At 70.8% G+C, this 56,376-nt stretch carries 50 protein-coding genes and 3 pseudogenes (2 of these 53 running past the window's edge); 27 read left to right on the forward strand and 26 right to left on the reverse strand.

The genetic code is table 11. From position 1 onward, the window contains the following. The 3 genes from AB0B45_RS22590 to AB0B45_RS22600 form a co-directional block, all read right to left on the reverse strand. Positions 1–170, reverse strand: the beginning of a protein-coding gene (locus AB0B45_RS22590) for an anti-sigma factor (protein ID WP_358133502.1). 580 nt of this gene lie to the left of the window's left edge; the window shows 170 of its 750 coding nt (coding positions 1–170); its start codon is at positions 168–170; its stop codon lies off the left edge, out of view. Next, positions 167–760, reverse strand: coding sequence for an ECF RNA polymerase sigma factor SigK (gene sigK, locus AB0B45_RS22595; RefSeq protein WP_358133504.1), 594 nt, complete (start codon positions 758–760; stop codon positions 167–169). The genes AB0B45_RS22590 and sigK overlap by 4 nt, the downstream gene beginning before the upstream one ends. A gap of 146 nt (positions 761–906) precedes the next feature. Further along, entirely contained in the window at positions 907–2,526 is a 1,620-nt protein-coding gene (locus tag AB0B45_RS22600; RefSeq protein ID WP_358133507.1) for a High-affinity nickel-transporter, read from the reverse strand. Between the two features lie 129 nt (positions 2,527–2,655). On the opposite strand from AB0B45_RS22600, the pseudogene AB0B45_RS22605 reads away from it, so the two are divergent. Continuing rightward, positions 2,656–3,116: pseudogene (locus tag AB0B45_RS22605) on the forward strand (RNA-guided endonuclease TnpB family protein); the annotation flags it as partial. Positions 3,117–3,166: 50 nt separating this feature from the next. On the opposite strand, the gene AB0B45_RS22610 reads toward AB0B45_RS22605, so the two are convergent. Beyond that, positions 3,167–4,459, reverse strand: coding sequence for a tetratricopeptide repeat protein (locus AB0B45_RS22610; RefSeq protein ID WP_358133510.1), 1,293 nt, complete (start codon positions 4,457–4,459; stop codon positions 3,167–3,169). A 62-nt stretch (positions 4,460–4,521) separates the two neighbouring features. Beyond that, positions 4,522–5,913, reverse strand: a complete 1,392-nt coding sequence (locus tag AB0B45_RS22615; protein ID WP_358133513.1) for a DUF4331 domain-containing protein — start codon at positions 5,911–5,913, stop codon at positions 4,522–4,524. 198 nt (positions 5,914–6,111) lie between these two features. Between AB0B45_RS22615 and AB0B45_RS22620 the strand changes: the two genes are divergently transcribed. The 5 genes and pseudogenes from AB0B45_RS22620 (at position 6,112) to AB0B45_RS22640 (ending at position 9,795) form a co-directional block, all read left to right on the forward strand. After that, positions 6,112–6,870: a glucose 1-dehydrogenase gene (locus AB0B45_RS22620; protein ID WP_358133515.1), complete on the forward strand. Its 759-nt coding sequence runs from the start codon at positions 6,112–6,114 to the stop codon at positions 6,868–6,870. Between the two features lie 237 nt (positions 6,871–7,107). Then, positions 7,108–8,907, forward strand: a complete 1,800-nt coding sequence (locus AB0B45_RS22625) for a phosphatidylglycerol lysyltransferase domain-containing protein (protein WP_358133518.1) — start codon at positions 7,108–7,110, stop codon at positions 8,905–8,907. After that, positions 8,883–8,978, forward strand: a pseudogene (locus tag AB0B45_RS22630) (helix-turn-helix domain-containing protein); the annotation flags it as partial. The gene AB0B45_RS22625 and the pseudogene AB0B45_RS22630, both read left to right, overlap by 25 nt. 93 nt (positions 8,979–9,071) lie before the next feature. Beyond that, positions 9,072–9,230, forward strand: a pseudogene (locus tag AB0B45_RS22635) (transposase); the annotation flags it as partial. Between the two features lie 373 nt (positions 9,231–9,603). Further along, positions 9,604–9,795 (forward strand): hypothetical protein, encoded by a 192-nt coding sequence (locus AB0B45_RS22640; RefSeq protein ID WP_358133521.1) that lies wholly within the window; start codon positions 9,604–9,606, stop codon positions 9,793–9,795. Positions 9,796–10,056: 261 nt separating this feature from the next. Here AB0B45_RS22640 and AB0B45_RS22645 read toward each other — a convergent pair whose 3' ends face one another. Together AB0B45_RS22645 and AB0B45_RS22650 are read right to left on the reverse strand one after the other, a co-directional pair. Continuing rightward, positions 10,057–10,920, reverse strand: a complete 864-nt coding sequence (locus AB0B45_RS22645) for a hypothetical protein (RefSeq protein ID WP_358133523.1) — start codon at positions 10,918–10,920, stop codon at positions 10,057–10,059. Between the two features lie 526 nt (positions 10,921–11,446). Next, complete coding sequence (locus AB0B45_RS22650; RefSeq protein ID WP_358133525.1) at positions 11,447–12,625, reverse strand: esterase-like activity of phytase family protein; 1,179 nt, start codon at positions 12,623–12,625, stop codon at positions 11,447–11,449. A gap of 190 nt (positions 12,626–12,815) precedes the next feature. Between AB0B45_RS22650 and AB0B45_RS22655 the strand changes: the two genes are divergently transcribed. Next, complete coding sequence (locus AB0B45_RS22655) at positions 12,816–13,169, forward strand: winged helix-turn-helix domain-containing protein (RefSeq protein WP_358133526.1); 354 nt, start codon at positions 12,816–12,818, stop codon at positions 13,167–13,169. Here AB0B45_RS22655 and AB0B45_RS22660 read toward each other — a convergent pair. Next, a complete protein-coding gene (locus tag AB0B45_RS22660) occupies positions 13,158–14,555 on the reverse strand; it encodes a GAF domain-containing protein (protein ID WP_358133529.1) in 1,398 nt (465 codons plus the stop codon). The two genes, AB0B45_RS22655 and AB0B45_RS22660, sit on opposite strands and share 12 nt — an antisense overlap. Positions 14,556–14,682: 127 nt before the next feature. On the opposite strand from AB0B45_RS22660, the gene AB0B45_RS22665 reads away from it, so the two are divergent. The 5 genes from AB0B45_RS22665 (at position 14,683) to AB0B45_RS22685 (ending at position 21,345) form a co-directional block, all read left to right on the forward strand. Then, entirely contained in the window at positions 14,683–15,492 is an 810-nt protein-coding gene (locus AB0B45_RS22665; protein ID WP_358133531.1) for an alpha/beta hydrolase, read from the forward strand. Between the two features lie 82 nt (positions 15,493–15,574). Further along, positions 15,575–15,856 (forward strand): hypothetical protein, encoded by a 282-nt coding sequence (locus AB0B45_RS22670; RefSeq protein ID WP_358133534.1) that lies wholly within the window; start codon positions 15,575–15,577, stop codon positions 15,854–15,856. Positions 15,857–16,132: 276 nt separating this feature from the next. Then, positions 16,133–16,744, forward strand: a complete 612-nt coding sequence (locus tag AB0B45_RS22675) for a hypothetical protein (protein WP_358133536.1) — start codon at positions 16,133–16,135, stop codon at positions 16,742–16,744. A gap of 174 nt (positions 16,745–16,918) precedes the next feature. Next, positions 16,919–21,118, forward strand: a complete 4,200-nt coding sequence (locus AB0B45_RS22680; protein WP_358133538.1) for a cation-translocating P-type ATPase — start codon at positions 16,919–16,921, stop codon at positions 21,116–21,118. A 101-nt stretch (positions 21,119–21,219) separates the two neighbouring features. After that, a complete protein-coding gene (locus AB0B45_RS22685) occupies positions 21,220–21,345 on the forward strand; it encodes a hypothetical protein (protein WP_358133541.1) in 126 nt (41 codons plus the stop codon). Between the two features lie 12 nt (positions 21,346–21,357). Here AB0B45_RS22685 and AB0B45_RS22690 read toward each other — a convergent pair whose 3' ends face one another. Together AB0B45_RS22690 and AB0B45_RS22695 are read right to left on the reverse strand one after the other, a co-directional pair. Continuing rightward, on the reverse strand, positions 21,358–22,683 hold the full coding sequence (locus AB0B45_RS22690; protein ID WP_358133543.1) for a M28 family peptidase: 1,326 nt from the start codon (positions 22,681–22,683) through the stop codon (positions 21,358–21,360). Further along, positions 22,680–24,026: a glycoside-pentoside-hexuronide (GPH):cation symporter gene (locus AB0B45_RS22695; RefSeq protein WP_358133546.1), complete on the reverse strand. Its 1,347-nt coding sequence runs from the start codon at positions 24,024–24,026 to the stop codon at positions 22,680–22,682. The genes AB0B45_RS22690 and AB0B45_RS22695 overlap by 4 nt, the downstream gene beginning before the upstream one ends. 76 nt (positions 24,027–24,102) lie before the next feature. Between AB0B45_RS22695 and AB0B45_RS22700 the strand changes: the two genes are divergently transcribed. Both AB0B45_RS22700 and AB0B45_RS22705 read left to right on the forward strand, forming a co-directional pair. After that, positions 24,103–24,885, forward strand: a complete 783-nt coding sequence (locus AB0B45_RS22700; RefSeq protein ID WP_358133547.1) for a GntR family transcriptional regulator — start codon at positions 24,103–24,105, stop codon at positions 24,883–24,885. Continuing rightward, positions 24,882–26,927 (forward strand): hypothetical protein, encoded by a 2,046-nt coding sequence (locus AB0B45_RS22705; protein ID WP_358133549.1) that lies wholly within the window; start codon positions 24,882–24,884, stop codon positions 26,925–26,927. Before AB0B45_RS22700 ends, AB0B45_RS22705 begins: the two co-directional genes overlap by 4 nt. A 14-nt stretch (positions 26,928–26,941) precedes the next feature. Here AB0B45_RS22705 and AB0B45_RS22710 read toward each other — a convergent pair whose 3' ends face one another. The 3 genes from AB0B45_RS22710 to AB0B45_RS22720 all read right to left on the reverse strand — a co-directional run bounded on the left by AB0B45_RS22710 (position 26,942) and on the right by AB0B45_RS22720 (position 29,044). Next, positions 26,942–27,769, reverse strand: coding sequence for an alpha/beta hydrolase (locus AB0B45_RS22710; protein WP_358133552.1), 828 nt, complete (start codon positions 27,767–27,769; stop codon positions 26,942–26,944). 66 nt (positions 27,770–27,835) lie between these two features. Then, positions 27,836–28,069, reverse strand: coding sequence for a hypothetical protein (locus AB0B45_RS22715; RefSeq protein ID WP_358133554.1), 234 nt, complete (start codon positions 28,067–28,069; stop codon positions 27,836–27,838). Between the two features lie 117 nt (positions 28,070–28,186). Then, positions 28,187–29,044, reverse strand: a complete 858-nt coding sequence (locus tag AB0B45_RS22720) for a serine protease (protein ID WP_358133557.1) — start codon at positions 29,042–29,044, stop codon at positions 28,187–28,189. Positions 29,045–29,346: 302 nt separating this feature from the next. On the opposite strand from AB0B45_RS22720, the gene pstS reads away from it, so the two are divergent. After that, a complete protein-coding gene (gene pstS / locus AB0B45_RS22725) occupies positions 29,347–30,387 on the forward strand; it encodes a phosphate ABC transporter substrate-binding protein PstS (RefSeq protein WP_358133560.1) in 1,041 nt (346 codons plus the stop codon). A 143-nt stretch (positions 30,388–30,530) separates the two neighbouring features. Next, positions 30,531–31,697: an FAD-dependent monooxygenase gene (locus AB0B45_RS22730; protein ID WP_358133563.1), complete on the forward strand. Its 1,167-nt coding sequence runs from the start codon at positions 30,531–30,533 to the stop codon at positions 31,695–31,697. A 57-nt stretch (positions 31,698–31,754) separates the two neighbouring features. Here AB0B45_RS22730 and AB0B45_RS22735 read toward each other — a convergent pair whose 3' ends face one another. Continuing rightward, a complete protein-coding gene (locus AB0B45_RS22735; protein ID WP_358133566.1) occupies positions 31,755–32,357 on the reverse strand; it encodes a hypothetical protein in 603 nt (200 codons plus the stop codon). Beyond that, positions 32,354–32,521, reverse strand: a complete 168-nt coding sequence (locus tag AB0B45_RS22740; protein WP_358133568.1) for a hypothetical protein — start codon at positions 32,519–32,521, stop codon at positions 32,354–32,356. Before AB0B45_RS22740 ends, AB0B45_RS22735 begins: the two co-directional genes overlap by 4 nt. A 189-nt stretch (positions 32,522–32,710) precedes the next feature. Here AB0B45_RS22740 and AB0B45_RS22745 point away from each other — a divergent pair, with 189 nt between their 5' ends. After that, positions 32,711–34,270, forward strand: coding sequence for an FAD/NAD(P)-binding protein (locus tag AB0B45_RS22745; RefSeq protein WP_358133571.1), 1,560 nt, complete (start codon positions 32,711–32,713; stop codon positions 34,268–34,270). Between the two features lie 8 nt (positions 34,271–34,278). Here AB0B45_RS22745 and trxA read toward each other — a convergent pair whose 3' ends face one another. Genes trxA through AB0B45_RS22780 form a run of 7 tightly spaced genes read right to left on the reverse strand, consistent with a single transcriptional unit; the run spans position 34,279 to position 41,467 of the window. Next, positions 34,279–34,728: a thioredoxin gene (trxA, locus tag AB0B45_RS22750; protein ID WP_358133573.1), complete on the reverse strand. Its 450-nt coding sequence runs from the start codon at positions 34,726–34,728 to the stop codon at positions 34,279–34,281. A gap of 11 nt (positions 34,729–34,739) precedes the next feature. Next, entirely contained in the window at positions 34,740–37,343 is a 2,604-nt protein-coding gene (clpB, locus tag AB0B45_RS22755) for an ATP-dependent chaperone ClpB (protein ID WP_358133575.1), read from the reverse strand. A gap of 1 nt (position 37,344) precedes the next feature. Then, positions 37,345–37,650 carry a chaperone modulator CbpM gene (locus AB0B45_RS22760; RefSeq protein ID WP_358133577.1) on the reverse strand — a complete coding sequence of 102 codons (306 nt, stop codon included), beginning with the start codon at positions 37,648–37,650 and terminating at the stop codon, positions 37,345–37,347. Beyond that, on the reverse strand, positions 37,647–38,579 hold the full coding sequence (locus tag AB0B45_RS22765) for a DnaJ C-terminal domain-containing protein (RefSeq protein ID WP_358133579.1): 933 nt from the start codon (positions 38,577–38,579) through the stop codon (positions 37,647–37,649). The genes AB0B45_RS22760 and AB0B45_RS22765 overlap by 4 nt, the downstream gene beginning before the upstream one ends. Next, positions 38,579–39,070 (reverse strand): nucleotide exchange factor GrpE, encoded by a 492-nt coding sequence (locus AB0B45_RS22770; protein WP_358133581.1) that lies wholly within the window; start codon positions 39,068–39,070, stop codon positions 38,579–38,581. Before AB0B45_RS22770 ends, AB0B45_RS22765 begins: the two co-directional genes overlap by 1 nt. A gap of 1 nt (position 39,071) precedes the next feature. Continuing rightward, positions 39,072–40,973 (reverse strand): molecular chaperone DnaK, encoded by a 1,902-nt coding sequence (gene dnaK, locus AB0B45_RS22775; RefSeq protein WP_358133583.1) that lies wholly within the window; start codon positions 40,971–40,973, stop codon positions 39,072–39,074. Between the two features lie 23 nt (positions 40,974–40,996). After that, on the reverse strand, positions 40,997–41,467 hold the full coding sequence (locus tag AB0B45_RS22780) for a general stress protein (RefSeq protein WP_358133585.1): 471 nt from the start codon (positions 41,465–41,467) through the stop codon (positions 40,997–40,999). 354 nt (positions 41,468–41,821) lie between these two features. On the opposite strand from AB0B45_RS22780, the gene AB0B45_RS22785 reads away from it, so the two are divergent. Further along, positions 41,822–44,572, forward strand: a complete 2,751-nt coding sequence (locus tag AB0B45_RS22785; protein ID WP_358133587.1) for a LuxR C-terminal-related transcriptional regulator — start codon at positions 41,822–41,824, stop codon at positions 44,570–44,572. A gap of 206 nt (positions 44,573–44,778) precedes the next feature. Here the strand turns inward: AB0B45_RS22785 and AB0B45_RS22790 are convergent, their stop codons facing one another. Then, positions 44,779–45,357, reverse strand: coding sequence for a TetR/AcrR family transcriptional regulator (locus tag AB0B45_RS22790; RefSeq protein ID WP_358133588.1), 579 nt, complete (start codon positions 45,355–45,357; stop codon positions 44,779–44,781). Then, positions 45,354–46,145 carry an SDR family NAD(P)-dependent oxidoreductase gene (locus AB0B45_RS22795; RefSeq protein ID WP_358133590.1) on the reverse strand — a complete coding sequence of 264 codons (792 nt, stop codon included), beginning with the start codon at positions 46,143–46,145 and terminating at the stop codon, positions 45,354–45,356. The genes AB0B45_RS22790 and AB0B45_RS22795 overlap by 4 nt, the downstream gene beginning before the upstream one ends. Before the next feature lie 104 nt (positions 46,146–46,249). Between AB0B45_RS22795 and AB0B45_RS22800 the strand changes: the two genes are divergently transcribed. Genes AB0B45_RS22800 through AB0B45_RS22815 form a run of 4 tightly spaced genes read left to right on the forward strand, consistent with a single transcriptional unit; the run spans position 46,250 to position 50,242 of the window. Further along, a complete protein-coding gene (locus AB0B45_RS22800; RefSeq protein ID WP_358133592.1) occupies positions 46,250–47,800 on the forward strand; it encodes a phenylacetate--CoA ligase family protein in 1,551 nt (516 codons plus the stop codon). Further along, positions 47,797–48,243 (forward strand): DUF4188 domain-containing protein, encoded by a 447-nt coding sequence (locus AB0B45_RS22805; protein WP_358133593.1) that lies wholly within the window; start codon positions 47,797–47,799, stop codon positions 48,241–48,243. Before AB0B45_RS22800 ends, AB0B45_RS22805 begins: the two co-directional genes overlap by 4 nt. After that, a complete protein-coding gene (locus AB0B45_RS22810) occupies positions 48,240–49,313 on the forward strand; it encodes a hypothetical protein (protein ID WP_358133595.1) in 1,074 nt (357 codons plus the stop codon). Before AB0B45_RS22805 ends, AB0B45_RS22810 begins: the two co-directional genes overlap by 4 nt. Continuing rightward, positions 49,310–50,242: a hypothetical protein gene (locus AB0B45_RS22815; RefSeq protein WP_358133598.1), complete on the forward strand. Its 933-nt coding sequence runs from the start codon at positions 49,310–49,312 to the stop codon at positions 50,240–50,242. The genes AB0B45_RS22810 and AB0B45_RS22815 overlap by 4 nt, the downstream gene beginning before the upstream one ends. A gap of 118 nt (positions 50,243–50,360) precedes the next feature. Here the strand turns inward: AB0B45_RS22815 and AB0B45_RS22820 are convergent, their stop codons facing one another. Further along, entirely contained in the window at positions 50,361–50,567 is a 207-nt protein-coding gene (locus AB0B45_RS22820) for a cold-shock protein (protein ID WP_358133601.1), read from the reverse strand. Between the two features lie 204 nt (positions 50,568–50,771). After that, entirely contained in the window at positions 50,772–51,803 is a 1,032-nt protein-coding gene (locus AB0B45_RS22825) for a lytic transglycosylase domain-containing protein (RefSeq protein WP_358133604.1), read from the reverse strand. A 171-nt stretch (positions 51,804–51,974) separates the two neighbouring features. On the opposite strand from AB0B45_RS22825, the gene AB0B45_RS22830 reads away from it, so the two are divergent. The 5 genes in view from AB0B45_RS22830 to AB0B45_RS22850 are tightly spaced (each overlapping or abutting the next) and all read left to right on the forward strand, a layout consistent with a single transcriptional unit that may run on beyond the window. After that, positions 51,975–52,916, forward strand: coding sequence for a GNAT family N-acetyltransferase (locus AB0B45_RS22830; RefSeq protein ID WP_358133606.1), 942 nt, complete (start codon positions 51,975–51,977; stop codon positions 52,914–52,916). Then, positions 52,913–53,608, forward strand: coding sequence for a PIG-L family deacetylase (locus AB0B45_RS22835; protein ID WP_358133609.1), 696 nt, complete (start codon positions 52,913–52,915; stop codon positions 53,606–53,608). Before AB0B45_RS22830 ends, AB0B45_RS22835 begins: the two co-directional genes overlap by 4 nt. After that, on the forward strand, positions 53,609–55,213 hold the full coding sequence (locus AB0B45_RS22840) for an ABC transporter substrate-binding protein (RefSeq protein WP_358133612.1): 1,605 nt from the start codon (positions 53,609–53,611) through the stop codon (positions 55,211–55,213). Then, positions 55,210–56,181 carry an ABC transporter permease gene (locus AB0B45_RS22845; protein WP_358133614.1) on the forward strand — a complete coding sequence of 324 codons (972 nt, stop codon included), beginning with the start codon at positions 55,210–55,212 and terminating at the stop codon, positions 56,179–56,181. Before AB0B45_RS22840 ends, AB0B45_RS22845 begins: the two co-directional genes overlap by 4 nt. Then, a protein-coding gene (locus AB0B45_RS22850; RefSeq protein ID WP_358133616.1) for an ABC transporter permease crosses the window boundary here: on the forward strand, positions 56,178–56,376 show its 5' end (the start). Its footprint extends 629 nt past the window's final position; only the first 199 of its 828 coding nucleotides appear in the window; its start codon is at positions 56,178–56,180; the stop codon falls past the right edge of the window. The genes AB0B45_RS22845 and AB0B45_RS22850 overlap by 4 nt, the downstream gene beginning before the upstream one ends.

A 56,376-nucleotide genomic window follows, 5' to 3' on the forward strand; every position in this document is an offset into this window, starting at 1 on the left:
GCCATCGCCTGGCCGAGGAGGGCGGCGGTCTCGGCCAGCCCCCCGACCTCCTGCGCGCAGTCGCCGCACCCGTCCAGGTGCGCCTCGAAGCGCCTGCGCTCCAGCTCGTCGTCGATGGCGTCCAGCGCGTATGCGCCCGCCAGCATGTGCACGTCCTGCCCGCCGTTCATCGCTCCACTCCCAGGCAATCGCGCAGCCGGATGAGGCCATCGCGCATGCGGGCCTTGACGGTCCCGAGGGGAACCTTGAGCAGCTCGGCGACCTCACGGTAGGAGTACCCGCCGAAGTAGGCGAAGGTCACCGACTCCCGTTGCAGCTCGGTCAGTCCCGTCAGGCACCTGCGCAGCCGCTCCCGCTCCAGGCTGTTCTCCACGGACTCGGCCACCTCGTCGAAGGGCCTGCGCACGTCCATGCGCGCGACCCTGTCCTCTCGCTCGGTGACCGCGCTGGCCGAGCGCACCCTGTCGATGGCGCGGCGATGGGCGATCGTCATGATCCAGGCCATCGCCGAACCCCGTCCCGGCTCGTAGCGGGCGGCGTTGCGCCACACCTCCACCAGCACCTCCTGGGCGACCTCCTCGCTCTGCGCGCGATCACGCAGGACGCGCACCACCATGCCGAAGACCCGTGCCGCCACCTGCTCGTACACCTGCTCGAACGAGGCGCGGTCGCCGCGGGCCACCCGGCCCAGCAGCTCCTCCAGCCCGGGACTTCGGCCGTCGCCCGACCGGTCCCGCGTCGACCCCGGCTCCGCTCGCATGTGCCCTCCCGTCACCATCCGCATACTGGTCATTCGCGGCCACTCGGCTTCCGGACGGGTGCGACGCGTGATTCGTGGCCCGCGTGCATCACGCTCCAGCGCGCGCTGCCGGCTGTCAACGTCCGGCTCACGGCCGCGCGCGATCGTCACGACAGGAACAGGTCGCCGAGGCTTCTCAGGGTGAGGCCGAGACCGAGCAGGACCACCAGGAGCGCGGTCGCCCCTGGGGCGAGGGCCGACAGCCGGGCGGGCAGGGCCCGGCCCGCGTGCGCGAGACGGTCGAGGCGGGCGGCCAGCGTGACCAGCAGGAGGCCGGTGGCGGTGAGCGTGGCCGCCATGCCGAGGCCGTAGGCGAGGACGAGGGCGACGCCGAACCACGTGCGGCCCAGCGCGATCGCGCCCAGCAGCACGACCAGCGCGGACGGGCTGGGGATCAGGCCTCCCGCGACGCCGAGACCGATCAGGCCGCGACGGCCGGGGGCCGACGGTACGGGGACGGGGGCCTGTTCCCGCCGCTCCTCCAGGAGAGTCGCCGTCGCGGACACCTCGCCGTGTCCATGCCCGTGCCCGTGTCCATGCCCGTGTCCATGCCCGTGCCCGTGCCCGTGCCCGTGCCCATGCCCGTGCCCATGCCCGTGCCCATGCCCGTGGCCATGCCCGTGGCCGTGGAAGGCAGTGGCGGCGGTGCCCGTGCCGATCGACTTCCAGGCGGAGCGGGCCAGCCCCGCCCCGATGGCGGTGATCAGCAGGCCGCCCGCCGTACCCAGCCAGGCCAGCACCGCCTCCCCCGCGAGGCTGGAGAAGAGGGTCAGCAGCAACCCCACCGCCAGCACCCCGGCCGTGTGGGTCACGGTCACCGTCGCGCCGACGAGCAGCGCATCCCTCGGACGGCCCCTCCGCCCCGCCAGGTAGGCGGCCATGATGGTCTTGCCGTGCCCGGGGATCAGCGCGTGCCCAGCCCCGAGGACGGCGGCCAGCAGCACCGCGAGGACGCCCAGCGGAAGCGTGAGCGACTCGGCGCCGACCAGCTCGGTGAAGGTGCGGTCGAGCGTCGCGAGCGCGTCGCCGATCAGGCCTCCGGCGGGAACGACGCCTGGCAGGACGGGCGCGGAGGGACCCGAGCCCGCTCCCGCGCCCCGGACGACGGACAGCTCGGCCGCGCGCTGGTCGAGCGGGCTGGACAACAGGTCGTCGGGATAGCGGCGAAGCTCCTGGCTGACACTGGTGGCGGGCACCGTCGAGCCGGCCAGCCGGACGCCCTCGGCCACGGCGGTGATCTCCCGCCAGCCGATGCGGTCGGCAAGGAAGCCGTCGCTGAACCCGACGGTCCCCGGCCCGCCGTCCGCTCTCAGCCGGCAGGTGAGGCGGCTGGTCCACAGCCCTCCCTGGCCGGGAGCGTAACCGTGGCCCGCCTCGGTGACCTGCCACGGCCTGGCCGCGCCGTTCACGGTGAGCCGCTGGGCCGAGGCCAGCGCGGCGCACTCCGCCGTGGCGTGCGCCGCGTGCTCGGCGTCCGAGACGGTGCCGTCCCCGTCGGCGTCGACCGACGGCTTGGCCTGCAGCGTCGGCAGCTCGGCGCTGTCCACGATCGCGAGGTTCTCGATCCTGTCGGGCAGGACCTTCAATCCGTCGTAGTGGTTGACGGTGAAGTTGCCCAGCGGGTGGGCGAGCGTGGCGGCGGCGGCCGGCGGCGCGACCGTCGCGGTCAGCGCGGCCGCCGTCGCCAGTGCGGCGCACAGGCCGGCCGCGCGGCCGTACCGCTTCATCGGAACTCCTGAAGCGTGGAGACCCCGGGCTTCCGCCCTGGGGAGGAAACGCGGCACGGTGCTACACCTTCCTTTCGAACAAACATGCGATACCTAGCTGATCGTTCGGTAGAATGCGAGACGTGGCGCGCGCGGATCGCCGATCGGCGCCGTGATTTCCTGCACAAAGTGACTACTCGACTCGTCCGTGACTTGACGAACATAGGGGCATCCAAACGGTCGTGATCGAGGACCTCGCCGTGCGCAACATGGTCAAGAACCATCGCCTGGCGCGCGCCATCTCGGATGCGAGCTGGCGCGAGCTGCGCGGCATGCTGGAGTACAAAGCAGCGTGGTACGGGCGGGAACTCGTGGTCGTGGACCGGTGGTTTCCCTCCTCCAAGCTGTGCTCGGCGTGCGGAGCCCTGCAAGAGACGATGCCGCTGAACGTCCGGAGCTGGGAATGCGTGTGCGGCGCGTCCCCTGACCGGGATGTGAACGCGGCCAAGAACATCCTCGCGGCCGGGCTGGCCGAGAGGTGAAACGCCTGTGGAGCCGGCGTGAGACCCAAGCGGCGCAAGCTGGGCGGGCGGCCGGCGGTGAAGCAGGAAACCCGACCCGCGAGGGTTGGAGTCCCCCGGCTTCAGCCGTGGGAAGGAGGTCAAGAGAACCTCGCAAGGGCGGGAAGGGCGGGCACGAACGTGGGGTTGGCCGCCTCGGCGCGGGCGGTGGTGCGGGCGGCCGCGGCCGTGTCGCCGAGCGCGTGCTCGATGGCGGCGCGGTGCCGGAGCACGAGCGCGTTGCGCCAGCCGGTCGAGGTGGCCTTGACGGCGTACGGCAGGGCCTCGCGGTCGCGTCCGGCGCGGTGGAGCGCCCAGGCCAGGGCGTCGGCGGCCGACAGGTTGGGGTGGCGGGCGTACTCGGCGCGGGCGTGGCCCACGGCCTTGGCGGGGGAGCCGTGGTCGGCCTCGAACTCGGCCCAGGTCAGGTCGTCCTTCACGGCCGCGGCGTCCATGAGCTCGCGCTGGGCCCGCAGCAGCTTCCACTGCGGTGCGGGGTCGCGGCCCGCCGCGGCGAGGGCCTCGCCGTACTCGATGATGTACTGCGGCAGCGGCAGGCGGGCGACCAGCGTGGCGTAGTCGTCCAGCGCCTGCGGGAGCCGTCCCGACAGCGCGGCCGCCCTGGCCCCTCCCGCGAGGGCGGGGGTGAAGCCGGGCGCGCTGTCCAGGGCCAGCCGGTACTGCTCGGCGGCGGCGGGCAGATCACCCGCGTGCAGCGACAGCTCGCCGAGCGAGAAGCGGGCGTAGGCGACGTCCTCGGGGGCGTAGGCGTCGCGGAGCGCGTAGCCGAGGAGCTTGCGGGCCTGGGCGAGGTCGCCGCGCAGTTCGGCGGCGTAGGAGGCGCGCGTGTAGGAGGAGATGCCCGGACGCAGGGCCATCATTCGGTCGGCGGCCTTCGCGGCGTCGCCGTAGCGGCCGAGCTGGGTGTAGGCGTCGGAGAGCACCCCGTAGGCGGTCGAGCCGTACGGGTTGGCGGCGATCGCCTGGTCGGCCACCCGTACGGCCCGCGCGAAGTCGTGCCGTCCCGCGGCCAGCGCCGCGCTTCCCGTCAGGGTGGCGGCGTCGCCGGGGGCCAGCGCGGAGGCGCGGTCCAGGGCCTGCTGGGCCCGCGCGTAGAGGGACGGGTCGGAGGTGATCCTGGCCTCCTGGACGTAGGCGGCGCCGAGCTGGGCCCACGCGTGGTGGTCGAGCGGCAGCCGTCGCAGCCTGGCGTTCAGCGCGTCGACGACCGCGCGCACGGACGTGGTGGACACGGCCGTCTCGACCCGCGCGGCAGGGGCGGGCGCCGACGCGGCGGGCGGAGCGGACGAGGGGAGCAGGGCCGCGGCGGCGGTCAGGGCGACGGCCAGAACCAGGCCGCCCGCGGCGAGCGCCACCCCGCGTCGTGATGGCATCACGATGACCTCCAGTGAAAGGTGAGGGGAGCGGGGCCGGGGTGCCCGGCCCCGCGTGGGGCTCAGCGCGCCGCGCCGGCGTTGACCGAGGTGTTCCCCGGGAGCGCGACATAGGGGAAGGACCCGCCGAACGCCTTGTCGTTGGCGTCCACCTTGTCGCCGGCGGCCAGGGCGTCGACGAGCTTGCCGGTCTGGGCGGCGCCGGCCATCGCCTGGAGCGCGATGTCCACGACGTCGTCGGAGAGACGGCGGCCGTTCGGGAAGCCCTGCAGGTCACCGGCGAGCACGCCCAGCCTGTTGGGGGAGGCGGTCGGCGGGATGGACATGTTCAGCCGCAGCATCTCGGAGGGACGCAGCTTGCCTGCGTCCTTGTTGAGGATCTGCGAGTTGAGATCGGCCTTGATCGGACCGTTGTCCTTGGCGACGCCGGTCAGGAAGATCTCGACCAGGTCGTTGCGCGGGGTCTTGGGAGCCTTCAGGCCGTAGATCTTCTCCAGCAGCCGCGGGACCTCGGGACTGGTGACCCGCTTGACGACGGCGGGCAGGCCCGCGTCCTTGTCCGGGCTCACCGAGTTGAAGGCGTCCTTGAGCCCGGCGGGCAGGACGACCTCGTTGACCAGCGGCTGTCCCAGGCGGGAGACCTGCTTGAAGCCCTGCGGGCTCCACTTGTCCACGCTCGACCACACGCCGATGACGGGGTTGCGCCTGGCGTCTCCCTTGAGAGCCACGGCGTCCTTGGGCACCTGCAGGGCCAGCGTCTGCACGCCGTACCCCTTGAGAGTGTCCTGGCCGACCTCGGACAGGTTCCCGCCATAGAGCAGGTCGAAGACACGCAGGTCGAGGAAGAAGGGGTCCTCGGACTGGCCCGCGAACGACCTGCCGCCTCCTCGCACGGAGGCGATCGACTGGGCGCGCAGCGTGGCGTAGGACGGCATGGAGGCGGCCCCGGTGTTGCTGGGCGCGACGACGCCGTTCCTGACCAGCGTGGTGACCCCGTGCGGGGTGATGCGCTGGAGGGTGTAGCGCTGCCTGAACAGCAGGTTCGGGTCGTCGATGGAGGTGACGGGGCCGTTGTTGTAGAGGAACGTCGAGTTGCCGCGCCGGTCCTCGTCGCGGAACGTCCACTGGTAGGTGACGTCGGGCAGGGCGTCGCCGTTGCTGTCGATCTTGATGTTGTAGCGGGACTGCGTGTCGAAGGTGAAGAAGTTGGGCCCGCCGCCCGGTTCCTCGAACGGGAGGAAGTTCGCGAGCAGGGTGACCGTGTCGGTCTTGTCGGGGCTGACGAACGCGTAGACGTCGGTGTTGTCGTTGCGCGGGTCGCCGGCGATCAGCGGCGCCTCGCGATGCGAGGACGCGGTGCCGGTCGTGGGGTGCAGCAGGGCCAGGGACGAGGCCGTCAGTGCCGCCGCGGCGGCCAGCCCGATCAGGGCACGCCGGTTGGTCCGGAGCTTCATGTCAGTGTGATCCTTTGGATGCTGGTGCCTACTGGTCGAGAGGCCCGGCCGGAGTCCTCGACGCTTGATTCGGCGCCGGCGGGTCCGCGGATGGCTGGGATCCGGAGAAGTTTTCGCGCGCGGCTCGTCCGGACCGCGTGCCGTTAGGATTCGGCAGGCGCGACGCTGTGAAGGAGGCAACATGAGCGAGGCTGTGACGTGGGCGCGGAGCTGACCGGGCAGGTCGCGATCGTCACCGGCGGCACCTCAGGACTGGGTCACGCCATCGCGCTGGCCCTCGCCGAAGCAGGCTCGGCCGTCGCGGTCGTCGGCCGCTCACAGGACACCAGCGAGCGGGCCGCCGCCCTGATCGCGGCCGCCACCGGCCGGCAGGCACTCGGGCTGGCCTGCGACGTCAGCGACGAGCACGCCGTACACCGGGTCGTCGACGAGGTCGCCGACCGGTTCGGACGCCTGGACATCCTGGTGACCAGCGCGGGCGTCCAGGCCAGGGGAGAGCTCGGCGACCTGGACGCGGCCACCCTGCGCCGCTGCCTGGAGGTCAACGTCGTCGGGACCTTCGTGGCCTGCCAGGCGGCCGTCCCGCACATGCGCGCCGCGGGATACGGCCGCATCGTCACCCTGGCCAGCGCCCTCGGCCTCGTCGGCGCCGCGGGCAGGGCCGGCTACGCCGCCAGCAAGGGCGCGGTGGTCCAGCTCACCCGGAGCCTGGCGGTCGAGCTGGCCGGCACCGGCATCTGCGTCAACGCCCTGGCCCCCGGGCCGTTCCGCACCCCGCTCAACGAGAACGTCGACGACGACCCGCGGGTACGCGACTTCCTCGACCACCAGGTCCCCGCCGGCCGCTGGGCGGAGACCGGCGAACTGACAGCCGCCGCCCTCCTGCTGGCCGGCCCCGCCGCCTCCTATATCACCGGCGCGATCCTTCCCGTCGACGGCGGCTGGACCGCCCACTGACGACACACGCCGGTCGGGAGAGCTCCTGGTCGCCCAGCAGCGCTCCCACCCGGCCCAGTAGCGCGGGTCCAGTGCCGCCCGGCCAGACGCGGCCACACCCATACGGTGGCGACCAGCGCGCGCCGAGCGCCAGCACGGCCACGAGGAGCTGGAGCGGAACCGACGTGATTCCCATACCTCAAGGGTTACTCGCCATAGGTAAGGGGGGAGTTAACGCGCGGATTACCGTTCGCGGCGTTGAACTTCTCTGTGAGGCAGATCTCGCGCCCCTGGGTGCCGGCCGTCGCGGGCTACGCGTCGCTGACGATCGGGCTCCTCGACATCTTCAGGGCGGTGGCCCCCGGTTTCGGCCGCAGCAAAGTGGTGGCGTGGTCCGACGTGCTGCCCGGGATCGTGACCACGGTCGCACGCGCGTCCTCGCTGGTGGTGGGCATCCTGCTGGTGATGATCGCGCACGGCCTGCGCCGCAGGAAGGCGCGGGCCTGGCGGGCGGTCGTGATCCTGCTGCCGGTGAGCGCGACCGTGGCGTTCATCCACCTGCGCCATCCCGCCACCGCGGTCATCAGCCTGGTCATCCTGGCCGCTCTCCTGGTGAACCGGCGGGAGTTCTACGCGCTGTCCGATCCGCGCAGCCGGTGGCGGGCGCTGTGGAACCTGCTCGCGCTCGGCACGTTCTCCCTCGGCCTCGGATACCTGATCGTGAGCCTGCGCCCGCGGGTCATCGTGGGCGACCCGGGCGTGCTCGATCGGCTCGAGGAGGTGGCTCTCGGCCTGGTCGGCATCGAGGGCCCGGTGACGTTCACCATGGAGAGGGTGGGCGACCTGGTCTACTTCTCGCTGCTCGCGCTCGGCACCGTGACCGCTGTCACCACGGTCTATCTGTTGCTGCGCCCCGAGCGGCCGGCCGCCCGGCTGACGGACGAGGACGAGAGACGCCTGCGCCTGCTGCTCGACAGGCACGGTGAGCGCGACTCGCTCGGCTACTTCGCGCTGCGGCGGGACAAGAGCGTGCTCTTCTCGCCGTCCGGCAAGGCCGCGATCGCCTACCGGGTGGTCTCCGGCGTCATGCTGGCCAGCGGCGACCCGATCGGCGACATCGAGGCGTGGCCCGCGGCGATCAAGGTGTTCATGGCGGAGGCCAGGCGGCACGCCTGGGTGCCCGCCGTGATCGGCTGCGGCGAGACGGGCGGCGAGGTGTGGACCCGCGAGGCCGGGCTGTCCGCGTTGGAGATAGGCGACGAGGCGGTGGTCGAGGTCGCCGACTTCACGTTGGAGGGGCGGGCGATGCGCAACGTCCGCCAGATGGCCAACAGGACCGAGCGGGCCGGCTACACCTGCCTGGTACGCCGGGTGGCCGACCTGCCGGAGGAGGAGAAGGAGCGGATCAGGTCGGCGTCGGCCACCTGGCGGGGCGCCGAGACGGAACGCGGCTTCTCCATGGCCCTGGGCCGCTTCGGCGATCCGGCCGACCCCGACTGCGTGGTGGTCACCGCGCACCGGCAGGGCCAGATCAGGGCCGTGCTGCACTACGTGCCGTGGGGCCCGCACGGCATCTCCCTCGACCTCATGCGCCGCGACCGCGACGCCGACCCCGGGCTGAACGAGCTGCTGATCGTCAAGACGCTGCAGGCCGCCCCCGGCATGGGCATCACCCAGGTGTCGCTGAACTTCGCGATGTTCCGCGCGGCGCTGGCCCGCGGCGAGCGGCTGGGCGCGGGCCCGGTGCTGCGGGCGTGGCGGGGGCTGCTGGTGTTCCTGTCGCACTGGTTCCAGATCGAGTCGCTGTACCGGTTCAACGCCAAGTTCCGGCCGATCTGGGAGCCGCGGTTCGTCGTCTACCCGACGGCCCGCGACCTGCCCAGGATCGGCGTGTCGGCGCTGCAGGCCGAGGCGTTCATCAAAACCCCTGAAGCGTGGAGACCCCAGGATTCATCCGTGGGGAGGAAACGCGGCACGCGTGTCACAGGACTTTTATCGAACACACACCCGAAATCTGTCGAACTATCGCTAGAATGTGCGATGTGGCGCAGGCTGTGAAGCGGGCGTTCAAGTACCGCTTCCACCCGACCCCCGAGCAAGCCGAAGAGCTTGCCCGGACGTTCGGTTGCGTTCGCCTCGTCTACAACAAGGCGTTGGAGGAGCGCACCCGCGCTTACAGGCTGGAGGGCCGCCGGGTCTCCTACGTGCAGTCGTCGGCGGCGCTGAACCGGTGGTTTCCCTCCTCCAAGCTGTGTTCCGCCTGCGGGACCCTGCAAGACACGATGCCGTTGAACGTCCGGGAGTGGGTGTGCGCCTGCGGCGCATCCCATGATCGGGACGTGAACGCGGCCAGGAACATCCTCGCGGCCGGGCCGGCCGAGAGGTGAAACGCCTGTGGAGCTGATGTAAGACCTCAAGGGGAGACCTCCTCGGCGGGCGATCGGCGGTGAAGCAGGAAGCCCGACCCGCGAGGGTTGGAATCCCCGGTCTTCAGCCGTGGGGAGGAAGTCAACACGTTCGGCCTTCCGCTGCGCGGGCGCCTCGGCCGCGACGGCCGCCTGTCGTGGCTGTCTCGCCGGTGGCGCCGCAAGCCCGCCGAGCTGCCGCACTGAGGGACCGGCGACGGGTTCCTGCGCGGCTGGGTCAGGCCGACTGGGCAGCATGTCCGGCAATGAGGGTTTTTAACCTCGAACGCGCGGAACACGCGGCCCGCCTCGTCCGCGTCACCTACGAGGAGACGCCCGCGATCACCCGGTGAACGCCGACGCGCCTGACGTGCGGATCGAGACCATCGAGGTGCAGGACACGGTGGTCAACCCGATGGGCGTCAAGGGAGTGGGGGAGATCGGCATGGTCGGCTCGGGCGCCGCCGTCGCCAACGCGATCTTCCACGCCACCGGCCGCCGCCTGCACAAGATCCCGATCACGATCGAGGACCTGCTCTGACCCAAGGGTCGGGTGGACGGCCCTGACACGCCCGAAAGGGGCCGGGCGGACACGCGTGCCCGCTCGGCCCCCCGGGGTTCATCGCGACGGGTTCCCACTCGGCGGCGGCCGGTCCTGGATTCCTCCGGCGACGGCCGCCGCCCTGCCGGTGCTCTTGCGGCCTCGGCAGCGGGACTGATCATCAAGGGCAAGGCGGGGGCTGCTCGGAGGATCAGCCCCCGCCGCCGCACAGCAGGCGGCTACCTTGTCCTCGGTCTCGGATCAGGCCCTGGCCGCGTCCTGGGCGAGCGCGGCGTCGAGCCTCCGCTTGAGCTCGATCTCGAACTGGTTGCGCAGCTCGGCCTCGAGCCGGTTGCGGAGGTCCTGCTCAACCTTGTTCTTGACCTCGGCCTCGTTCTGGTTCCTGCTCTCGGCGTCCGCCCGGTTGCGGGCGTCGGCCTCCGCGCGCTGCCTGGCGTCCGCCTCCGCCTGTGCACGGTTGCGCGCCTCGGCGTCCGCCTCCGCCTGCGCGCGGTTGCGGGCGTCGGCGTCCGCGTCGGCGTCCGCGCGGTTGCGGGCGTCGGCGTCGGCACGCTGCCTCGCGTCGGCGTCCGACTCCGCGCGGTTGCGGGCGTCGGCGTCGGCACGCTGCCTCGCGTCGGCGTCCGACTCCGCGCGGTTGCGGGCGTCGGCGTCAGCGCGCTGCCTCGCGTCCGCGTCCGCCTCGGCCCGCTGCCTGGCCTCTGCCTCGGCCCGCTGCCTGGCCTCTGCCTCGGCCCGCTGCCTGGCCTCGGCCTCGGCCCGCTGCCTGGCGGTGGCGTCGGCGATGGCGTCCGCGTCGGACGAGGTGTTCAGGTGGAAGTTGACGTTCTGGTGCAGGTTCTGCGACTGGGTCTGCATCTGCTTCTGCAGCTGCCTCTGGAACTGACGCTGCCTCTGGAACTGCTTGTGGAACTGGGCGAGCAGGGTCCGGCCCCAGCGCCCGCCCCCGCAGCCGCCGCCCCCGCAGCCGCCGTGCCAGCCGGCGCTGGAGGCGGTGCTGGCGCTGGCCGCGGTGGCGGCGGTCGCGGCGCCGAGGCCCACAGTGCCGGCGCTCAGAACGCAGCAGACGGCGGCCGCTGTGACGACACCCTTGAGCTTATACATTGCGTGATTCCCCCTGAAAAGACTTGTTTTGCCCCAGCATGGCTATTCGCCAAATCGCTGGAAAACGCCCCATGTAACCCTGAAGGATTATCTTGCGCGCAACGTAGATATCCCGTCGATCGGCGGATAAACGGACATTACCCGCTTCTTTGTGCAACCAGCTTCCTGCTTGACTAAGCCGGATTTTCCGGCGCGTTCCCCGGGGCGGGGTGCTGCGGCGCTCTCCGCTGCCCGCGCGGGGGTGCCGCCACTTCAAGCACCCACTCTCGGCTGCGAGCCATCCGTGAGAAGCGCTTAGCCATCTCTTTTCCCGTTCCTCCTCGCGGACTTGAAGCAAGGGGCTGCGTGAGAGAGTGTGCACGCATCACGCAAAAGGGACAATTGCCCATTTAGCAATATCCGTCGGTGCGGTTATTCTGAATGGGGCGAAGAGGTCTTTTATCACACTCTTTGGGGCGGAAACGGGAATGTCGACGCGCAGGCGTGCGCGTCGACATCCGGATCACGTGGCAGGTGCGCGGCTCGTCTAGCGGTAGACCCTCGGGTCGGCGTGGAGGGCGCGTGCCAGGCGGATGGTGATGAACTCGTTGTTGTCCGGGCTGCCCGCCGTACGGCCCGAGGAGAAGGGGAAGTTGTTGTCGTTGAGGACGCCAAGCGTACGGTCGTCCAGGATGATCACGTCCTCGATCGTCTGGAACGGGAACCTGAACGTCCCCTCGGGCGAGACGAGATCGAGCAGGTCGGCGACCAGCGTCTTGTCGAGCGCGCCGTCGCCGTCCCTGTCCCGCGTGTCGGCCAGGTAGATGCGCTTGACCTTGGCCGCGTCGCCCTGCAGGTTGTCCCGCTCGATGATCAGGAACCGGTGGTCGTCGACCGCGATCGCGTCGCCGATGGCGTGGGAAGGGTCGTCGAGGCGGTAGGTCCACCGGCGGTCGGTGTAGGCGCGCTTGCGCAGGTCGAATTCGTGCATCCGCAACGTGCCGTCCGGGTCGCCGGTGACGGTGCCCTCCAGGAGGGGATAGACGCGGCGGCCGTCCACAGACCTGGCCATCCCCTCGAAGCCCTTGCTGCTGCGCAGGTTCGGCTGGGCGCCGTTCAGGTTCGGGTTCTCGGGCGCCCTGACGCCCGGCAGCTCGATCGGAGCGTCGATGAGCTCGCCCCGCCTGTTGACGTGCAGCAGGAACGGGCCGAACTCGTCGCCGATCCAGTACGTGCCGTCCAGGGAGCGCACGATCGACTCGACGTCGAAGTCGGCGCCGGTGAGCATGCGGTCCGCCCTGGTGAGCGGGAACGGCACGAGGCCGCGCGGGTCGGACAGGTTGAAGCCGCCGAGCACGTGCACGCTCTTCGCCCGGAAGTCCGGCCTGATCCGGTGCACGCGCAGCAGGAAGTCGGCACTGTTGGCCTTGGCGCCGAAGCCGTTGTCCGACAGCACGTCGTAGCTGCCGTCGCCGTGGCGGGCGATGCCGCTGAACCCCTGCACAGGCTGCCCGGAGAAGGGCGGGGTCAGGCCGTTGATCGGGGCCGTGCCCAGCTGTGCGCCGGACGCCTCGCTGCCGGGGACGAAGGTCTGGGCGGCCAGCGACGCGAAACCGGTCAGCGTCGCCCGGCCGTACTCCGGGCGACCGGGCTCGGCATTGGCGGCGGGAGCGGCGGCCCCGAGGGCCAGCGCGCCCGCGCACATCATCATCGCGATACGTCTCATGGCGGGCACCTTAGGGATGTCACATGACCGGATGCCGAACGGCGGGCGACGTCCGGACACCAACGGCGGCTTCGCCAAAGCCTGTCGCGTAACGGCGGCCGGTGGACCGGCACCCCGATGAAATCGACTTGCCGGGCTGTGTACGCTCCGGGAAAGCGATCTTCCCAATCTCCCCACGGGGGAACCCGCGGTGGAATTCGCGATCCTCGGAACAGTCCGCATCACCAGCCCGGAGGGACGCGTTCAACTCAGCGGGAAACAGCGCGCCGTACTCAGCGCCTTCCTGCTCCATCCGAACACGACGATCTCCAGGGAACGGCTGATCGTGGCACTGTGGGACAGCCCGCCGCGCTCGGCTTCCGCCAACATCGTCACCTACGTCCACCAGCTGCGCCGTGCCCTGATCGGCACGGCGCTGCGGGTGCGCACGGAGGGTTCGGGCTACAGCTGCGACCTGCCGCCCGACCGTCGCGGGGCACGCGGAGTCGGTGCCCAACCGGGATCAACGATGGGAGTCGCTCATACAAGGTCACTACAAGGGTGATACATCCACTCGTTCCAGCGCCTGCCGTACCACGAGGTCGTCACGCCCGTGCGGGGCGGTGACCCAGCGCGTCATGGCGTCGGCGTCGCCGGAGGACAGCACCTTCCCGCGCAGCCGTTGGTGCAGCCGGTCACGCAGCGCCTCGACGCCTTCCGCGCGCGAGGACGGCAATAGCGGGCCCCGGTAGCGGTCGAGCAGGTCGCCGACGCCGGCGGTGGCCAGCTCGACGTCCAGGGAGAGGAAGTCCGCCACCGTCTGCCCGAGCAGCCGGTACGGATCGGAGCCCAGGCGGTAGCCGAGGACGCGGCGCAGCCGGGTCATCTCCGCGCGAACGGTGACCGTCTTGCCGCCCTGCCCATACGTCAGGCGGGCGAGCGCGTCGGCGGTCAACCCGGCCGGATGGGCCGCCAGCAGCACGACGAGCTCGCTGTGCCGGGCGCTGAGCTCGTGGGCCGCGCCGTCCAGGCGGATCCACGCGCGGTCACGGCCGAGGGCGTGCAGCAGCAGGGCCTCGCTCGTGCTGTCGACGCCGTCGGTGCAGTGCACGGCGAAGGGCCCGGACGGCGACAGCCGTTCGAACACCACCCGCCGGCCGTCGGGGAGCGTAGCGGGACCCTCGTGGGGAGGCCGCGGCCAGCGCCGCGGAAGCCAGCCGCCCGGCGACGCGTGCAGCACGCGGCCGTCGGCGCCCACCAGCGCGCTGTGAATCCCCTTGTGGCGCATGACATGTTCCAGGTAGCGCATGCGCAACCGCTCGTCCTGCTGCCTGGTCTGCTCGCCCAGCTGCGCCTCGGCCAGCCGCGCGGCCGCGGCGACCAAGGGCAGCGACAGGGAGTTCGCGGCACGCGTGGGACAGGTCACGTCGATCGCGCCGAGCAGTTCGCCGGTGACCGGGTTCCTGATGGGTGCGGCCGAACAGGTGAAGTCCACGGCGACCGACAGGAAGTGCTCGGGGCCGCGCACGCGGAACGGCTGGCCCAGCGCGAGCGCCGTCCCCACCCCGCTGGTTCCCGCCTTGCCCTCGCTCCACAGCGCGCCCGGCACCAGGTGCACGCTCTCGGCCAGCCTGCGCGCCGACCTGTCGCCCATGACCCAGAGGAGGTGCCCCGCCGAGTCGCTGGCGAAGATCAGATGGCCGGGCTGCGTCGCCGCGTCGCGCAGCGTGCCGAGCAGCGTGGGCCAGACCGAGGCCATCGGATGATCGCGTTGCAACCCGCGCACGCGGTCCTCGGGCAGCTCGATGGGCGGAAGCGACCGGTCGGGATGGACTCCCTGGAGGCGGGCACGGTCCCAGGACGCACGTACCTCAGGGCGTACCTGCGCAGGTCGTTGGCCGCTCAGCGCGCTCTCGCGAGCACGGGCCAGCCGTCGCGTCGAGTCGTCCATGATCTCCTGCCGAAAAAGCTAGTACCGAATGCAACCCCTATGCAACGCGGCCGCAGCCCTTGGACGGCCAAGGCGCATAGCGGATAGTCGTTACGGTCCGGACATTTCCACCTGTGGGAGAGACAAGATGTCATACCTGGAGTTGCCAGACGGTGTGCCGCTTTACTACGAAGACCACGGGTCTGGGCCTGCGGTGCTGCTCATCCACGGGTGGACGATGAACAGCACGTTCTGGGGACAGAACGTGGGCGCGCTCAGCGGGTCCAATCGGGTCATCACTGTAGACCTGCGCGGGCATGGTTTGTCTGGGAAAACAGATGATGGCCACACTTTGTCGCAATACGCCCGCGACGTTCGCGGCCTGCTGCAGCACCTGCAGGTACGCGACGTGTCCATGGTGGGCTGGTCGATGGGCGCCGCGGTCATCCTGTCCTACGTCCAGCAGTTCGGCTGCGACCTGCTGCGCTCGGCGGCCTTCGTCGACCAGTCGCCGCGCTTCCTCGACGGAGAGGGCTGGGACTTCCCGCTGCTCGGCGGCTACTCCACGACCGACCTCGCCGTCTTCGCGCAGGGCGTCCGCTATGCCAGGCCGAGCGTGATCAAGCCGTTCATCGCCGCGTGCTTCGCGGAGACGCCGCCGGCCGAGGTGATCGACGCGATCTACGCCGAGACCACCAAGATGGCCACGTCGGCGGCCCTGTCGATCTGGTACGACATGGCCTACGCCGATCTGCGTCCCGTTCTGCCGGAGCTCTCCGTGCCGACCCTCCTGATGTACGGCGCCCGCAGCAAGATCTTCCCTGGCGACCTCGACGAGTGGCTGGCAGGCCGGCTGCCGAAGGCGCAGGTGGCCAGGTTCGACAACAGCGGCCACGCCCCGTTCAGCGAGGAGCCCGACAAGTTCAACGACACACTGGGCGCATTCCTGCGTTCCTGACGCATAGCCGTGGATCGGACTCACAAGGGTGAGAGGACGTGTCTCGACTGACCCGCAGGTGGCAGCGGCGAGGGAGTGGCAGGTGACCCGGATAGCGCCCGCCGGCGCCGCCGACCTGGCGCAGCTCGACCAGGAGCACCGGCTCGTCCGGCTGCGCGACCAGCTCGTCCTGCTCGGCGTCAACGCCGAGCTCCGGGACGACAACACCGCCCTCATGGTGCACCGGCCCGCTCCCGGCCTGCCGGTGTGGGTCTTCGTCGGCTACGGCGGAGTCAGCTACTCCTGGCAGAACGCCAACAAGCGGCACCCGGTCGACGATCCGCGGGGAGCGGCCGCTGTCCTGGCGGAGTACGTCGCCCGCTAGGCACGGCGTCGGGACGTGACGGCCATCCCGTGCTCCTACGAGCGCGGCGGTGGCCGTCGGCGAGCGGGGGCGCTCCGGATCATGGACCCATGCCGCCGGATGCGGAAGGAGTGCCACAAACCGGATATCTGACCATAAAACTGGGCACGGAACCCTTATTCGTATTACGCGGCCTCGCGAAGGATCGATAGACGAGGGTCGCCTCGGTGCTCGCGGTGCGTCGGCCGCGCCGGAGCACGCGCGCGGCGTCCGACGTCCTCGAGTGGGGGAGGAACCATGGCCGTTGCCCAGTCTCGAGCGCGCTCGTCCAAAGAGCTCAAGCTCGACCTGCCGATGCTCAGCATCCAGGTCCGCCCTCCGGATCTGCGGATGCCGAACCTGACGATGCCGCACGTCGAGATGCCGCATCTGCAGCTGCCGCGCATGTCCCGGCAAGAGGTCGGTCATGCCGTGGACGTGGCCAGGACGTTCCTGCCCCCGCCCGAGCGCATCGCCTACTACGGCGCGCTCGGCGTGCTGGCGGCCGTCGGCGTGCTCGAGTGGCCGGTGGCCGCCGCCATCGGCGCGGGGACGATGATCGCGCGGCGCCGGCGCGAAGGGGAAGAGGAGAGCGGCTCACCGGCCCGCAGGACGCAGGCATCCCCTCCCGCCGACGAGCGGAGCCCCGCCGCGGCAGGCGCGACCGCCGCCCCGAAGCGCGCCGCCTCGGCGAGGAGGACCGCCGCCCCGAAGCGCGCCACCTCGGGAAGGAGCGCCGCTTCGACGAGGAGCACCACTTCGTCGACCCCGGCGTCGAAGAGCACCACCGCCGCCTCGAAGAGGGCCTCCTCCACCACGTCCCGAGGCGCTCGGAAGAGCACCGCGGGACGCGCGCGGTCGGGCGGGTGAGATCCGGGTTGCCACGTGCTCTGAACAGCCTGCGTGCCTGCACGGTTCCGCCAAGGGGGCGGCATGTGGTCGCTCCCCGTTGACGCGGTCTTGAGCATGCTCCCCGAACCGGCGCGGAGGATGCTCCCGCGCCCCCGCCGGATACAGAAGTGCGCGGGGGGAGTCCGCATCGAAGTGAGGCGGATCGGCGGCCCCGGCACGGACCCGGCCGCGCGGGCCCTCGAGGACCGGCTGCGCTCGGCCGGTGCGCACCGGGCCGAGGTGAACGGCGCGCTCGGCTGCGTGTTCGTGGGCTGCGACGCCTCCACCGCCGATCTGGACAAGCTCGTGGCCATCGTCGACGAACTCGACGTGGACGAAGGTCCCGCCGCCGGCCTGACGGCGCTCGACGGCGTGGAGCAGCAGGCCCGCGCCGCGGTGAGCCTGGGCCTGCACCTTGTCGGCACAGGGCTCGCCCTGGCCGGGCAGGTCGCTCGCCTGCCGAAGCTGCCGCCTGCCGTGCCCGCCGTCCTGTCGCTGGCCGAGCACACCCCTCGGATCCGGCGGGAGCTGGAGCGGTACATGGGCAGGCCCGCCACGGACGCGTTGGTGGCGTCGTCTCGCGTCGTCACCCAGACCCTGTCGATGCGGCCTCTGGGGATGCTCATCGACTCCGTCGCCGCGGCCGGCCGCTACATCGACTCGTGCGCGGGGCGCCGAGCATGGGAGTTGCGCGAGGAGGAGTTCGCCGACGCCGACGGGTCCTACCGTCACACCCGGGTCGCGGAGCGGCCCCGCCCCGTTCCACTGCCGCGCGGACCCGTCGAGCGGTACGCCGACGCCGCGAGCGCCGCCGCGGTGGCGGCGCACGGTGTCACCGCCGTGGTGAGCCGCGATCACGAGCGAGGGCTCTCCGTGCTCATCACGGGGATCCCGAAGGCCGCGCACGTCGGCAGGGACGCCTTCGGCAGCGCTCTCGTGCGCGCCCTCGCCGGACGCGGCGGGATGGTGCTCCACCGCGACGCGTTGCGCCGCATGGATCGTGTCGACACGGTCCTCCTCGACGCCGCCGCGCTGACCACGGGCGCGTGGACGATCGACGGTGTCGTCCCGCTGGACGCGGACGAGGACCTGGACGAGTTGCACGCGCGGCTCTACACGCTGCTCGACCTCACCGACCCCGCCGCCTCGCGCGAGCGCGACGGATGGGCGGCGGGGCCGTACTCGGCGGCGCGCGAACCCCCGGAAGTACGCGGGTGGCGCCGGCAGGGGGTACGGCCGGTCAGCGTCTCGCGGCACGGGACCCCGGTCGCCCTGGTCGGGCTGGCGCCCGAGCTCCACCCGCTGGCCGAGGCCGTGGTCGCCGCGGCCAAGGGCGCGGGCACCGTGTCCCTGGCAGGCGGGGAGGCGGGCCTCGGCGTGCGACTCGGTGTCGACCAGGTCGTCGACGGCGGCTCGCGGTTGCTCGCCTCGGTGCGGGCGCTGCAGTCCGAAGGACACGTCGTGGCCGTGGTGTCCGGCACGTCGAGGCGTGGCCTGCGCCAGGCCGACCTGGGCATCGGTGTGCTCAGGGGGGCACGGCGCGTTCCGTGGGACGCCGACGCGATCAGCGATCTCGACGGGGTCCACCTGCTGCTGCGCTCCGTGCCGTACGCGAAGAGGGCGAGCGGGCGCAGCGTAAGGCTGGCCGCGGCCGCCGGGGTCATCGGCGCGGGTCTGGCCGTTCTCGGCCCGGCAGGGACGGCGGTCGCACGGGCGCACCTGATACGCGACTGCACCTCGGTGGCCGCCCTGGTCACAGGGGAGTGGGTGGGACGCGACGTCAGGCGGACGGCGCCGCCGGCGCACGCCGACCTCACGCCGTGGCATGCGATGGCGGTGCCCGACGTTCTCGCGCTGCTGCGCACGTCGCCGCACGGGCTGACCGAGCACGAGGCCGCGCGCCGCCGGGGGAAGAGGGCGCAGCCGGAGTCCGCCGGGCCCACGTCACTGGCCATGGCGTCCGTGGAAGAGCTCGCCAACCCGCTGACCCCGGTCCTGGCCGCGGGCGCGGGCCTGTCGGCCTCGGTCGGTTCGGTCCTGGACGCCGTGCTGATCGGCGGCGTGCTGGTGGTCGACGCCGTCATCGGCGGGGCGCAGCGGCGCGGCGCCGACAGGGAGCTGCGCCGCCTCACCGAGATCACCGCCGTGCGGGTACGGCTGCGCAGGCCCGGCGGCGGTGTCTCCGGCGTCGCCGACGAGCTGGTGAACGGGGACGTCATCGAGCTGCGCGCCGGCGACGCCGTACCGGCCGACGGCAGGCTGGTCCAGGCGGTCGGCCTCGAGGTCGACGAGTCCACCCTGACCGGCGAGTCGCAGCTCGTGGCCAAGACCGCCGCGCCCACCGCCGCGGCCGCCATCGCGGATCGCCGATCGATGGTGTACGAGGGCACCACCGTCGCGGCCGGCCACGGTCTCGCCGTGGTCGTGGCCACGGGAGCGGAGACCGAGGCGGGCAGGACCGCGAGGCTGGCGGCGGACGGGCCGCTGGTGAGCGGCGTAGAGCTACGGCTGCGCAGGCTGAGCCGCAGGATCCTGCCCGCCGCGATCGGGTCGGGACTGGTCCTGATGGTGACCGGCCTCCTGCGCGGCTCGCCGCTGTCCGGGGCCCTCGCCCCCGCGGTGAGCCTGGCCGTCGCCGCGGTCCCCGAAGGGCTGCCGTTCATCGCCACCGTGGCCGAACTCGCCTCGAGCAGGCGGCTGTCCAAGCGCAACACCCTGGTCCGCAACCCGTCGACGATCGAGGCGCTGGGCCGGGTCGACGTGCTCTGCTTCGACAAGACGGGAACCCTGACCGAAGGCCGCATCAGCCTGCGACAGGTCTCGAACGGAAGCCGCGCCCGGGCGCTGGAGACGTTGACGCCGGAGCTGAAGGGGGTCGTCGGCGCGGCACTTCGGGCGGGGCCCCGCTTCGAGGGCGGGCGCGCCATCCCCCATCCCACGGACCGCGCCGTCGTGGAGGGCGCCGCCAAGCTGCACGTCACGCCCAAGGACGGCCTGCGGGAGTGGCACCGGGTCGACGAGCTGCCCTTCGAGCCCGCGCGCGGCTACCACGCGGTGCTCGGCCTGTCCGAGTCGGGCCATCTGCTGAGCGTCAAGGGCGCTCCCGAGGTCGTGCTCGGCCGCTGCACCCACCTGATCCGCGGCGGCAGGCCGGTCCCCATGGGCGTGAAGATCAGGCGTGAGCTGGAGAAGGAGGTGGACAGGCTCGCGTTGCAGGGCTTCCGCGTGCTCGCCGTCGCCGAGCGCGGGGCGTCCAGCCGCGCCGATCTCGACGAGGCCCGCATCGAGCGCCTGAGCTTCCTGGGGTTCCTCTGCCTTGCCGATCCCGTCCGGCCGACGGCGAAGCGGAGCGTCGACGGGCTGATGCGAGCCGGCGTGCGGGTCATCATGATCACCGGTGACCATCCCAGCACGGCCGAGGCAATCGCCGCCGAGATCCACGTCCTGAACGGCCAGCGGGTGATGACGGGACCCGAGCTGGAGCGGCTGGACGACGACGCCTTGACCGCGGCGCTGCCCGAGGTGGCCGTGTTCGCGCGCACCACGCCCGAGCACAAGGCCCGCATCATCTCCTGCCTGCGGCGCGCGGGCAAGGTGGTGGCCGTCACCGGTGACGGAGCCAATGACGTCCCCGCGATCAGGCTCGCCGACGTCGGCGTCGCCCTCGGACCGCGTGCCGCCCCCGCCGCCAGGGCCGCCGCCGACATCGTCGTGATCGACGACCGCATCGAGACGATCATCGACGCGATCACCGAGGGCCGGGCGATGTGGGGCTCGGTCCGCGACTCGCTCGGCATCCTGCTCGGCGGGAACGTCGGAGAGATCGCTTTCACGGTCGGCTCCAGCCTGCTGTCCAGGCGCAGCGCGCTGAACGCCCGCCAGTTGCTCCTGGTCAACCTGCTCACCGACATGCTGCCCGCCATGGCGGTGGCCGTTCGCCCTCCGAGCGCCGCGAGCCCGGAGAAACTGCTCGCCGAGGGGCCGGAGGTCTCGCTCGGCACGGCTCTGACCCGGGACATCTACGTGCGCGCCGTCACCACCACCGCGGCGGCGACCGCGGCGTGGCTGCTCGGCCGGATGACCGGCACGCAGGGCCGCGCGTCCACCGTCGGGCTCATCGGCCTGGTGGGAGCGCAACTGCTGCAGACGCTGACGGTGGGGGGCAGGGATCGGACGGTGTTCCTCGCGTCGGCGTCGTCGCTGGCCGCCCTCATGGTGATCGTCTCCGTCCCCGCTCTCAGCCAGGTCTTCGGCTGCCGTCCGATCGGTCCGTTCGGCTGGGCCATCGGGCTGGGGTGCGCCGTCGCGGCGGCGCTGGCGGCGGCGCTGATGGAGCGGGCGAGCGCGGAGTAGTCATCGGCGGTTCACCATACGGACACCAGAATCGTGGCCTTATAGCAATATTTGTGGTGAATTATCTTCCTAACGATCTGTTTAGCCACGTGAGGTATTCGGTGTCTGAATTTCTGGCTTCTGTGCTCGCGAAGGCGGCCATGATGCTCCTGGAGGCGCTGATCATGCGTATCGTCCAGGCCCTCGTCACGTCCCTCGTCGGCCGCGTCGCCTTCCGACCGGCCTGAGCCCCGCCCCGATCACCGGCCGTCCGGTGATCGGGTCCAGCCGTCGGTGCCGAGCACGATCCGGACGGCCGCCCTGGTGAGCGGCTCCAGGGCGGTCCGGTCGATCTTGTCGATGGTGTCGGCCGAGTCGAACAGGTACATCGGCGCGGCGAGGAAGTGGACCAGCGGCACCTGCTCGGGGAAGAAGAACGCGCCGTCCGTGAGCGGCATGGGGTCGAAGATGTCGGGCCGTACGACGAACGACCGGCGCAGGTCCTCCGCGACGAGCGTGTCGTGGACCAGCTTCTCCAGCCGGGGATCCTGGGTGGTGAACCACCAGCGGGGCTCGGGATCGGCGGTCGGCGCCAGGGCGCCGTCGACGATCTCGCACCGCAGGGCGGCGTGCTCCAGGTGGAGCTGGAGCACGACCCTGCCGAGGAGATCCCTGTTGGCCGCGATGAAGGCCCTGGTGCCCGCCGCGTGGGCCATGTGCCCCGCGGTGAGCAGGAACAGCAGGTTGTGCGGCCGCCGCTCAGGCGGCACCTGCGACCAGTACCGGGCGGCGGCCAGCACGAGCGCCACGCCCGAGGCGTCCTCCACAGCCGAGGCCCATGGCGCGTCGTGGTGCGACCCGATGATCACCCACTGGTCGGAGCGGCCCGGCAGCACTCCGGTCACGTTGTGCGACACGGCCGGCCGTACCTCCGCCTCGACGCTGAGCGTCGCGGTGCACGGTCCCTCGGACATGAGGGCGAGCAGCCTGCGGGAGTCGTCGCGTGACAGCCAGACCGCGGGGATGGGCCTGCGGACCGCGTCGTAGGGCACGTAGTGGTCGCGGCTCTCCCACGGCATGCCGGTGAACGCGCCGACGAATCCCGCGGCGCCGGCCTCGATCGCCGCCCGGAGGCCGGCCATCGCGTCCAGGTCCATGGGCAGGATCTGCTCGAGGTGGTCGAAGACGCCCTCAGGATCGTAGAACGACGTCGCGGCCTCACGCAGCAACGACTGGGGGAGCCGGCCGAGCGCGCACTCCCGCACCACGATCGCCCCGTGCTCGGGCGCGCGGGCCAGCGGTGCCGTCACCCGCGCCTTCTCCATCGTGTACGGCAGCGCGAACGCCGCCACCTCGACGATCCTGTCCGGGTCGGCGTCGAGACGGGCCCGCAGCGTGGCGCCGACAGGGTGCCAGGCTTCCAGCTCGACAGGCGGCAGCCGGACGTCCCACAGCCCGAAGTCCCTGAACAGCCCCGCCGCCCACTCAGCCACCCGGTCGTCGGCCGGGTACCCGGGGCGGCGGACGCCTTCCGCGACCACCGTCTCGATCCACTCCATCATCTGGGCCGCACTGGGCACGATCACGAAAGAGCCTCCTGGCGTCGTTCGGCGAGCTCGGCCGCGACCCGCTCCGACAGTTCCCTGGTCACGGGGTAGGCGAGGAAGACCGTGGCGCCGGCCAGCAGCACGGCGGCAGGCAGCAGCGTCATCGCGAAGACGATCCCGTCCAGCGCCTGTTCGCTCTGCCTGGCGCCGCCCACGTAGCCGGTGAGCGCGAGCGTGTAGGCCACCATCGCGCCGCCCAGCCCCGCGCCCGCCTTGGCGGCGAAGGCGGCCAGCGAGGTGAACGCGCCCTCCGCGCGGTCGCCGAAGCGCCATTCGGCGTAGTCCACGAGCTCGGCGATGGTGGCGTTGGCCGCGGTGAGCGTCGCGCCGCCGCCCACGGCCGTCAGCCCCATCAGGACGAGGACCAGCGTGACGTTCGAGTGCGCCAGCCAGATCACCACGGACGGCGCGGCCGACAGCGTCAGCGCGCCCAGCAGGGCGGCCTTGAGCCCGATGCGCCGGATCAGCGCAGGCACCAGCAGCGCGCCCAGCATCGTGGGCGGCACCATGGCCAGGGCCGCGATGCTGATCAGCGACCTGTCACCCACGTTGTAGGTGAAGTAGTAGACGCTGGCGCCGCCGGCCGCGATGGCGGTCGAGGCGCTGAGCTTGGCCGTGACCAGGACCATCGCCGCCCTGTTCGTCAGGATGAGGGTGACCAGCCGGCGCAGGCCGTACCGCTGCGGGTTCACCGGGCGGACGCGCTCGCGCACCCTTCCCGGCACGATCGCCATGATGACCAGCGACGCGAGGACCAGGCACAGGGCCCAGACCTGCCAGCCCGTCCGCTCGTCGGCGAACGAGGAGACCACCGGGATGGTCGCCACGTTGATCGTCAGCACGCCGAGGATCCGCCCGAACGTCGACAGTCCCGCCAGGCGCGACCGCTCGGCCGTGTCGGCGGCCATCGTCGGCAGCAGGGAGATGAACGGCAGGTCGACCAGGTCCGCGACGAAGCCCCAGATCAGGTAGGTGACCCAGGCGGCCAGCAGCGGCCACGGCGTCCAGAGGGGAGCGAAGAAGACCGAGAGGAAGCTGGCGGAGGCCAGGAGAGCGCCGGTGAACAGGTACGGGCGGTAGCGGCCGCCGCGCCTTTCGGGGAGATGGTCGATCACGTACCCCATGAACGGGTCGCCGACCGCGTCCAGGAGCCTGGCCGCCAGGAGCAGCGTGCCGACGGCCGACGCGGCCAGCCCGACCACGTCGGTGAGGTAGATGAGGATGTAGGAGCCGATGGTCCCGCTCAGGAGGTTGATCCCGAAACCGCCGCCGAAATAGGCGAACCGCTCGCCCCTCAACGTCTGCCCAGTTAAGACGGCCATGACCGAGCACCTCCGTTGACACGGACACTGTTGGCGGAAAAGATACGGTCGTCCGTACAAATTGGGAAGAGGGCGGATGACCGACATCGACTGGGCGCGGCGGCTGGCACTCGAGCCTGGCGCTGCCGTACCGCTCTACTACCAGTTGCGCGAGCGCCTGCGCGCGGTGATCGCCGACTGCGCCCCCGACACCCCCATCCCCGCGGAGAAGGACCTGATGGCCTTCGCGGGGGTCAGCAGGGCGACCGCGCGGCGGGCGATCGGCGACCTGGTCCAGGAGGGCCTGCTGGTGGCCAGGCAGGGCAGCGGCACCTACACCGCGCCGCTCGGGGTCGCCGCCGAGCTGGGTGCCAGGCCCGCCGGCTTCACCGAGACGATGGCGCGGCTGGGGCGCAAGCCAACCACGCGGGTGCTGGAGGCGAAGCCGCGGCCCTGCCCCGCCGCCGTGGCGCCCACGCTCGGTCTCGACGCCGGAGCGGAGATCGTGTTCCTGGAGCGGCTCAGGCTCCTCGACGGCGAGCCGTGCATGATCGAGAGCGCCCATCTGCCCGCGGAGCTGGTGCCGGGCATCCTCGACGAGGATCTGACCGGCTCGCTGTACGGCCTGCTGCGGCTCAGGTACGGGCTGAGCCCCGCCTCGGGCAGGGAGACGATCGGCGCGGTCAACGCCGACTACCGCCTGGCCGGGCTGCTGCACGTCCCCATCGCCGCGGCTCTCCTGGCGACCAGCAGGACCACGGCCACCGAGGCAGGGCTGCCCCTGGAGTACACGATCCGCCACGCCAGAGGCGATCTGGCCGTCTTCTCCGTCGAGCTCAACGACGCGAAGAACGTCCTGCTCGGCCAGGCCAGGCCATGAGCTCCTTCGGCGAGTGGACGCGCCTGCACGGCCTGCCCGCCTTCTTCTACACGATGGACCAGGAGCGCGACCCGCGCGCGTTATGGGACCCGATCCTGGACCCCCCGACGCGGCGGCACGTCGTCCACCTCGGCAACCGGCGGATCACACTGGTCGCCGACAACTTCGGCCGCTTCGACCTGTTCGACGAGCACACGGGGTTGCGGTGGCTGACCCGCGGCACCGGCGTGAGCAGGATCGGCGAGCTGTCCACCGCGGGATCCACGGCCGAGCGCCTGTTCGGGCCGACGTTCGCGGTGGTGCGGGTGGCCGACGAACGCGTGTCGCTCGAGCGCACGGTGCTCTGTCCCGAGGGGGAGCGGCCGTGGGTCCTCATCAGGCTGCGGGTGCGCAACCTGACCGGCGAGCCGGTACGGCTGACGCTGACCGAGGAGTGGGAGTCCAGCCCCGCCGACATCAGGCTGATCAGCGGTCCCGTGCCGGCGGCGGATCCTGGGCTCGAACTGGAACTGCTGGGCGGGGAAAGGACCGGGTCGGGGCGGCTCACCGTCACGCTCGACCTGGAGACCGAGGCGGTCATGGAGTTCCGCTACGGCCTGCTCGCCGAGGGCGCCGCAGGCTGCGAGGGCGTCGCAGGGTTGGAGGGGGCCGCCGGCTTGGGGGACGCCTCAGGCTCGGGGAGCGCCGACGGTTTCGAGGAGAGCCTGGCGAAGCTCGCCGCGCGGCTGCCGCGGGCGCATGCCGTCCAGGCTCCCGAGGCCGAGCGGGAGATCCCGTGGCACGCGGCGCTGCTGACGGGCGGCGCGTGCGCCGACGGCGTGCTCGGCGGGCACACGCTGGACCAGGGCTCGTGCTACTCGTTCAGGCACGGCTTCAACGGCGCCGCGCGCGATCCGCTGCAGCACGCGCTGCCGCTCGTGTACACCGAGCCCGACCTGGCCCTGTCCGTGCTGCGCAACACCTGCGCGTGGGGGAGCCCCGACGGGGACCTGCCGTACGCGCTGCGGCCGGACAAGTCGCCGTGGACCGATCTGTTCCGGCCGTCCGACCAGAACCTGTGGGCGCTGTGGCTCGGGGCGGAGTACCTGGCCGCGACGGGGGACGTGCGGGCGTTCGGCGAGGCCGTGCCGTACCACCCTGTGCACGCCGCGCGGGCGGTGCCGCTCGGGGAGAACCTGCGGCGGCAGTTCCGGTTCTTCGCCGACGTCGTGGGCCGGGGTGAGCACGGGCACGTGCGGATGCTCAACGCCGACTGGAACGACCTGGCGATCTCCATGAGCGGCGTGCCGAGGGAGGAGATGATCGAGCACGGCGAGTCCGTGCTGAACTCGGCGATGGCCGCCTGGGTGCTGCCTCGCTACGCGGCGCTGGCCGAGCGGCTGGGCGACCACGCGACGGGGGCCGAGGCGCGCAAGCTCGGCGAGGAGCTGCGGGACCTGGTCGCCGGCGAGTGGAACGGGCGCTGGTTCCGCCGCGCCTACGGTCCCGGAGCCGTGGTCGGCGAGAACGACCTGTGGCTGGAGGTCCAGCCCTGGGCGATCCTCTGCGGCGCCGCCTCGCCGGCGCGGGCCCGCGACCTGCTGGAACGGATCGAGGACACGGCCGCCGCGGCGTCGCCGCTGGGCGCCAGGGTCAGGTGGCCCGACGCGCCGGGAGCCGACGGCGCGATCTGGTACGCGATCAACATGACGCTCGTCTGGGCCGCCGCCGCGCACGCTCCCGAGCTCGGGTGGGCCTGGTGGCGGCGGATGTCGCTGGCCACGCACGCGGCGGCCTACCCCGACGTCTGGGAGGGCACGCTGTCAGGGCCCGACGCCTACCTGCCGCCCGAGTCCGTCCGCCCCGGACGCACCTGGGACCTGGCCGGCCTCGGCGTCGCCATGCAGGCCTACCCGGTGGCCAACCTGCACGCGCACGCCCAGCCGTTGCTGGCCTACCTGCGGCTCCTGGGCGTCGAACCCGACGTCTCCGGCGGCCTCCGCATCGGCGGCGGGGCCTCGTTCGAGAGCAGGGTGCTGACCGTCGGCCCCGCACTCCTCTGAAATGGATCGATCGGCTAGGGCAGGTTCTTCTGGGCCGCGTACTCCCATGAAGGGTTCGTGCCGATCTCGGGAGGGGAGCCGGCGAAGGCGCCTCGCGCGGTGGAGTCGCCCTGGAGGGTGTACATCAGCCAGGCGGTCAGGTATCCGAGGAAGCCGCCGCCCGAGCCCTGGATCGTGTTGTGCCCCGCCCCCTTGAGCATGGCCTTGGCGGCGGCGCCTGGGACGGCGTTGTAATAGCCCTGGACGGCCGAGTGCGGGGAGATCAGCCAGTCGTTGCTGCCGCTGAGGAACAGCACGGGACAGGTCAGCTGATCCACGGAGAACCTGTCTCCAGACCCCACCAGGCCGGGGGCGGGCAGGGAGATCGGCACCACCGACGTGATCAGGCCGCCCGACTTGGTGGCCGTGTTGACCGAGCCGCCCGCGCCCTGGGAGTGGCCGACGGCGCCGACCTTGGTCACGTCGAGCTTCCCGTAGAAGACGCTGGCCGCATCGGTGTTCCTGGCGACCAGGTAGCGCGCGGCGTCGATCATCTCCGAGCCGGTCCCCGTCGTCTTGTCCGTCGAGGCGACCACCGCGAAGCCCCAGGACGCGAGCTGGTTGAGCACGCCCGAATACTGCGACGGCACCGCGTTGGTCCCGTTGCCCCAGGTGATGATCGGGTGCTTGAAGCCTCCGCCGCCGAGGTCGGCCGGGTAGTAGAGCGTGTAGGCGGTGCCGACGTCGGCGGTGGTGACCGTCCACGGTCCCGCGACCTTGTAGCGGGACTCGATCGTGGCGGTGGCCCGCGCGGGGGAGACCATGATGCCCAGTAACAGCACCACGATGGCCAGAAGTCTCATACAGCCTCCACATGTTGTACGGATGACCGTATCTTTTGTGGAGGCGGGGCCGTTGTCAATGTTTGATCAACCGGTGGCGGTCCGCTTGCCGGGAGCCAGGATGCTGACGACGTTGGCCGCGACGCTGGCGGCGATGCTGAGCCACGCGCTCCATTCCAGTGACTCGCGACGGGCCGCTGCGTCGGGGTCACCGCCGAGGGCTCCGTCGCCCGGTACCCCAGGCCCGGCAACGTCGTCAGGCCGCTGCGCGACGCCGCGCCCGTCGCGGTACGGCTCGCCTGGTGGCGCGACGACCCGCACCCCGCCACGCCGACGGCCGTCGAACTCCTCACCCGGCTCTACTGAGAGGGATCAGGCGTCAGCCTCGACTGATGTCGCATCGCGTAGCCCCGCCGACCTGCCGCCACCGCGGCGTGTTCAGGAGGTGCTGTGCGACTCCGCCGCGATGGTGTCGGCGATCCAGGAGCGGTAGTGGGTCACGTCGGTCCAGATGCCGACGCCGGGACCGCCGTCGGGGTTGGTGGAGCAGCCGGCGCCGCCGTCCATACGGTCCTCGACGTCGTCGCCGTCACGCGAGGTGGCTCCGATCAGCTCCCACCTGCCGGCCACCATGCGGATCTGCGGGCCTCCCGAGTCGCCGTTGCAGGCGCTCGCCGCACGCCCCTGGCGCTCGCCGGTGCACAACTCGGAACCTGGGTGGAAGGCGTCGCACCTGCTGTCGGGCACGCGCACGGTGTCGAGCTCCTGCAGCCACTTGGGCTTGCAGGTGGGATCGTCCCTGTCCTCACACGTCAGGCCCCAGCCGATGACACGGGTAGGCTCGCCCACCCGGCCGGGGGCGTCGGCGATGCGAATGGGCTCGAAGGGCACCCGCCGGTCCAGCTGGACCAGGAGGATGTCGACGGCCCTGCCGCGTGGTCTCCACTCGGGATGGGTGACGAAGCGCTTGACGCCGACGAGGGCTCCGCCCTTGTCGCGGTCGAGGGAGCCGACCCGTACCTGGGTCCTGCCGGGCTTCATGAGCCCCTTGCAGTGCGCGGCGGTGACGACCCAGTCGGCCGCGACGAGGGAACCGCCGCAGTGGTGGTCGTCGCTCATTCCCTGCAGATAGAAGGAGACCATGAACGAGTAGGAGTCCGTCGCGGCCCGCCCGCCGATGATGGCAGGGCGGCCGGTGCCTGCGGCCGCGGCGGCCGTGGTGACGCCGGTCAGCGCGAGCCCGGCGGCCATGAGGGCGGCGAGCACCGCTGATCGTCTGCGAGTTGCCTTGAACACACACATCTCCATCAGTTGAGGGCGTGGCGGGGGAGACACCTGGAACGTTCCGCGATTCACTTACGGTTCTCCGGCTCGACTGATGGCGGCCGTATCGTCCCGCTACCCACCAGTTTGCACCGCTAACGTCCGGCAGAAGCGCCCACCGGCTCGGCATGCAAGGCTACCTGCGGCTTTGGGTGGAAATGACCCGCCGGACACCGGCCCGGCTTGACCTGTCGGTGACCGTACCTTGCATTCGATTTGCGAAGGGATTCACCAAGTCGGCCAAACTCCTCCATAACGTCGACTGTGTGCCAAAGATGACAGTAATCGCCGGGTCTCTGGCGCTGGCGGCCCTCACCTCGAGCGGCGGCTGCGTCACGGACTCGCCCGTGACCGTCATGACGGCCGGCGACATCGTCACCATCCACGCGTCGGGCTCGTCAGCGCAGCTCGGCGCGATGGAGGCGTGGCGCGCGGACTTCCAGAAGATCTATCCGAGGGCGCGGATCGACTACCGGCCCAACGGCTCGGGAGCGGGGGTGCGGGACTTCGCCAATGGCGTGACCGCGTTCGCCGGCTCCGACGTCGCGCTGAAGCCTGAGGAGCAGGCACTGGCGGACAAGCGCTGCGGCAGCCGCGCGCTCCACCTGCCGATGGTGGTGGGACCCATCGCCGTGGCCTACAACCTGCCGTCGGTACCCGGCCTCAAGCTCTCACCCGCCACCATGTCCGGCGTGTTCAGCGGGAGGATCACCCGATGGGACGCCGCTGAGATCGCCGCCGACAACCGTGGGGTCCGCCTGCCGCACGCGGGCATCAAGGTCCTGCATCGCTCCGACGACTCGGGCACCAGCCACAACTTCACCACCTACCTGAAGGCGGCGGGCGGCTGGCCGTACGAACCGTCCAAGAAGTGGCCCGCGCCGGGCCGCGGAGTCACGCGCTCCGGCGGCATCACCGACGCGGTCAAGGAGACCGAAGGCGCGATCGGCTACATGGAGTACGGCTTCGCCAGCAACGCCGAGCTGCAGATCGCGAAGGTGAAGAACGCCGCGGGCGAGTTCGTCACCCTGTCGCCGGAGAGCGCGAGCAAGAGCGTCGGCGGTGCCAGGCTGGTCGGCGAGGACGGCGATCTGACCATCGAACTGAACTACACGACCAAGAAGAAGGGCGCGTACCCGATCGTCCTGGTGACCCATGAGATCGCCTGCCGCAAAGGGGCGCACCCGCTGGTGCGCACGTTTTTCCGCTATACCGCGAGCAACGCGGGCCAGTCGTACCTGTCCCTGTTCGGCTACGCCCCGCTGCCGCCGGAAGTGATCGCCAAAGTGCGCGCCCAGATCGACGCAATGACGTAGCCCGCATGTCCTGACATCGGCGTCATAGCGTGCCCCGGCTCGTCCCTCGGCCGGTGAGCGGACGGTGAGGGAGCGGTGAGCCGTGCTCGGCAATCTCGAGACATCGCCGAGCCCACAAGGGGCGGGCCCCCGAAGGAGCGTTCGTGAACATCCTCATCTCCGGTGCCGGTATCGCAGGTCCCGCTCTGGCTCACTGGCTGCGTCGCCACGGATTCACTCCGACGATCGTGGAGATCGCCCCCGACCTGCGTGACGGTGGCCACGCCGTGGACTTCCGCGGTAACGCTCATCTGTCCGTGTTGCGCAAGATGGGGGTGCTCGACGAGATTCAGCGCAACCAGACGGGCATGGGCGCCATGTCGTACGTCAGCGCCACCGGCAAGAAGATCAGCAGCATGCCCGCCGACCTGTTCGCCGGCGACGTGGAGATCCTGCGCGGCGACCTGTCACGCGTCCTGTACGACGCCACCGACGCCGAATACCTGTTCGACGACACCATCACGGGCATCGCCGAGGACGCCCACGGCGTCACGGTCACCTTCAAGCGTGCCCAGACCCGGCGGTTCGACCTGGTGATCGGGGCGGACGGGCTGCACTCCACCGTCCGGGCGCTGGCGTTCGGTCCCGAGACCGACTACGTGCGCCATCTGGGCGTGCACTGCGCCGCCTTCCCCCTCGACAACTACCTCGACCTCGACCACACCGGCCTGGCCTACCGTCCGCCGGGCAAGATGGTCGCCATCTACAGCGCCCGGCACAACACCGAGGCCAGGGCCATGTTCCTGTTCGGGTCACCCCAGCTTGCCTATGACAGGCGCGACACCATGCAGCAGAAGAAGATCCTCGCCGAGGCATTCGACGGCGTCGGCTGGGAGACCAGGCGAGCGCTGGCGGCCATGTGGGACGCGCCGGACTTCTACTTCGACTCGGTCGCCCAGGTCCGCATGGACCGCTGGTCCAAGGGGAGGGTTGCCCTGCTCGGCGACGCCGCGTACTCGCCCTGCCTGCTGTCGGGCATGGGATCGGGTCTGGCCGTGGTCGGCGCGTACGTGCTGGCGGGCGAGCTGGCGGCGGCCGGAGGCGACCATCGCGTGGCCTTCGCCCGCTATGAGGAAGCCATGCGCGAGTATGCCGAGGGCGCCCAGAAGTCCGGTGAGGGCATGAGCAGGTTGACGGTCCCGGAAGGTCGCCTGATGACCGCCTTCCTGAACCAGTACATGCGCCTCATGCCCTACCTGCCCGGCATGCAGATGGTCGCCAACTCCGCCCGCCGCACGGCCGAGGCGATCACCCTGAAGGAATACCGCTAGCCGAGCAATCTCGCGATCATGCGGGCGACGATCGCGCGGCGCGCTGACGCGACGCCGTCACGGCCCTGAGACACGACGGGGCCACATGGTGTTGAGCCGGCCCGCCGTGGCCTGGTAGGCCTCCTCCTGAGCCGGGGTGAGGACGACGTCGGCGCCGGGTCCCGCGGCTGCCAGGCGCTCGCGCACCAGGATGGACTCAGCCGTGTCGGCCAGGTCCAGCAGGCCGCTGATGCGGGCGGCCGCGACCACGAGCTCGGCGCCGGACAGCTTCGCGCGATCGGCCTCCAGGGCCTCGCGCACCGCGCCGAGGCCGCCCGCGCCGAGGCCGAGCACGACGGCCGCGGCCGACAACGTCGCCACGTCGACCGGGTCGACGTCGACCAGGCGCAGCGGGACGTGCTCGACCAGGCCGCCTGGGCCGTACAGCCGCCCCGCGAGCCAGGACTCGGCCGCGCGCCGCCCCTGGGTGGGAGCCACCGCCCGCCACAGCCGCCGCAGCGCGGCCAGCGCGGCCCCGCCCGCCAGGGGCGCAGGCAGCACCGCCCCGTCGTCCTCGGCGGCCCGCAGGACCCGCAGCAGCCCCTCCAGCTCCTCCATCGCGTGGGCCAGGTCCTCGCCCAGATCGGGCACCAGGACCACGCGGGGACCGAAGCCGGTCATGCGGGATCGCGGCCGGCGGCGGCGAACGCCTTCAGCTCCTCGGACGGCCGCCCTCCGAGCGGGCTCGCGCCGTCCTCGGGATCGGCGGCGAAGCGGGTGCGGGGCTCGACGACGGCGCCCACCGGGTGGCGAGCCGGTGGCGGGGGATTGAGCGGGGGCTTCACAACCGTGACGGTACGCCACCCTCAGGCCGAGCGCCCGGCTCTCCGCCGTCTCGCGCCCGTAGTCCCATCGTGGGCGGCGAACGCCGCTCCAGAATCTTCCGGGGGTTCGCGTTGACAGGCAATCCGCTATTACCTACCTTGTAAATAGGTTTTTTGAGATCATGTGCCGCTCGCCGGGGAGGGGGGCCGATGAGCGCGATCGCGGTGATCGGGGCGGGGCCCACCGGGACGTGTCTCGTCGAGCGGATCCTGGCCAATGCGCCCGAGCTGGTGGGGGATGCCGCGCTCGACGTCCATGTGGTGGATCCGCACCCGTACGGGTCTCTGTCCGGCGCGTTCGAGCGTGCCGTACAAACCGCTCCGGCCAACGTGCGGGTGCACGTGCACACGGACGAGGCGACCGGGCTGGCCGACCTGCCAGGCATCCAGCGGGTGGAGCTCGCCGACGGGAGATGGCTGGAAGCGGACGCGGTGGTCCTGGCGCAGGGGCGGTACAGCGTGCCTCCCGCTCCGGAGGAGGTCGCCCAGAGCGGGTTCGCCGCCCGCCATGACCTGGTGTACCTGCCCACCGGACACGCCGCCGACCTCCCGCTGGACGCGATCCCGGCCGGGCAGCGGGTGCTCGTGCGCGGCGCGGGCCTGGCGTTCTTCGATCTCATGGATCTGCTCACGACAGGCCGCGGCGGACGCTTCACCCGGGCGGGGGACGGGGAGCCGGTCTACCGGCCCAGCGGTGCCGAGCCGTTGCTGCACGTGGGATCCCGAAGGGGGGTGCCGTTACACGCCAGGACCGGCTACCGGCTGGCGGAGTTTCCGCCCGGCCCGCCGCGCTTCCTCACCCCCGGCGCGCTTCCCTCGGACGGCGGAGAGCTCAGGACACTGGTGGCCAAGGAGTTGGCGTACGCGTACTACCGCGAGCTGTTCACCGCGCACCCGTCGAGGACCAGACTGGGGCCGGCCGCGTTCCTGGACGCCTTCGCCGCGGCCGAATGGGGCGGCAGAGAGATGCGCGCGCTGGTCACCAAGGCCGTGCCCCGGTTCGCCGACCGGTTGCATCTGGACAGGCTGGAGCGGCCGCTGCGCGGCATCCGGTTCGGCGACTCGGCGGGGTTGCAGCGGTGGATGCACGGCTACCTGGCGGCCGACCTGGAACGGCGTGCCGATCCGGCCTACAGCGCCGACCTGGCGATGATCCACGGGCTGCTCGCCGTGCGGGCGGTGCTGGCGGAGGCGTCGCCGGATCCGTGGTTCCAGGGGCTGTTCGCCTTCCTGGCCGGCGGTCCGCCCGCTACGCGGCTGGCCGAGCTGCGGGCGCTGGCCAGGGCAGGCGTGGTCACCTTCCTGGGAGCCGACCCGCGGATCGAGCAGGAGGAGCGGACAGGCGCCTGGCGGGCCACGAGCCCGACCGTCCCCGGCGCGATCGAGGCGCGAGCCCTGGTCGAGGCGCGGTTGCCCGCGCCGAGCGTGAGCCGCAGCACCGATCCGCTCATCGGCGGGCTCTACGCCCGGGGCGAGATCCGCGACGCGGCGGGCCTGCTGGATGTACGGCCCGCGGACGGGCGCCTGCTCGGGCAGGACGGCGTGCCCCATCCCCGTCGCTTCGCCCTGGGCAGGTGGACCGCCGGCTGGCACGCGGCGGCGGGCTTCGCCCGTCCCGGCGCCGACGCGCCACTGTTCCTGCACGCCGACATGCTGGCACGAACCGTGCTGACCCAGACGGCCGCGGCGGGGCGGCGAGCCGCCGCATGACGGAGCGGTCAGGAGTCTCTTCGAGCGCTGTCATCCGCGAGGACCCCCGTCACCCACTGCCGCAGGGCGGGCGCGGGAGCGGCGCCCGCCTGGCGGCCGATCACCTCCCCGTCGCGCATCACCAGCAGCGTGGGCACGGCCGTGACCTCGAAGCGCGAGGAGATCCCGGGCGAGTCGTCGATGTTGACCTTCACCAGCTTCACCTGACCGGCCAGCTCTCCCGCGACCTGTTCGAGCGCGGGACTGACCATGCGGCAGGGGCCGCACCACGGAGCCCACAGATCGACCACGGCGGGAATCGACGACTTCTCCGCGACCTCGGCGAAGCTCGTGTCATCGGCGTCCGCGATCCAGGGCAGGGCCGAGTGGCACTGGCCGCAGCGCGGGACGCCGGAAGCGGCGGCGGGCACCCTGTTCTTGCGGCCGCAGGCGCCGCACGTCACGATGTGCGAGGACATCAAACGCCGCCTCAGTAGGTGACGACGAGTTCGCCGTCACGCGCGTCGACGGTGATCACGGAACCGTCCTCCACCTCGCCCTTGAGCAACGCCCTGCCGATGCGGGTCTCCACCTCGCGGGAGATGAACCGGCGCAGCGGGCGCGCGCCGTACACCGGGTCGAAGCCCTGCTGGGCGATGAAGCGCTTGGCGTTCTCCGTCACCTCGAGCGTCAGGCGGCGATCGGCGAGCCGGGTCCTGATGTCGTCGAACATCAGGTCGACGATCTGCTCGATCTCCGCCTCCGTGAGCGGCTTGAACAGGACGATGTCGTCGACGCGGTTGAGGAACTCCGGGCGGAAGTGCCGCCGCAGCTCCGACATGACGCTCTCGCGGTTCTCCGGCTTGATCTCCCCGTCGGGCGTGAAGCCGTCGAGCAGGTACTGGGAGCCGATGTTCGACGTCATGATGATGACGGTGTTGCGGAAGTCGACCGTGCGGCCCTGCGCGTCGGTGAGCCGCCCGTCGTCCAGCACCTGGAGCAGGATGTTGAAGACGTCCGCGTGCGCCTTCTCGATCTCGTCGAAGAGGACCACGGAGTACGGCTTGCGCCGGACCGCCTCTGTGAGCTGCCCGCCCTCCTCGTAGCCGACGTAACCGGGAGGCGCGCCCACGAGCCTGCTGACGGTGTGCCGCTCCTGGTACTCGCTCATGTCGACCCTGATGATGTTCTCGTCGGTGTCGAACAGGCCCTCCGCGAGGGCCTTGGCGAGCTCGGTCTTCCCCACGCCCGTCGGGCCGAGGAAGATGAACGACCCGATCGGCCGCCGGGGGTCCTTGATGCCGGACCTGGCGCGGATGATGGCGTCGGCCACCAGTTGCACCGCCTCGTCCTGCCCGACGACGCGCTCGTGCAGGATCTCGTCCAGGCGGAGCAGCTTGTCGCGCTCGCCTTCCTTGAGGCGGCTGACCGGGATGCCGGTCCAGCGCGAGACGATCGAGGCGATCTCCTCCTCTGTGACGACCTCCCTGAGCAGCGGCCGGCTTCCCTGCTTGGCCGCCAGCTGTTCCTCCTCCGCCTTGAGCCGGCGTTGCAGCTCGGGCAGCCGGCCGTGACGCAGTTCCGCGGCCCTGTTCAGGTCGTAGTCGCGTTCGGCCTGCTCGGCCAGCCGGTTCACGGTCTCGATCTCCTGGCGCAGCTCCTGCACCTTGCGCAGAGCCTGCCGCTCGGCCTCCCACTGGGCGCGCATGGAGTCGGCCTCGGCCCGCAGGTCGGCCAGTTCCCTGCGCAGATCCTCCAGCCGTGCCTCGCTGGCCGGGTCGCTCTCCTTGGACAGCGCCGCTTCCTCGATCTCCAGGCGCATCACCCGCCGGGTGAGCTCGTCCAGCTCCGCCGGCATCGAGTCGATCTCGGTGCGCAGCATGGCGCACGCCTCGTCCACCAGGTCGATCGCCTTGTCGGGCAGGAAACGGTCGGAGATGTAGCGGTGGCTGAGCACCACCGCCGCGATCAGCGCACTGTCCTGGATCTTCACGCCGTGGAACACCTCGAGCCGCTCGCGCAGGCCGCGCAGGATCGAGATGGTGTCCTCGACGGTGGGCTCGTCGACGATCACAGGCTGGAAGCGGCGCTCCAGGGCGGCGTCCTTCTCGATGTGCTTGCGGTACTCCTGCAGAGTCGTGGCGCCGATCATGTGCAGCTCGCCGCGCGCGAGCATCGGCTTGAGCATGTTGCCCGCGTCCATGGCGCCTTCCGTCGCGCCCGCGCCGACCACGGTGTGCATCTCGTCCACGAAGAGCAGGATCCGCCCCTCGGCGGCCTTGACCTCGTTCAGCACGGCCTGGAGCCGCTCCTCGAACTCGCCCCGGTATTTGGCGCCGGCCACGAGCGATCCCATGTCGAGGCTGAAGACCGTCTTGTCCTTGAGCCCCTCCGGTACGTCGCCTCGGTTGATGCGCTGGGCCAGGCCCTCGACGATGGCCGTCTTGCCGACGCCGGGATCGCCGACGAGCACCGGATTGTTCTTCGTCTTGCGGGACAGGATCTGGATGACCCGCCGGATCTCGGCGTCACGGCCGATGACCGGATCGAGCTTTCCCGCCGCGGCGTCGGCGACCAGGTCGCGACCGTACTTCTCGAGCGCCTCGTAGGCCACTTCGGGCATGGCGGAGGTCACCCGCTGGTTGCCCCGTATCGCGGTGAGCGCCTGGAGGAAACGGTCACGCGTGACGCCGTGCTCGCGGAGCAGCCGCCCGCCCGCGGTCTGCGACCCCTCGTCCAGCAGGGCGATCAGCAGGTGCTCCACCGACACGTACTCGTCCTTGAGCCGCTTCGCCTCCCGCTCCGCCGCGTCGAGCAGGCGGGACAGCCGCTGGGTGACGAAGACCTGCCCGGGGGCGGCGCCAGGGCCGCTCACGCGCGGGCGGCGTTCGAGGTCGGCCTCCAGATCCGCTTTGAGGCGGTCGGCGTCCGCGCCGGCCTGGCGCAGAAGGCGCGGCCCGAGGTCGTCAGGGCGGTCGAGCAGGGCCAGCAGCAGGTGCTCCCCGTCGATCTCGGTGTGCCCGAAACGCAGCGCCTTGGTCTGCGCGTCGTGCAGGGCCTCCTGCGATTTCTGCGTCAGGCGGTTCGGATCCACGTCAAACTCCTGTGCGTTGGTTGCGCAGAGCCGCTTCCAGCTCCGCGATGTGGTCGAGCAGGTCCATGACCAGGCCGAGCGCGGCGTAGTTCAGCGCGAATCCGGCGCGCAGCCGCTGGAGGCGGCCTGCCACGGCGACCTGTGAGAGCGGGAACCACAGCCTGCCGGTCGCGTCCCGTCTCGCGTCGAGCAGACCCAGGGCGACCAGCCGTCGTGCCAGCTCCGGATGGAGCCCGGTGGCCCTGGCGAAGCTGTCCAGGTCCATCGCCGCGTCGACGGTCGTCCGCCGGACGAGCGCGTAGGTCATCGCGATCTCCTCGGGTCGAATGACGAGGTCGCGGCCAGCTCCTCGAACAGGCGCTGCTCCTCGGCGGTGAGCTGCTCGGGGACCATGATCCGGACCTCGGCGTACAGGTCACCAGGGGTGCCACGGGGGTTGGGCAGCCCTTGGCCGCGCAGGCGCAGCCGACGGCCGCTGGAGGTGCCCTTCGGAACCCGCACCTTGGTCTCGCCGCCGGGAGTGTCGAGCGAGACGGTCGCCCCCAGTGCCCCCTCCCACGGGGCGATCGGCAGCGCGACGTGGATGTCACGGCCTTCGACGCGGTAACGTGGATGATCGGCGATCCGGACGATCAGGTAGAGGTCTCCCGGAGTCGCTCCGCTCGCTCCGCGCCCGCCCTGGCCTGCCAGCCGGATGCGCTGGCCGTTGGTCACTCCGGCCGGGATGCTCACATCGATCTGGCGACCGCCGCTGAGCACGAGCGTCTTCCTGCCGCCCTGGTAGGCCTCCTCGACCGTGAGCACCAGCTCCGCCTCCTGGTCGGCGCCGGGGGCAGGACCCCAGCCCCGGCCGCGCACCCCGCCGAACATGTCGCCGAAGAGGTCTTCGAGGTCCACGTCGCGCCAGGCGCCGCCTTCGCCGGCGCCCCTCCACTGCCCGCCCCCGCGCGGGCCCGCGCCCGCGCCGGCGCGTGCTCGCGCCCACGTGTCGGGGTCGACGCCCTCGGGTACCCGGCGGAAGTCCTCGCCGAAGGCGTCGTACCTGCGCCGCGTCTCCGGATCGGAGAGGACCTGATAGGCCTCGGAGACCTCCTTGAACCGCTCCTCGGCCTCCGGATCCTTGTTGACGTCAGGGTGATAGGTGCGGGCCAGCTTGCGATAGGCGCGCTGGATCTCGTCCTGGCTCGCCGTCCTTGACACGCCGAGGGCCTCGTAGAAGTCGCGTTGATCGGCCATCAGTCCGCCTTCGACACGATCACCGTGGCGGGACGCAGCTGACGCTCGGCGTCGCCGTACCGGGGGCGGACCACCTGGACGACCGTCCCCGGCGGGACGTCGGTCCTCGCGACCGCGCCCACGGCCTCGTGGCGCATCGGATCGAACGCCGCACCGGTGTCGTCCTGGCGCGGGAATCCGAGCCGGTCGAGAAGGGCGAGGGCCTGCTCCCGCACGACCTTCACCCCTTCGACGACCGCGCTGGAATCGGCGTCGGCGTGGTGGAGCGCGAGATCGAGGTTGTCGAGCACAGGCAGCCACTCCCCGGCCACCCGTGCCCGCTCGTGTTCCGACTCCTTGGCCGCGCGCTTGCGCACGTTGTCGAGCTCGGCCAGCGCGCGCAGCCGCTGGTCCTCGAGCTCCGACACGCGTGCCTCGAGCTGTGCGATCAGCGCCTTGAGCTCGGACTGTTCGCCCTGCGCGGGCGTGGCATCGTGCTCGGACTCGGACATGTCACTCAGGGGTGGTGAACTCGGCGTCGATGACGTCGTCGTCGGCGCCGCCCTTGTCCCTGCCCTGGCCTCCGGCCTCGCCGCCCGTCGGCGGAGGCTGCTGCCGGCTCGCGCCGGCGGCGGACAGGCCGTGGAAGACCTGCTGCAGCTCCGAGGTGAGCGACCGGAGCCGGTCGATCGGCACCTCCTCCTTGATGGCCTGCCGGGCGTCCGAGACCAGCAGTTCGGCGCGGGCCTTCTCGTGCGCCGCCACGTTGGATCCCAGCTCGCTCACGCGCCGCTCGACCTGGTAGGCGACGCTGTCGAGCTCGTTGCGGGCGTCTACCAGCTCGCGCAGCCGCACGTCCTCGTTGCGATGCTGCTCGGCGTCCGCGATCATCCGGTCGACTTCCGACTTGTCCAGCGTCGAGCTCTCGCTGATGGTGATGCGCTGTTCGGCGCCGGTGTCCTTGTCCTTCGCCGAGACGTTGAGGATGCCGTTGGCGTCGACGTCGTAGGTCACCTCGATCTGCGGGACGCCGCGCGGCGCCGGCCGGATGTTCTCCAGCTTGAACCGGCCGAGTACGCGGTTGTCGGCCGCGCGCTCGCGCTCGCCCTGGAGCACCACGACGTCGACCGAGTTCTGGTTGTCCTCCGCGGTGCTGAAGGTCTCGGTACGGCGGGCAGGGATGGTCGTGTTGCGCTCGATGACCTTGGTCATCACGCCGCCCAGCGTTTCGACGCCCAGCGACAGCGGCGTGACGTCGAGCAGCAGGACGTCCTTGACCTCGCCCTTGATGACGGCGGCCTGGATGGCGGCGCCGATGGCGACCACCTCGTCCGGGTTCACCGACATGTTCGGGTCCTTGCCGCCGGTCAGCCGGCGCACGAGGTTCTGCACAGCGGGGATCCTGGTGGACCCGCCGACGAGGATGATCTCGTCGATGTCGTCCGCGGTGAGCTTGGCGTCGGCCATCGCCTGCTTGACCGGTTCCATGCACCGCTCGACGAGGTCCGCGGTGATCTGATCGAACGTCGACCGCATCAGCGTCGTGTTCAGGTGCTTCGGGCCCGCGGCGTCGGCCGTGACGAACGGCAGGCTGATCGTGGTCTGGGTGACCGACGAGAGCTCCACCTTCGCCTTCTCCGCCGCCTCGAAGAGACGTTGCAGCGCCTGGGGATCGCGGCGCAGGTCGATGCCCTCCTGCCGCTGGAACTCGTCGGCGAGGTGGTCGACGATGCGCCGGTCGAAGTCGTCGCCGCCGAGGTGGGTGTCACCCGAGGTGGAGCGCACCTCGACGACTCCGTCTCCGATGTTCAGGATGCTCACGTCGAACGTGCCGCCGCCCAGGTCGAACACGAGCACGGTCTCGTTCGCCTTCTTGTCGAGCCCGTACGCCAGAGCGGCGGCGGTGGGCTCGTTGATGATGCGCAGGACCTCGATCCCCGCGATGCGTCCCGCGTCCTTGGTCGCCTGGCGCTGGGCGTCGTTGAAGTAGGCGGGGACGGTGATGACGGCCTCGGTGACCTTCTCCCCGAGGTACTTGCCTGCGTCGTCCACGAGCTTGCGGATCACCAGCGCGGAGATCTCCTCAGGCGTGTACTGCTTGCCCCGGATCTCGAAGCGAGCCTCGCCGTTCGGACCGGCCACGACGTCGAACGAGACGGCGGTCTGCTCGCTCGTCACCTCGTCGAAGCGCCGGCCGATGAAGCGTTTGGCGGAGTAGATCGTCCCTTTGGGATTCAGGATGGCCTGGCGTCTGGCCAGCTGTCCGACCAGGCGGTCGCCCTGGTCGGTGAAGGCCACCACCGAGGGAGTGGTGCGTGATCCCTCGGTGTTGGGAATGACGGTCGGTTGCCCGCCCTCCATGGCGGCGATCACTGAGTTCGTCGTGCCGAGATCGATGCCAACTGCCTTGGCCATCGGAGCGTCTCCTCGCTGTGTTCCTAGGTCGGACGGATCTGGAGCAGTTCCCGCGCGCGTTCGGCGTGCGTGGGGGCGACGAGCACCTCGTACCTGTCCGCGATCACCTGGCTGGTGGCGACGAAGTCCCTCTGCCCGCCGGAGAACATGTGGGAGATGAGCCCGAACACGGCGCCGGCGATCGCTCCCCAGATCAGCCCCCAGACGATCAGGGCGAAAACCGAGACCCTTGTCGCGAAGAGCGCGAAGAACAGTCCGACCAGCAGCCCGAACCAGGCGCCTGACAGGGCGCCCAGCCCCGTTGCCCGCAGGTAGGTCATGCGCCCGAGCACTTTCTCCATGAGCTTGAGCCCGGTACCGACGATGGCCGTCTCCTGCACGGGAAAGCGCTCGTCGGACAGGCGGTCGACGGCCTTCTGCGCTTCGAGGTAGCTGTCGTAGGCGGCCACAGGCACGTAGTTGGCGATCAGGGAGCGAGGTGATGACGTGGCCATGGCTCACTCCGAGATCTCGATGTGCCTGGGCTTCGCGCGCTCGGCCTTGGGCTCGGTGATGGTGAGGACTCCGTCATGGAGTAGCGGTGAAACGCTGCAAGGGCCGTGCGCACCTCGCCGATTCTGAAGCAGTGCCATCGCCGGACCTTCCTTCACTTGGTAGGGCCCACACCTTCGAGGCTTGCTCCATATGGCTGTCTTGACATCCTCAATTCGGGTAGTCCTCAAGGAGCGATACGGACATTCGCCCGGCGCCGGAGCTACCTGGATGGGGTTGTGCGCACACCCCGCATATGCTGGTCGAAGTCCTGTTCTTATCCGCAAGGTCAGGGGACGGATCTTCGGGGTGACCGGATGCGTGGACGTGAGCGCGAATGGAGCGCAGTCCTCGGGCTCTTCCGAGCGGCGAGGCCGGGAACCGGCGGAGTGCTGCTCCTCGACGGGGCTCCAGGCACGGGCAAGAGCAGGTTCCTCGCCGAAGCCGTCGCCGCGGCCACCGCATGGGGGTTCTCGCTCGCCGTGGGGCAGGCCGAGCCGCTCGGACGGCTCGTCCCGATGGAGCCGCTGCTCCTGGCGTTCAACGAGTCGTCGATCGACGCGGGCGACAGGCCGATCGTGCTGGTCGAGCGGCTGCGGGCCAGAGCCGAAGCGCTGGCGGCCGTCCACCCCGTGGTCGTGGCGCTCGACGATCTCCAATGGGCGGATCCCACCACCCTCATGGCGCTGAGAACCCTTCAGACCCAGCTGTCCGCCCAACCCCTCGTCTGGTTGCTCTCCAGGAACACCGTCTTCCGCGGGACGGAGGCCGAGCAGCTGTTCTCCATCCTGGAGGTGGAGGGCGCCGGCCGGATCGAGTTCGGTCCGCTGTCCGCCGACGCCGCGGCCGAGGTGATCGCCGATTTCCTTCCCGCGCCTCCCGGCCGCGAGGTGACGGAGCTCGTGGCGGGGGCCGAAGGCAATCCCCTGCTGCTGACCGAGCTCCTTTCCGGGTTGTGCGACGAGCAGGCGGTCTATGTCTCCGGCGGGCAGGCGCACCTGGTCTCGGAGCGGCTTCCGCAGCGGCTCAAGCGGGCCGTGGGGCGGCGTCTCGAACGGCTGAGCGGCCAAGCGCGCCAAGTGGTGGAGACCGCTGCCGTGCTCGGACGCTCCTTCCTGCCCGAGGACGTGGCCGAAGTCCTCGGCAGAACCCCCGCAGGCATCCTGCCCGCCTTGCAGGAGGCCATGCTCGCCGACATCCTCATGGACAGTTCCGACGTCCTCCTCTTCCGGCACGATCTCGTCAGGAAGTCCGTCATCGACGGACTGCCCCCATCGCTCCGCCAAGCCCTGCACCACCAGGTCGGCGGGATCCTCCTGGACCGCGGTGGCTCCGCCATGAAGGCCGCGCAGCTGCTGGTCGCCGCCCAGGACGGTGACACCGGCACCGCGGCACGGCTGGATCAGGCGGTGGACGAACTCCTCGCCGACGCGCCCGAGGCGGCGGCCGACGTCGGCCTGCGCGCGATGAAGCTCACCGACGGCGAATCTCCGAAGCGCCTGACGCTCACTCTCAACGTCGCCCAGGCCATGACGGAAGCCGGGCGGCTGGCGGAGGCCACCGATCTGATCACCGAGGCCCTGACCGAGCCCCTCTCTCCGGCGGGCGCCGCCCAGCTGCACTGCGCGCTCTCGGCCGCGCTCCTGCTGACCGGTGAGGCGGCGGGCGCGGTGAACGAGGCGGAGGAGGCGCTCGCGACACCCGGCCTGCCCGAAGCGGTCCTCGACCAGGCCCGGATGGTCCTCCTCCAGGCTCTGTCCGGACAGGAGGACGACGAGCGCGCCGTACGGCAGGCCGCGTCGATCCTCGACGACGCGGACGGCCACGGCGACGCTCTCGTGGTCACCGCCCTCACCGTCATGTCGGTCGCATCCTGGGACGAGGGCAAGCTCGCCGAGGGGATCCGTCTGGCCCGTGAGGCCGTACGGCGGGCGGGCGAAGGCTCGGCGGCGGCGCGCCGTACCCATCCGCAGCTGGCTCTGGCCTCGATGCTTCTCGACGCCGGCCTGCTGGGCGAGGCGGAGACCGTCCTGAGCGCGGCGCGCGAGCAGGTGGAGGCGCTCGGCCACACCGCATGGGCGGCGGGCCCCGCCCTTCTCCACGCCCGCCACGAGCTGGCCGTCCATCACCTGGCCGAGGCGGTGGCGGCGGCGGAAGCCGGCCTGGTCGCCGCCGACGCGCTGGGAACGCATCTGTTCACGTCACTGGGCACGGCGGTGCTCGGCTCTGCCGCGTTGCGCCGCGGAGACCTCCAGGCGGCGGCGGCCCACGTGGAGGGCGCCCGCGCGCGGTTGTCCCCCTACGCCGCGACACACGGGCGAGTGCGCTGCCTGCTGGTCGCCGCGCAGGTGATGGAGGCGCTGGGACGTCCGCGCCAGGCCATGGGGCTGATCGCCGACCTCTACCCCTTGATCGAGCAGCACCGTTCCCTCCTGATCGTGGATCCGGCCATCGCGGCATGGCTCGTCCGCCTCGCGTTGAGCGAGGGCGACAGGACGCGCGCCGAGACGTTCAACGCGGCGATCAACGGGCTGGCCGACGACAATCCGGGCTTCCCCGTCGTGATGGCCGCGGCGGCCCACGCCCGAGGCCTGCTCCGCGACGACGTGACGGCTCTCGCCGTCGCCGTCGCCCATACCGCGGACGACTACGCGCGGGCGTCGGCCAGGGAGGATCTCGGGGCGGCACTCGAGCTGACAGGGGAGCACGACGACGCGATCAGCAGTCTCAACCACGCGCTCGCCGAGTACGAGGCGAAGGGAGCGGCGCGAGACGCCGCGCGGGTGCGCCGCCGGCTGCGCAGGCTGGGCGTACGGTACCGCCACTGGACCCGCGGCGAGGGCGCGACGCTCGGATGGGCGAGCCTGACCACCACGCAGCGCGCCGTCGCTCGCCTGGTCGCCCAGGGGCTGACCAACCGCCAGGCCGCCGACCAGATGTTCATCAGCACGCACACAGTCGCGTTCCACCTGCGGCAGATCTTCAGGAAGCTGGACGTCAACTCACGTGTCGACCTGACCCGGTTCATCGTCGAGGAAGACCATCTGCACGACCGGACGGCGAACTAGCGCAGGTCGCACTACCCGGATGCGGGCGCCCACGCGCCTGCTACGCGGTCATGGTGGGCGCCTCGGCCTTCTCCGGCTCCACCTTCGACACCCGCGCGCCAAGAAGCTGGCCGGCACCGTGCTGGACGAGCTGTCCCTGTCCGGGTCCAGGACGTGACGCTCTCCCCGTGACCGGGCGCCCGCGGGTGGATCCGCTCTCTGCCGCGCTACCTGCGCAGGGACTGCCAGATCCGCTCGGGCAGTACCCGTGCGGACTCGGCCAGGTCGATCTCCGGCGCGCCGGCCAGCCACCGCCTGGTCACCTCGGCGACCGGCCCGATCAGGAGCATCTCCACCTGCGCCATCGGCAGGTCGGCGACCGTGCCCTCGTCCATGTGGACGCGAATCCAGCCGATCAGCCTGTTCAGGCGCGCCGCCTTGTCCGCCGCGATCCGCTCGGCGTGCGGGCCGAGGTCGATCGCGTACGGCGCCGCGTGGATGAAGCGGGCCTTGTCAGGGTGGTCCGCGGTGAAGCCGAGATAGGCCACCACCGCCCGCCGTACGCCGTCCCGAGCATTGGCGGAGTCCTCGACGGCGGCGACCAGCGTGTCGAGCAGGTCGCCCATGCATCGGCTGTACAGCGTCGCCGCCAGCCCCTCCAGGCTGCCGAAATGGTGGTACAGGCTGCCCATGCTGACGCCGCTGCGCGTGGTCATGGCCCGCAGGGTGAAGTCGCCGGGATAGACCTCAAGCGCGGTGTCGAGCAGCCGCCTGATCGTCTCCTCGCTGCGCTTGTGCCTGGTCACCCCGCCGACGTTAGCGCCTCGGCCTCTTCCCAGACACGCCCGGCCAGCTCGGCGTCCCGCGCCGGTCCCTCCAGGGGGACCTCTTCGGACAGGTTGAAGTACCGGCCCGTCCCGGTGTCGTGCGCCAGCCTGACGACGGGCTCGGCGCCCTCCTCCGGCGTGGCCCACTTGCGTTTCACGAGCTTGAGCAGCCATCCCATGGGTCCGCGCCGATCGCCGAGCCCGGTGCGGATCACCCCCGGATGGACGGCGTCGATCGTGATGCCGGATGCCCGCCAGCGCTCGGCGAACAGCGGCACGGTCAGCAGGTTGCACAGCTTGGTATCGGCATATGTCCGCATCTGGTGGAAGTCTGCGCCCACGGCCGTCCGGCCCACCTCGGCCTTGCCTTTGACGTAGAGCCCGGCGCTGACCTGCACCACCCGGCCGAGCCGGTCTTCCAGCAGGCGGTTGAGCAGGAACGGCGCCAGATGGTTGACGGCGAAGGACTCCTCCAGGCCGTCGCCGGTCAGCGTGCGGCGACTGGGCCACAGCCCGGCGTTGTGGATGAGCACGTCGACGCGCGGGCACCTGTCGCGGAGCTCGTCGGCCAGCCGCCTGACGGACGCGATCGTCGTGAGGTCGCCGGCCACGACCTCCACGTCACCCCGGATGCTCGCCGCGGCCCGCGCGCCGCGCTCCGGATCCCTCGCGACCAGCAGCACCGTGAACCCTTCGCCGGCCAGCCGCTCGCACACCGCGTACCCGATGCCGCGGTTGCCGCCGGTTACCACCACTGTGGACGCCATGTTGGAGTATTTTTCTAGAGAATTGATCTAATTTCAAGAGGTGGGGCGGGTGGGCGATTGGGCGTTAAGCGAAAGTTGACTGGTGTTCGCTAAGTTACGCGGATATGACCCGCAAGAGTCCGAGTCTGGGGCCGCTCACCCCGCGCCAGCACTGGCGCAGGGCCAGGCTGCAGGCCTACTCGTGGCTGCTCACCGGCGCGTACCGGCTGGGCACCACGCACCCCGCCCTGTGGCGGTTCGTGGCCCGCTCCTACCACCCGGTCCTCGACCGGCTCGCCCGTGTGCACGCCCGCGTGGCCTGCCAGTTCGCCGCCGTGGACGTGCCCGCCTATCGGGACTTCCTTCGCGTCCACGGCGCCGAGCACGCCAAGCGGCTCACGGACTTCCCCGAGACGACCAAGCAGAACTACGCCTCCGTCTACGACGAGCAGAGCCGCTGCCAGGAAGGCAGGCTGCACCGGCCAGGCGTGATCGTGGACGAGTCGTCGGGTTCGAGCGGCAAGCCGTACAACTGGGTGCGCGGGCCGCGGGAGCTCGAGGGCATCTACCGCAACGCCGCCGGATACATCGAGCTGGTCTTCCCCGGCGAGAAGCTGTTCGTGATCAACGCCTACTCGATGGGCGCGTGGGCGACGGGCACCACCACCGGCGCCGCCATGGCCCGCATCGCGATGGTCAAGAACACCGGCCCCGACCTGGAGAAGATCGCCGACACGCTGGAGCACTTCGGCCCCGGCTACGACTACGTGGTGGGGGGCTATCCGCCGTTCCTCAAGCACCTGCGCGACCGGCTCGACGCGACGGATTTCCCCTGGCAGGACTACCGCATCCGCGGCATGGTCGGCGGCGAGGGCATGACCGAGGCGCTGCGCGACTACCTGGAGGAGCGCTTCGAGGAGGTGCTCTCGGGATACGGCGCCAGCGACCTGACCATCGGCATGGGCGCGGAGAGCGGGTTCACCGTACGGCTGCGCAAGCGGCTGGCCACCGACCAGCGGTTGCGCGACGCCCTTGTCGGCCCGGACGAGCAGCGGCTGCCGATGATCTTCCACTACAACCCGCTGGAGACGTTCCTGGAGGTCAACGGCTCCGGTGAGCTGCTGTGCACGATCAACACCAAGACCTGCCTGCAGCCGAAGCTGCGCTACAACGTCGGCGACGAGGCAAGGCTGCGCACGCTGGCCGAGGTCAAGCGCGCGCTGGGCGCCGACTACGCCGCCACCTGGACCGACGAGCGGATGAACCTGCCGCTGCTGTTCCTGTTCGGCCGCAAGGACTCGACGATCTCCTACATGGGCGCCAACCTCTACCCGCAGGACGTCGAGTACGGCCTCTACCAGGGCAACCCGTACGCCGCGAGCATCGCCAGGTTCTGCCTGTCGCTGGAGGAGCTGCCAGGACTGGAGTACCGCCCGGTGATCAACGTCGAGCTGCGGGAAGGCACCGACCTCGCCGAGCCGGATCGCGACGCGCTGGCCGGCATCTGCCGCGAGGGCGTCGTCGCCCACCTGAGCCGCGTCTCGCGCGACTTCGCCGAGTCGCTGAAGGAGGACCCGACCTCCGCCGACCTGCGCGTCAGGATCTTCGAGGTCAACGAGGGGCCGTTCGCGGCACTGACCAAGATGAAGAACGTCTACCTGGTGGAGCACGCATGAGGACCAAGGACTTCAGCAAGGCGCCGCCGCAGGGGCAGGCCAACGCCATGTTCGTCGGGGCCACCCGCTACCGGGGGGCCTTGTCGATCATCACCCTCACCTTCACCTGGTTCCGCATGGTCCGTGACATGAAGCGGATGCGCGGCTACCGCTGGCACAAGGTCTACTGGGAGTTCCCCTTCACGCTCGGCACGCTGGCCTTCTTCGAGGACCGCGACGCGCTGCTGCGCTTCGCCCGCAGCCGCCATCACCGCAAGCTCATGCGGTGGGTGACCGACGGCACCAAGAACGCCACGGGCGGATACATCCGCCTCTACAACGCCGAGCCCGAGGGCTACTCCAACGGCGTCTGGCGCGCGGAGGGCGGGCCGATGGCGCACATCGAGACGTTCACGCCGCTGTCCGCCGAGGAGGGCGAGGGGCCGAGGGTGAGCAGGACGTGAGCCTTCGGCCCGTCGAGTCCAGGCGCGACCTGCGCGCCTTTCTCTCGCTCACCGATCGGATCTACGGCGCCGACCCGCGCTTCGTCCCGCCGCTGCACGCGACGGTCCGCGCGTGGCATCGCAGAGGGGTACGGCTGTGCCTGCTCGAACGAGGGGGAGAAGTCGTCGGGCGGACCACCCTGCACGCCGACGCGGCGCTGGACGCCAAGCTCGGCACGGCCGCGCAGCTGTTCGGGTCGACCGAGTTCACCGAGGACGCGGGGGAGGAACTGCTCGACGGCATCTGCGCGGCAGGGCGGGCGGCGGGCAGGCAGGCCGTCTTCGGCCCGGTGTCGCTGCTGCCCAACCAGTCGGGTGGGGTCATCACGTCGGGCTTCGACGAGCGCGGCTTCATCGACAGCGCCTGGAACCATCCCTACTACCCCGACACCTACGACAAGCACGGGTTCGTCCGCAGGTTCGAGGCCGACACCTGGATCTGCCCGGTGCCCGAGGAGCCGGTCTTCACCTTCGACGACTCCCGCCTCGCCGCCGAGCGGCTCCAGATCCACCGCGGCGACAGGAGGCGCGTCGGGCAGCAGCTGCCGATCCTGCGCGAGATGCTCAACGCCAGCTTCGCCCAGCTCGGCTACTACACCGAGATCTCCGCCGAGCAACTGGCCGAGCAGACGGACGGCCTGGCGTTCCTGCTGGACGAGTCGCTCCTGCTCTACCTGACGAAGGCGGGCCGTCCGGTGGCCTTCGTGCTCTGCCTGCCGGACGTCTCGCGATTCATCGCGAAAATTCGCGGAAATCTGCATCTCATCAACCAGCTCAGGCTGCTGGCCACCCGATCGAGCCACCGCCGTGAGGCCGTCCTCATCATCAAGGGCACCGTCCCCGGCGAGCAGGGCCACGGCTACATGCGCCTGCTCTCCCGCGAACTCCACGCCGGCCTGCGCGAAGGCGGCTACCGGGCACTGCGCAGCACCTACGTCGAACGCACCAACCCCGGCTCCGCCGCCCAGTACGTCGCCATGGGCGGCCGCCCCCTGCACGGCTACACCTTCTACGAGAAGAACCTCACGTGAACGAGCTGCGGGCCCTCGAGCCGGACTTCTGGCGCGCGCCCAGCGCGCACAACACCCAGCCGTGGACCCTCACCTACCACGGCACGGAGGCCATGATCGGCTGGGATCCCGAGCGCTGCCTGCCGATCGGCGACCCCACCGGCCGTGACCTGCGACTCAGCCTCGGCGCGTTCATCGAGTGCTGCCTGATCGTCTGCGCCTCCGCGGGTCTGAGCGTCGGCTTCAGACCCGACAGGGGCCCCGGCAGAGTCGGCTTCCTGTACGGCTCCGCGCAGCCGTACCAGACGCCCTTCACCACCGAAGACGTACGGCGGCGCGGCACGAACCGGGGAGGCTACCGCCCCGGCCGCCTGCCCGACGACGTCGTGGCGGGGCTGCGCGGCCACGGCCACACCGACGTGCGCCGCCTCGCCTGCCGCGACCTGGCGGACCTGCTGCACGCGGCCGACGTGCGCCAGTGGGCGGACGCCGAGGTCACGGGCGAGCTGCGCGAATGGCTGCGGCTGACCCCGAGTCACCCCCGGTACCCGTTCGACGGCCTCACCCACAAGGCGCTGGCGCTGAGCGACGCGGAGACGCTCGCCCTGCGCGGCGCGCTCGCCGCCTACCCCGCGCTGCGCCGCCTCGGCCTGCCCAGGCTGCTGGCGGGTGCCGCGCGCGGCCTGCTCGACTACGACGGCGACGTGCTCGTCCTGGTCGGGCCCGTGGAGGAGCAGGTCGAGCTGGGCCGGGTGCTGATGCGGCAGTGGCTGGCGCTGTCCGTGCTCGGCTACGCCACCCACCCGCTCAGCCAGCTCATCGACTGCGCCTTCACCCGCGAACACCTGGCCGCGAGGCTGGACGTCAAGGACCCGGAGACTCTCCTGCACGTGGCCAGGGTGGGCCGGCCACTCGCCCCCGCCGCCCGCTCGGCCAGACTGAGGCGCTGACCCGGCCGCCGGCTCGTCCACCCAGTGGGTCGGGTCGCCCGGACGCCTGCCGAGCGCGGAGACGAGCAGGGGCCCGCACCCATGAAGGTGCGGGCCCCTGCTCGTGAGGCTTGCTACGTCAGGCGGCGACGATGTTCTCCGCCTGCGGGCCCTTCTGGCCCTGGGTGACGTCGAAGGACACCTTCTGGCCCTCGTGCAGCTCCCGGTAGCCGCCCTGGGCGACGATGTTGGAGTAGTGCGCGAAGACGTCGGCGCCGCCGCCGTCCTGCTCGATGAAGCCGAAGCCCTTTTCCGAGTTGAACCACTTCACGGTGCCAGTTGCCATGTCGATCTCCCTTGATAGGTGCAGAACCGGAATCCACACTGTGCGGATGCCGCGTCGCCGCGTTGAGCCCATCCGGAGATGACCGGAAAACAAAAAATGCACCTGAAGGTCACATCCCGTCAGGTGCACACAAGTTCGTATGGGTACCACAACTGCAACTGTCATGAGTCTAGCACACGTGAGGCCGTGCTCGCACGGAGGCGGTCAGGGGCCGGTCAGGCGACGGTCTCCGCGGGTGGTGACCACGAACACCTGCCAGTTGTAGTAGGCGTAGTAGTTCCTGATGTCCCGCTTCATCTGGCCCGCGTGCAGCAGCACCGCGTCGACGTACGCCTGTGAGTGGTTGTAGGCGAACAGCGCACGCCGGTAGTCGCGCGGCGCCCCCGACGCGTGCAGGTAGTTGGCCGCGGCGAGCACGGCGTCCCCGGTGTCATGGACGTCACCGCCCATCCCGTAGGCCGCCCACGTGCCCGGCATGAACTGCATGGGTCCCTGGGCGCCTGTGTGGCTCGGCGACCTGACGCGGCCGAACTTGGTCTCGACGAACATCACCGCCGCCAGCACCTCCCACTCGACGCCGAACCGGCGCTCGGCGCGCCGGAAGTGGCCGAGCAGGACATTCGCCGGCTTGGGCGGCCGCACGCGGAATTTCGCCGACCCGCTGATGGGCCGGACGAGGGAGAGCAGGCCCCGGGCGGCCGTGACGTTGTCCTTCGCCTCCTTCGCCAGGGCCTTCGGCAGCTTCGCGTAGGTGCGGGACGCGACTGTGGGATTGCGGGCGAGGTAGCGGTAGACGCGTTGCTGGTGCAGAGCCAGCAGCACCACCGGCTCGGGCGGCTCGCCCTTGCCCGGGTCCCCGTCGCGCACCCAGGCATCCGTCGCGCGCCGGAGGTCCGCGGTGGTGGCGGCCAGGGCACGGGCCAGCCGCGAAGGGTCCTTGGGGATCTCGGCGTCGGGGGCGGGCGCCTGTCTTGCCGGCTCCTTCGCCCGCGGCGTCGCCGACTGCTCAGGACCCGGCGCTGCCGCCGCCTGGCTGGGAGCGGGCGACGCCGCGCCCTGCGCGCCGGTGCAACCGGAGAGCACGACGGCCAGGCCGACGAGCGGCGCGACCATCAACCTCCCGCGCGCCCGGCCCGGGCGCCTGCCGCCCGAAACGTCTCCCCATGCGGGCAGCGCCCGCCCGCTCGGCCGGTGGTCGTACCCCGGCCCCGCCGTCCCCGCCTGCTGATCGTTCATCGGCCCCAACGTACCCCGAACGACTTTCCCCGGCGTCGCCGAGCGGATCTGGTAAGCCAACATTCCATAGTCACCCGAGACGAAGGAAAGTTTCTAGAGGGTAGCCGTAAGGGAAATTTTCTTCCTCGATCTTATTGACCTGGAGCCTTACCCGTCGCAAAGCTCTACTGCATGACGGTCACTGTGCGCGCGTTCGCCCCCGGGGACGAGCACTCCCTGATCGAATCCTGGAACCGGAGCCTGCCAGGGGACCCGACGACCGCGGCGTGGTTACGCGACTGCGTCCTGCTCGACCCGAACTTCGACCCCGAAGGCCTGCGGGTGGCCGTGACGGACGGGCACGTCGTGGGGTGCGCCTACGCCGTCCGCCGGTTGACGCCGCTCGCACCGGGCACGGACCTGGAGCCTGAGGCGGGCTGGATCCCGTTCTTCTTCGTCGAACCAGGGCACAGGGGCGGCGGGCTCGGACGGCGGTTGCTCACCGAGGCGCTGGACTTCCTGCGGGCCAGGGGACGGACACGGGTCGACTTCGCCTCCTACACGCCCAACTACGTACTGCCCGGCGCCGACCCCGAGCTCTACCCCGAAGGGTTCGGCCTGCTGACCAGCCTCGGATTCGGCACGCTCTACTCGCCGGTCGCGATGGACCGCACCCTGGTCGGCTACCTGACGCCGGAGGACGTGCACGAGCTGCGGGCCGAGCGGGAGAGCGAGGGGTACGGCTTCCGCAGCCCTGCCGACGGTGAACTGCCCGAGCTGATCAGGTTCGCCGCCGACGAGTTCAACCCCGACTGGGGCGAGGCGGTCCGCCACCACAAGGACACCACGCGCATGGTCATCGCCAAGAAGCGGGACCGGCTGGTGGGGTTCGCGCTCTACGCCGCCTACCGCGGCATCCCCGAGCGGTTCGGGCCGTTCGGCGTGGACCCCGGCGAGCGGGGCACCGGGCTCGGCAAGATCCTGCTCCACCTCACGATGACGAGGATGCGAGCCGAGGGCCTGCACTCCTCCTGGTTCCTCTGGACCGGAGAGACCAGCCCGGCCGGCCACCTGTACGCCAAGGCGGGATACCAGGTCACCCGCCGCTTCCACGTCATGAGGTGGACGGCATGACGCACATCGTGGCCATCGGCGCCCACGCCGGGGACATGGACCTCACGGCGGGAGCCGTACTCGCGCAGCACGTCCTCGAAGGACACCGCGCCACGCTCCTGCACCTCACCCTCGGCGAGCGCGGCCACCCGCGGCTGCCCGTCCCCGAATACGCCAAGCAGAAGCACGACGAGGCCGAGGCGTTCGCACAGGCGATCGGCGCCGAGGCCAGGTTCCTCGACTACGAGGACGGCCTGCTGCCCGAGGACGAGGACGTCAAGATGCGCGTCGGCGACCTGATCAGGGAGCTCCGGCCGGACATCGTCCTGACCCACTGGAGCCAGTCGATCCACAAGGACCACGCCCGCACGCACCGCATCGTCGAGGACGCCCGCTTCTACGGCGGGCTGAAGACACTGGAGCGAGAGCGGCCGGCGCACTGGGCGGGGCAGCTGTTCTACGCCGACAACTGGGAGGACGCCGAAGGCTACCGGCCCGACGTCTTCTTCGAGCTGACCGACGAGGCCTACCAGGTCTGGTCGGAGGCGATCACGGGCTACGCGTTCGCCCGTGGGGAGACGTACGGCTTCCCGTACGTCGACTACTACCGCGCCCTCACCATCGTGCGCGGCGCTCCGGCCGGTTTCCGCCGGGCCCAGGCCTTCGCGGCGCCGGTCGGCTCCCGTGACCTCCGCGTGAGAGGAACCTTCTGAATGAGACGTCCGACGACAGTCGTCTTAGCGCTGGCCCTGGCCGCCGCCGGTTGTTCGAGCGGCGGCGGACCCGGCCCCAAGAGTGAGGCGCCGCCCCTGGTGATGCACGCCATCGACGCAGGCACCTTCCAGGAGAACTTCAACCCGTTCCACCTCGAAGGCGTGAACTTCGGCACGACCGGGATGATCTACGAGACGCTCGAGTACTTCAACAAGCTCAAACCCGGCGAGGTCAAGCCGTGGCTGGCGTTGAGCCACGAGTGGGCCGATGACGGCAAGGCGCTCACCTTCACCCTGCGCCAGGGCGTGAAGTGGACCGACGGCAAGCCGTTCACCGCCGACGACGTGGCCTTCACCTTCGACACGATGACCAAGCACCCCGAGCTCAACAAGGGGGCGCTGGAGATCTCCGGCACCCAGGTGCTCGCGCCGGACAAGGTGCGGATCGACTTCAAGACCACGTCGTACGCCAAGCTCTTCAACATCTCCGGCAACACGGGCATCGTGCCGAAGCACCTGTTCGAGAAGGAGAACCCGGTCACCTTCACCAACCCCAAGCCGGTCGGCACCGGGCCCTACCAGCTCTCGAAATTCTCCGCCCAGCTCTATGAGATGACGAAGAATCCGGCGTACTGGCAGCCGGGCAAGCCCGTCGTCCCCACGATCAGGTTCCCCGCCTACACCGCCAACGCCGTGCAGACCGGACTCCAGCAGGGCGAGATCGACTGGGCGGGCGCGTTCGTGCCCGACATCGACAAGATCTACGTCCAGGGCAAGCCGGAGACCAACAAGTACTACTTCCCGCCCGAGGGCGTGGTCTCGCTCCTGCCGAACCTGACCCACCCCGTCCTGTCCAAGCCGGAGGTACGGCAGGCCATCAGCCTGGCCGTCGACCGCGACAAGATCGTCAAGGTGGCCGAGCGCGGCTACACCAAGGTCGCGCACCCGACCAGCATCCCGATGCCGGGCGGCGAGGCGTTCCTGCCGCCGCGGTACAAGGACGCGGCCTACCAGGTCGACGTCGAGAAGGCCAAGGAGCTGTTGAAGGGCGTCGACCCCGGCAGTCTCAAGTTCACCCTGCTGGTGCCCTCGCCGTTCACCGACTGGGTGAACGCCGCCCAGCTCATCAGGGAGGACCTGGCCAAGGTCGGCATCACGGTCGAGACCAGGGGCGTGGCCTTCCAGGACTGGGTCTCCAAGGTCGGCAAGGGGAACTTCGACCTGTCGATCAGGGCCACGCCCGCCGGGGCCTCGCCGTACTTCCAGATGAGGTCGCTGCTCTTCAGCGAGCTGGCCAAGCCCGTCGGCACCGCCGCCACCGGCAACTACCAGCGGTGGAAGGACCCGGAGACGGACAAGCTGATCAACGCCTACGCCGCCACCGAGGACCTGGCCGAGCAGCAGCGGGCCACCCAGGAGCTCGGCAGGATCATGGTGGAGAAGCTGCCGGTGCTGCCGTTGTTCTACAGCCCGTCCTGGGCGGAGTTCAGGACGAACAAGTACGTGGGCTGGCCGTCGGAGCAGGACCCGTATGCGATGCCCTCGCCGTACACCTCGCCCGACGCCGCCGTGGTGCTGCTCAACCTGAGGCCCGCGGGCACGTGAGGTTCCTGACCAGGCGGCTCGGGTTCTACCTCCTCACGGCCTGGGCCGCCGTCACGCTCAACTTCCTGATCCCCCGGATGATGCCGGGGGATCCGGTGGACCTGCTGGTGGCCAGGCTCAAGGGCAACGTGGACCCGGCCGCGATCGACGCGATGAAGAAGGCGTTCGGGATCAGTGACGCCAACCTGTGGACGCAGTACCTGGACTACCTGGGCAACCTGTTCAGGGGCGAGCTGGGCCGCTCGATCACGTTCTTCCCGACAGAGGTGTCCACGGTCATCGCCGACAGCCTGCCGTGGACGATCGGGCTCGTCGGCATCGCCACGCTGATCAGCTACGTGGCCGGCACCTCGCTCGGGGTGCTGATGGCCTGGAAGCGCGGCACCTGGCTCGACGGGGCGCTTCCGGCGGCGACGTTCCTGCACGCGGTGCCGTACTTCTGGGTGGCCCTCGTGCTGGTCTTCGTCTTCGGCTCGACGCTGCGGTGGTTTCCCGGCTCGCGAGCGTACGGGCTGGAGGTGACACCCGGCTTCGACGGGGAGTTCCTGGCCAGCGTGGCCTACCACGCGACGCTGCCCGCGGTCACGATCGTGCTGGCCTCGATGGCCGACCGCATCCTCGGCATGCGCAACGTCATGGTCACCACGCTCGGCGAGGACTACGTGGTCATGGCCGAGGCCAAGGGGCTGACCAGCCGCCGCGTCATGTGGGCCTACGCCGCCAGGAACGCGATCCTGCCCAACATCACGAGCTTCGCGCTCAGCCTCGGCTTCGTGGTCGGCGGCTCGGTGCTGACCGAGATCGTCTTCTCCTATCCGGGCATCGGCTCGATGTTGCTCAAGGGCGTGGAGAACGAGGACTTCCCGCTCATGCAGGGCATCTTCCTGGTGATCTCGCTGGCCGTCCTCGTCGCGAACCTGCTGGCCGACCTCGCCTACGTGATCCTCGACCCAAGGACGCGCCAATGAAAATCCGCATAGGCGCCGGCATCCTGCTCTTCTTCACGCTGATGGCGATCTTCGGGCCGCTGCTGCTGTCCACCGACCCGGCCGCGACCAGCGACGCCGGACTCCAGGGGCCCTCCGCGGAGCACTGGCTCGGCACCACGCAGACCGGCCAGGACGTGCTCACCCAGATCGTGCACGGCTCGCGGATCTCGATGG

It is taken from the genome of Nonomuraea sp. NPDC049152, from assembly GCF_040648355.1.
In the GTDB taxonomy this organism is placed as follows: Bacteria; Actinomycetota; Actinomycetes; order Streptosporangiales; family Streptosporangiaceae; genus Nonomuraea.

Excerpts from the sequence above, each read along its gene's own strand:
- AB0B45_RS22695 (WP_358133546.1), bottom strand. The coding sequence starts at position 24,026 with ATGGCCGTCTTAACTGGGCAGACGTTGAGGGGCGAGCGGTTCGCCTAT.
- trxA (WP_358133573.1), bottom strand. The coding sequence starts at position 34,728 with ATGTCCTCGCACATCGTGACGTGCGGCGCCTGCGGCCGCAAGAACAGG.
- AB0B45_RS22825 (WP_358133604.1), bottom strand. The coding sequence starts at position 51,803 with ATGAACGATCAGCAGGCGGGGACGGCGGGGCCGGGGTACGACCACCGG.
- AB0B45_RS22675 (WP_358133536.1), top strand. The coding sequence starts at position 16,133 with ATGGCCGTTGCCCAGTCTCGAGCGCGCTCGTCCAAAGAGCTCAAGCTC.
- AB0B45_RS22700 (WP_358133547.1), top strand. The coding sequence starts at position 24,103 with ATGACCGACATCGACTGGGCGCGGCGGCTGGCACTCGAGCCTGGCGCT.
- AB0B45_RS22765 (WP_358133579.1), bottom strand. The coding sequence starts at position 38,579 with ATGGCCGATCAACGCGACTTCTACGAGGCCCTCGGCGTGTCAAGGACG.
- AB0B45_RS22770 (WP_358133581.1), bottom strand. The coding sequence starts at position 39,070 with ATGTCCGAGTCCGAGCACGATGCCACGCCCGCGCAGGGCGAACAGTCC.
- AB0B45_RS22665 (WP_358133531.1), top strand. The coding sequence starts at position 14,683 with ATGTCATACCTGGAGTTGCCAGACGGTGTGCCGCTTTACTACGAAGAC.
- AB0B45_RS22785 (WP_358133587.1), top strand. The coding sequence starts at position 41,822 with ATGCGTGGACGTGAGCGCGAATGGAGCGCAGTCCTCGGGCTCTTCCGA.
- AB0B45_RS22615 (WP_358133513.1), bottom strand. The coding sequence starts at position 5,913 with ATGAAGCTCCGGACCAACCGGCGTGCCCTGATCGGGCTGGCCGCCGCG.
- dnaK (WP_358133583.1), bottom strand. The coding sequence starts at position 40,973 with ATGGCCAAGGCAGTTGGCATCGATCTCGGCACGACGAACTCAGTGATC.
- AB0B45_RS22645 (WP_358133523.1), bottom strand. The coding sequence starts at position 10,920 with ATGTATAAGCTCAAGGGTGTCGTCACAGCGGCCGCCGTCTGCTGCGTT.
- AB0B45_RS22780 (WP_358133585.1), bottom strand. The coding sequence starts at position 41,467 with ATGGCCACGTCATCACCTCGCTCCCTGATCGCCAACTACGTGCCTGTG.
- AB0B45_RS22820 (WP_358133601.1), bottom strand. The coding sequence starts at position 50,567 with ATGGCAACTGGCACCGTGAAGTGGTTCAACTCGGAAAAGGGCTTCGGC.
- AB0B45_RS22835 (WP_358133609.1), top strand. The coding sequence starts at position 52,913 with ATGACGCACATCGTGGCCATCGGCGCCCACGCCGGGGACATGGACCTC.
- AB0B45_RS22795 (WP_358133590.1), bottom strand. The coding sequence starts at position 46,145 with ATGGCGTCCACAGTGGTGGTAACCGGCGGCAACCGCGGCATCGGGTAC.
- AB0B45_RS22800 (WP_358133592.1), top strand. The coding sequence starts at position 46,250 with ATGACCCGCAAGAGTCCGAGTCTGGGGCCGCTCACCCCGCGCCAGCAC.
- pstS (WP_358133560.1), top strand. The coding sequence starts at position 29,347 with ATGACAGTAATCGCCGGGTCTCTGGCGCTGGCGGCCCTCACCTCGAGC.
- AB0B45_RS22760 (WP_358133577.1), bottom strand. The coding sequence starts at position 37,650 with ATGACCTACGCGCTCGTCCGGCGGACGACCGTCGACGCGGCGATGGAC.
- AB0B45_RS22805 (WP_358133593.1), top strand. The coding sequence starts at position 47,797 with ATGAGGACCAAGGACTTCAGCAAGGCGCCGCCGCAGGGGCAGGCCAAC.
- AB0B45_RS22610 (WP_358133510.1), bottom strand. The coding sequence starts at position 4,459 with ATGCCATCACGACGCGGGGTGGCGCTCGCCGCGGGCGGCCTGGTTCTG.
- AB0B45_RS22830 (WP_358133606.1), top strand. The coding sequence starts at position 51,975 with ATGACGGTCACTGTGCGCGCGTTCGCCCCCGGGGACGAGCACTCCCTG.
- AB0B45_RS22710 (WP_358133552.1), bottom strand. The coding sequence starts at position 27,769 with ATGAGACTTCTGGCCATCGTGGTGCTGTTACTGGGCATCATGGTCTCC.
- AB0B45_RS22600 (WP_358133507.1), bottom strand. The coding sequence starts at position 2,526 with ATGAAGCGGTACGGCCGCGCGGCCGGCCTGTGCGCCGCACTGGCGACG.
- sigK (WP_358133504.1), bottom strand. The coding sequence starts at position 760 with ATGCGAGCGGAGCCGGGGTCGACGCGGGACCGGTCGGGCGACGGCCGA.
- AB0B45_RS22650 (WP_358133525.1), bottom strand. The coding sequence starts at position 12,625 with ATGAGACGTATCGCGATGATGATGTGCGCGGGCGCGCTGGCCCTCGGG.
- AB0B45_RS22840 (WP_358133612.1), top strand. The coding sequence starts at position 53,609 with ATGAGACGTCCGACGACAGTCGTCTTAGCGCTGGCCCTGGCCGCCGCC.
- AB0B45_RS22705 (WP_358133549.1), top strand. The coding sequence starts at position 24,882 with ATGAGCTCCTTCGGCGAGTGGACGCGCCTGCACGGCCTGCCCGCCTTC.
- AB0B45_RS22735 (WP_358133566.1), bottom strand. The coding sequence starts at position 32,357 with ATGACCGGCTTCGGTCCCCGCGTGGTCCTGGTGCCCGATCTGGGCGAG.
- AB0B45_RS22745 (WP_358133571.1), top strand. The coding sequence starts at position 32,711 with ATGAGCGCGATCGCGGTGATCGGGGCGGGGCCCACCGGGACGTGTCTC.
- AB0B45_RS22660 (WP_358133529.1), bottom strand. The coding sequence starts at position 14,555 with ATGGACGACTCGACGCGACGGCTGGCCCGTGCTCGCGAGAGCGCGCTG.